Below are 57,671 nucleotides of genomic sequence, written 5' to 3' on the forward strand. Positions count from 1 at the left end.
TCCAACGTCAGGTCATCGGCGAAATGCCGGTCACCGGTCGCGTCGGGCACGTACTTCACACAGACAACGATCCTCAAGCTCACGCCGGCTCTCCTCACTGATGCGGTTCGTGTGCCGACCCTATGGCACTCAGTACCCTGAGTAAAGGTACCAAGTGCCGGATATCCGCTTCTGGTGCTACGTTTCCGCCATGACTGAGGACCGCGGACCAGCCAAGAAGCCGCCCATGCGTGACGTGCTTGCCGAGGCGGCCTTCGGGCTCTTCATGGAGCGCGGGTTCGAGCGGACCACGGTGGACGACATCGTCGCCAGGGCGGGGGTGGGGCGGCGTTCGTTCTTCCGCTACTTCCCGTCGAAGGAGGACGCGGTCTTCCCCGATCACGAGCGTTGCCTCGCGGACATGACCGCGTTCCTGGAAGCCGCCGGTGACGGCGATCCGGTGGACACGGTGTGCGACGCGGCTCGCCTCGTGCTCCGGATGTACGCCGTCAACCCGGAGTTCTCCGTGCAGCGTTACCGGCTCACCCGGGAGGTGCCCGGTCTGCGCACCTATGAGCTCTCCGTCGTGCGCCGCTACGAGCGGACCCTCGCCGGCTACCTGGAGCGGCGCGGCGCCGACACCCGGGACGCCGCGCTCCGCGCGGAGGTGATCGCCGCCTCGGTGGTCGCGGCGCACAACAACGGCCTCCGGTCCTGGCTGCGTTCGGGCGGTGAGGGGGATGCCGGGGCCGAGGTGGACCGGGCGCTCGAACTCGTCCGCACGGTGTGGGGCCGGGCTGCCGGGCTGCCCGCCGTGAGCGCCCGCGAGGACGAGGTGATCGTGATGGTCGCGGCGAAGGGCGCCCCCATGTGGCGCGTGGTGCAGCGCATCGAATCGGCTCTCGGCAAGGACTGAGCCATCGGCCGGGGGCGCTTCCAAGGCGCTTCAGGGGTCGGTTCGTGAGCAGTTCGAGGGCGCTTCGAGGACCCTTTCAGGGTGCTTCCCGAACTTTTCGGCACTCAGTACCTTTACGTGCTGGCACTAAGTGCCATACGGTGCCGGTGTGCCGTCGCCGGAGGTGCGGCGCACCGAGTCGAGCGCGGGAGGCCGAGACGTGTTCAGTACCGGAACCGATGTGGGGCGGACGGCCGGCGACGCGGCGGAGCCGCACACCGAGGCGGGACTGGTCTACCAGGTGTGCCGATGGTGCGGCACCGCCTCCTTCCGTAAACTCCTCTGCCCCGTCTGCGCGTCGAGCGACCTCGAACCGGAACGCAGCGACGGTCACGGCGTCGTCGTGCGGTCCAGTGTGGTGAACCGCTATTCGCGGGTCATGCGGAACGAGTCCCTGGTCCGCTTCCCCGAAGGCTTCGTGTACCGGTGCCGGATCGTGGGCGCGGCGCCCCATCTCGTGAGCGTCGGGGACCGGGTCCGTCCCGTCGACGGCGTGACCTCCGAGGCGGGCGAGGTGGTCCTCGAACTGTGCGACCCGCCCCTCACGGCCAACTGGTACTGACGCGAACCGGGCCGCGCCGAGGGCCGGCCGCGGAGCGGACACTGCTGGGGCCAACAGTGTCCGGAGCGGAGCCGCCCCCTCCGGCCCGCCGGGCCGGGGCCTCAGCCGGCCGGCGGCGGCAGCGTCCGGCCCGTCGGCGCGATCCGGATGACGTGCTTGCCCCGCACGCCGCCGTCCTCAAGTGCCCGGTGCGCGGCCGCGACGTCCGCGAGGGGGTGGACCGTGTCCACGACAGGGCGGATCTCGCCGTCCTCCGCGTACCGGGCCAGCCGGGCGAGCAGCTCGGTGTGCGGGTTGCCGCTGAAGATGCGCACCCGCCGGGAGCCGTGGACGGCCGACGCGAGGAGGTAGGAGAGGGACGGGAGCAGGTGGTCCACGTCGAAGGCCACGGCCACCATGCGCCCGCCCGGGGCCAGCAGCCGCCGGTACGCGCGGTGCTCGGTGCCGACCGTGTCCAGGACGACATCGAACGCGCCCAGTCCGGCGGGGCCGGTCGTCCGGTAGTCGAAGGCCTCGTCGGCGCCCAGGCCACGGACGAAGTCGAGGTTCCTCGCACCCGCGAGCGCGGTGACATGGGCGCCGAGCACCTTGCCGACCTGTACCGCGACGCTGCCGACCCCGCCGCTCCCGCCGCGCACCAGAAGCCGTTCACCGGGCCTGAGGCCCGACTTGACGGTCAGGGCGGTCAGGCTCGTCGTCCCGCCGGCCAGCAGGGAGACGGCCTGTTCGGGCGTCAGGTTCTCCGGGGCGGGTGAGATGTTCCGCCGGGGAACGGCGACGTACTCCGCCGCACTGCCCAGCCGTCGCGGCAGAACGCCCCACACCCGCTCGCCCACCCGCACCCCGGCCACCGACGGGCCCAGGGCGGCGATCTCGCCCGCGAAGTCGACCCCGGTGCGCTGGGGGAAGCGGCGCCCCGTCACCAGCCGTACCTTCCCGGCCCGGCCGTGCAGCTCACCGCCGTTGACCCCGACCGCGTGGACGCGGACCAGTACCTCGTCGGGCTTGGTGTCCGGCACGGGTACCCGGCCCACGTACAGGACCTCCGGGGGGCCGTACCGGTCGTAGAGGGCCGCGCGCATCTCGTCCACGTTCTCGTCCTGCTCTGTCTCGGGAGCCGTGAGCGGAACAGCTTCTCCGCTTCCTCCTCCTCAAGCTAACAGCCTAAGTGGATGACACCTTCCACTTACCGTAAAGTGAGAGGCATGCCTGCTCAATCCTCTCGGAAGCGCCCCGCACCGGCCGCCGAACCGATGCCGTCCACATCGTCGGCCGGGCTGCGGGCCGACGCCCGGCACAACCGTGACCGCATCCTCGAAGCCGCCCGGGAGGCCTACGCCGCCCACGGCATCGACGTGCCCGTCACCACGATCGCCCGCCGGGCCGGCGTCGGGGTCGCCACCCTCTACCGGCGCTTCCCCACCCGGGACGCACTCGTCACGGAGGCGTTCTCCGAGCAGCTCGCCCTGTGCGTCGCGGTCCTCGACGAGGCGCTGCGGGATCCCGATCCCTGGCGCGGTTTCTGCTCCCTCATCGAGAAGGTGTGCGCGATGCAGGCCACCGACCGGGGCTTCACGGCCGCGTTCCTCTCCCGGTTCCCCGACGCCGTCGACTTCGGCGGCCAACGCGCCTGCGCCGAGGAGGGCATCGCCCAACTGGTCCGCCGCGCCCAGGACTCGGGGCAGCTCCGCGCCGACTTCGACCCCACCGACATCACGCTCCTGCTGCTGGCGAACAGCGGTGTCGCCGGAGAGTCCCCGGAGGTCTCCGCGGTCGCGTCCCGGCGGCTGACCGGCTATCTGCTCCAGTCCTTCAGGGCCGGCCGGGCGGCACCCCTGCCGCCGCCGGCTCCGCTGGAGCTGCGCCGCGTCCACCAGCTCCCTCAGGGTCCGTGAGACCGGACGTCAGCACGCCTCGATCACGCCAAGGGCCGCCGCGCTGCCAAGTCGTCCGATGGGTCCGCGCACCACCCTTCTCCCGACGGGTTCGCGCCGCTACCATCAGGACGCCAATGGGAGCGCTCCCACATCCGTACCCGCCCTGTACCGCCGCTGTCGGCGGTCTCGTTCGGAGAGGACGTTTCCGTGCGCTCAAGCGCCAGACCCCTGGCCGCCCTGTTGGCGGCACTCACGCTCACCGCCGGGTTGTTCGCCGCCGGCGCTCCGGCATCGGCACGCCCGGCCGATGTCGCCCGCACCGCCGAAGCATCCGATGTGTCCCTGGCCGCGGACACATATGACTGGAAGAACGTGCGCATCGACGGTGGCGGCTTCGTGCCCGGCATCGTCTTCAACCGGTCGGAGAAGAACCTCGCCTACGCGCGCACCGACATCGGCGGCGCCTACCGCTGGGACCAGTCCGGCAAGCGGTGGACGCCGCTGCTCGACTGGGTGGACTGGGAACGCTGGGGCTGGTCCGGGGTGGCGAGCCTGGCCTCGGACTCGGCCGACCCGGACAACGTGTACGCGGCCGTGGGGACGTACACCAACAGCTGGGACCCGACCGACGGCGCGGTCCTGCGCTCCTCGGACCGGGGCGCCAGCTGGAAGGCGAGCACGCTCCCGTTCAAGCTCGGCGGCAACATGCCGGGGCGCGGCATGGGGGAACGCCTCGCCGTCGATCCGAACAGGAACTCCGTGCTGTACCTGGGGGCTCCCAGCGGCAACGGCCTGTGGCTGTCCACCGATTCGGGCGTGACCTGGTCGGAGGTGACGGCCTTCCCGAACCCCGGCAACTACTCCCAGGACCCGTCCGACACCAGCGGATACGGCAACGACAACCAGGGCATCGTCTGGGTGACCTTCGACGAGCGCACCGGCAGCGCGGGCAGCGCGACCCAGGACATCTACGTCGGGGTGGCCGACAAGGACAACACCGTCTACCGCTCCACCGACGGCGGGGCCACCTGGTCGCGCATCGCCGGACAGCCGACCGGATACCTGGCCCACAAAGGAGTGCTCGACTCCTCCGGCGGCTATCTGTATCTGACGCTCAGCGACACCGGCGGCCCCTACGACGGGGGCAAGGGCCGGATCTGGCGGTACGCCACGGCGACCGGTGAGTGGAAGGACGTCAGTCCGGTCGCCGAGGCCGACACGTACTACGGATTCAGCGGGCTGTCCGTGGACCGGCAGCAGCCAGGCACTCTGATGGCGACCGCGTACAGCTCCTGGTGGCCGGACACCCAGATCTTCCGCTCCACGGACAGCGGGGCGACCTGGACACAGGCCTGGGACTACAGCAGCTACCCGGACCGCACCAACCGCTTCACCCAGGACGTCTCCTCCGTGCCCTGGCTCACCTGGGGAGCCAGTCCGGCGCCGCCGGAGACCACGCCCAAGCTGGGCTGGATGACGGAGGCGCTGGAGATCGACCCGTTCGACTCCAACCGGATGATGTATGGAACCGGCGCGACGATCTACGGCACCGAGAACCTCAGGAACTGGGACTCCGGAAGTCGGTTCAGGATCACCCCGATGGTGAGGGGACTGGAGGAGACGGCCGTCAACGACCTGGCGAGCCCGCCCTCGGGAGCCCCGCTGCTCAGCGCGCTCGGTGACGTCGGAGGCTTCCGGCACACCGATCTCGACACGGTGCCGGACATGATGTTCACCTCGCCGAACCTCACCTCGACCACCAGTCTGGACTTCGCGGAGACGAGCCCCGGCACCGTCGTACGGGTCGGGAACGCGGACGCCGCCCCGCACATCGGCTTCTCCACGGACAACGGGGCCAACTGGTTCCAGGGCTCGGAGCCCTCCGGGGTGACCGGCGGTGGCACGGTGGCCGCGGCGGCCGACGCGAGCGGCTTCGTGTGGAGCCCGGAGGGCGCGGGCGTGCAGCACACCACCGGGTACGGGAGTTCGTGGTCGGCGTCCACCGGGATACCGGCGGGGGCGACGGTCGAGTCCGACCGGAAGAACCCGAAGAAGTTCTACGGGTACGCGGCCGGCACCTTCTACGTCTCGACGGACGGCGGCGCCACGTTCACCGCGAAGACGTCGAGCGGCCTGCCGCGGAGGGCAACGTCCGCTTCAAGGCGGTACCGGGCACCGAGGGCGATGTGTGGCTCGCGGGCGGCAGCACGGCAGGGACGTACGGGCTGTGGCACTCCACCGACTCGGGGGCGACGTTCAGCAAGCTGTCCGGGGTCGATCAGGCGGACTCCGTCGGCTTCGGCAAGGCGGCCGCGGGCGCCTCGTACCAGACGCTGTTCATCACCGCGAAGATCGGCGGGGTGCGCGGCGTCTTCCGTTCCACGGACGCCGGCACCAGCTGGACCCGGATCAACGACGACGCCCACCAGTGGGGTTGGACCGGCGCGGCCATCACCGGCGACCCGAGGGTCTACGGGCGGGTGTACGTCTCGACCAACGGGCGCGGAATCATGTACGGGGACTCCTCGGACGGCGACGGCGGCGGCACGGACCCCGGTACCGACCCCGGTACGGATCCGGGGAATCCGCCGGAGGGCGCGGCCTGCTCGGTGACGTACAAGGTCACCAACCAGTGGGCCGGCGGCTTCCAGGCCGACGTGACCCTCACCAACACCGGGAGCACGGCCCTGGACGGCTGGCAGCTCGGCTGGACCTTCCCGGACGGCCAGCGGATCACCCAGATGTGGAACGCGGTCTCCGGGCAGGACGGGGCGAGGGCGACGGCCGCCAACGTCTCCTGGAACGGAAAGGTGGCGGCCGGTGCGTCGGCGGGCTTCGGCTTCACCGGCAGCCTGTCGGGCGGCAACGGCAGACCGACCGCCTTCGCTCTGGGGGGCGAGGCCTGCACCGGCGGTTGACGCCTGACGCCCCACGGCTGACGGGCCGTGGGCGGTGGCGGGGCGGACCGGGCCGACGGATCCGCTGCACCACCGCCCACAGCCCCGTTCCGATCCACCGCGTCCGGGTCCGCGGGCACGAGCGGGGCCGGGTGAACACGGGCTCACTGGCCCCGTACAGGTTCGTCGGCCATACTGCCCGCCGTGGAGCAGCGCATAGATCCGAAGACTCAGCCCGCGTACGCCGCAGGGACAGACCCGGCGTACATCCCTGGTCTCACGGCCCCCCGAGCCACCGGAAAGGCGGACGAGGAGCCGGAGCGGACCGAGGAGCCGGCACCCGAGGACATCGCGTCCGACGGTGCCGGGCCCAACGATGCCGTGCCCGACGATGCCGCAGCGGAGGCCGTGTCCGAGGGCGCGGAGCCCGACGGCGAGGCCGTCGCCGAGGCGGCGGACGACGAGGAGGAGGACGAGAAGGGGAGCAAGGACGGGGACGGTCCCGCGTTCGCGGTGAGCGACCGCCGCGGTTCGATCACCGCGGACCGCGAGGGCATCCGGTTCACGCTCGACGACCAGGAGGCCGACTTCCGCTGGGACGAGATCGGCGCGGTGGAACTGAAGCCGGCCCGGTTCGGCCGCCGGTTCACGATCACGGTCCACATGTCGACCATGCGTTGGTTCAACGCGGAGGTCGAGGCGGCGGCCAGGAGCAGCCTCAAGGAGTGGACGGAAGGCTTCGACGCGGTCCTGGACGCCTACTTCGAGGAGTCCTGACCGCTGGGTCCCTCGTTTGGATCATGCCGCGCTCGCGGGGTCCGGACGAAGGGCCCTGGCCCACCTTGCCGTGTCCGCGCCGTGAAGGGCGTCGAGCACGTGCCCCCGACGCCGCTGCCGTACCCGGGCGCCGGTGCGGAAGCCCGTCCAGGCATCCGCGCCGGCACCCGGTCAGGTGTGCGCGCCGCTCGCGACGGTGTCCGGCTCGGGCTCAGGCGTCGGCCAGCACCACGGAACGGGTCAGGTGGCGCGGGCTGTCCGGGTCCAGGCCGCGGGCGGCGGCGCGGGCGATGGCCAGGCGCTGGACACGGACCAGCTCGGCCAGCGGGTCGAGCCCGCTCTCGACCCAGCGGGCGCCGGTCGCCAGGACCTGCTCCCGCAGGCCCTCGGGGGCGGTGCCGAACATCCAGGTCGCGGTGCCCGTGGTGGCGATGCTGATGGGGCCGTGGCGGTACTCCATCGCGGCGTACGCCTCCGTCCAGGACAGCGAGGCCTCCTTCATCTTCAACGCGGCCTCGTTGGCGAGACCGGCCGTCCAGCCGCGGCCGAGGAAGGTGAACTGGGTGCAGTCCAGAAGCCCTTCGGGCAGCGGCTCGGACAGCGCGGTCTCCGCGTCGCGGACGACGGCGTCGGTGTGCAGACCGAGGTGGGCGCGGAGCAGTGTCAGCAGCGTGGTGGCGAACCGGGTCTGCACGACGGACTGCTCGTCGGCGAAGTCGAGGACCACGACCGCGTCCGCGGAGGTCATCACCGGGGTCTGCGGATCGGCGGTGACGGCCACCGTCGGGGTCACCCCGCGCAGCCGGTCGAGGAGTGCGAGCACCTCGGTCGTGGTGCCGGAGCGGGTGAGGGCGACGACCCGGTCGTAGCGGCGGCCGAACGGGAACTCCGAGGCGGCGAAGGCATCGGACTCGCCCTGTCCGGACTCCTCGCGGAGCGCGGCGTATGCCTGAGCCATGTAGAACGAGGTGCCGCAGCCGACGACGGCGATGCGCTCGCCGGTCGCGGGCAGTGCGTCCGCCTGACTCTGCGCCAGCTCCGCGGCACGGCGCCAGCAGTCCGGCTGACTGGCTGTCTCGATCTCGACAAATGACACTTTTGCACTCCGTACTGGTGATGGGATGCTCGTTAACGCACGATATACGGGATGTGCAAGCATTATCAAGCATTCTCCTTGCAGGTGACTTGACTCGCCGGAGCCTTGTGCGACGCTTGCGCGAGCCCGGTGACCGCGCCCAAGGGGATGGGTGTCCGCAGCCCGGACTGTAAGGAGAGTTCACGTGTCCAGGGATTCCCGGTGGAACGCACTGCTGGAGCTCGTCGGTAAGCATGGCCGGGTGGACGTCGAGGACGCCGCCAGGACGCTGGATGTCTCGGCCGCGACCATCCGCCGCGATCTGGACCAGCTCGCCGAGCAGCAGTTGCTCACCCGCACGCGGGGCGGCGCGGTCGCGCACGGTGTCAGCTACGAGCTGGCGCTGCGCTACAAGACGGGGCGCAACGCCCCGGAGAAGCAGGCCATCGGCCGAGCCGTCGCCGAACTGGTCGCGGTCGGCGAGGTGGTGGGGCTGACCGGCGGCACCACCATCACCGAGGTGGCCCGCTCGCTCGCCGTACGCTCCGACCTCGTGGGGGACGGCGCCGCGGGGGTGGCCGGCCAGCCGACCCTGACGGTGGTCACCAACGCCCTCAACATCGCCAACGAGCTGGTGATCCGGCCGCAGATCAAGATCGTGGTGACCGGCGGGGTGGCCAGGCCGCAGTCGTACGAGCTGACGGGCCCGCTGGCCAGCGGTGTACTGGGCGAGATCACGCTGGATGTCGCCGTGCTGGGCGTCAACGCCATCGACACCGAACGCGGTGCGTACGTCCACCACGAGGGCGAGGCCAGCATCAACCGGCTGCTCGCCCAGCAGGCCCAGCGGGTGGTGGTGGCGGCCGACTCCTCGAAGATCGGCAAGCGTGCCTTCGCCCGGGTCTTCGACCTGGGGCTGGTCGACTTCCTGGTCACCGACAAGGGCATCACGCCCGAGGTGACGGCCCGCTTCACCGAGGCCGGCGTCACGGTCATCGCGGTCTGAGCGGTCTGAGCGGTCTGAGCGGTCTGGGCCGTCTGGGCCGTGCTCTGACGTGCTCTGATGTGCTCTGACGTGCCGGAATGTGCACAGATACATGCATGATCAATCACCCCCGAGCATCCAATGGCCGGATCTGACGGGTTTACGACGGTGTCGGTGGTCACCGCACGCCCGTTCTGGGATGCTTCCGCGGGCAATTCGCACCCTCGCGTACCCGGTAACGCCGCTGGCAGCCGTTCGCCCTGCCACTAAATGTTCGTTAGATCTGCGAAATGAACAACTCTTGCCATCCCGGTGCGCTGTCGTGAACTATGTGCCTGTGCCTGTGCCTGTGCCTGCGCCTGCGTCTGTGGCTGCGAAGGAGTAGGGGGCGCATCTCTTCCGGGAGGAACCGGATGCGGCGGCCGGCAGCACGCCCGCACGACCTGCACCACCTGCGTCACCCGTACAGACAGAGAAGGGACCCCCGTGTCAGACCTGCGACTCGGCGTCATCGGACTCGGCCTGCGCCGTTCCATCGCGATGTCCGCCCACCACCCCGGACAGGGTTCGGCGATCACCGCTGTCTGCGACCTCGACCCCGAGGTGCGCCGCCGCGAGGCCGAGCTGTTCGACACGGACGTCGCGGTCGAGGACTACAAGCTGCTCCTGGGCCGGGACGACCTCGACGCGGTGATCATCGCGACGCCGGACGACACCCATGAGGCCATCGCCATCGACGCGCTGCGGGCCGGCAAGGCCGTCTTCGTCGAGAAGCCGCTCGGGATCACCGTCGAGAGCTGCGACAACGTCCTGCGCGCCGCGTACGAGACCGGGACCCGGCTCTATGTCGGCCACAACATGCGGCACATGGGTGTCGTACGGCTGATGCGCGACATCATCGCCCGCGGCGACATCGGCGAGCCCAAGGCCGTGTGGGTGCGGCACTTCGTCGGCTACGGCGGCGACTACTACTTCAAGGACTGGCACGCGGACCGGACCCGGACCACGGGGCTGCTCCTCCAGAAGGCCGCGCACGACATCGATGTGCTGCACTGGCTGGCCGGCGGCTACACCCGGCGCGTCAACGCGCTGGGCGACCTGCTCGTCTACGGTGACCTGCCGCGGCGCGAGCCGGACACCCCGCGCCCCGGCAACTGGCTGCGTGAATTCGACTGGCCGCCGACAGCCCGCAAGGACCTGCACCACATCGTGGACGTCGAGGACGTCTCGGTGATGAACATGCAGCTCGACAACGGGGTCGTGGCCGCCTACCAGCAGTGCCACTTCACCCCGGACTACTGGCGCAACTACACCGTCATCGGCACCGAGGGCCGACTGGAGAACTTCGGCGACAGCCCCGGTGACGAGGTCAAGGTCTGGAACACCGGCCCCAGCGGATACCGCGCCGACGCCGACATCACCTACCGGGTCCCGGAGGCCGGCGGCACGCACGGCGGCGGGGACACCCGGATCATGGAGGAGTTCTGCCGCTTCGTGCGCGACGGGGGCGTCACCGACACCTCGCCGGTCGCCGCCCGGATGAGCGTCGCCGCCGGTGTGCTCGCCACCCGCTCCCTGCGTGAGGGCGGTGTCCCGTACGACGTCCCCGCCCTCGACCCCGAGCTGGTGGCGTACTTCGAACGCGGTCAGGTCCGCACCTGAGGAGCTGACCGGGAAAGGCCGGACGGGGCCCCGGCCCTGTCCGGCGGGTTTCACCGCAAGAGATGCGCCGACCCCGCGCATGTACGGCAATGATCCCCGTTCCCCCCACCAGAAGCAGGTGCAACGCATGACCCTGCGCCACTTGTCGGGCACCGTCACCGCCACCGTCGCAGCAGCCGCTCTGGCCCTGCTCGGCACGGCGGCCCCCACCCAGGCCGCGGACCTCGGAACCACTCCCGGCACCTACACCAACTACTCCTTCTCCGGCGCGCCGAAGCTGACGGACGTCACCTGGTCCACCACCGTCCTTCACGATCCCGGATACCGGGCGAACATCTTCTGGAGCCACCAGTTCGGCTTCGACCAGGGCAGCGGCGCGTACTTCGGGATGCAGTCCAACGGAGGGTCGAGCCGATTGCTCCTCTTCTCCGTCTGGGACGTCTCCGAGGCCAGGGCCGGCTCGGCCGGGAGCTGGTGCCAGAACTTCGGCGGCGAGGGCGAGGGCATGAGCTGCCGGATGAACCTCGACTGGACGGCCGGCCACCGCTACACCTTCAAGGTGGCGGCCGAGGGCGACGGCTGGTTCGGCGCCACCGTCGCGGACACCGGCACGGGCGCCTCGTACAAGCTCGGCAGCATCAAGACCCCGGCCACCGCCATCTCCCCGTCGGGAATGGTCGACTGGACCGAGTACTTCGAGTGGAACAGCCCCCGCTCGAACTGCTACGACCAGCCCTTCAGCGACGCCCGCTTCGGGGTGCCCACCGGCAACGGCGGCACGGTCACCGGCACGGTCTCGGCCACCTCCAGCAGCGACAACGCCTGCGCGTCCATGACCCGGACCGATGTCACCGCCGACTCCACGGTGCAGAACCTCGCCGTGGGCAACTCGGTGCGCGGCGCGGTGACGGGACAGGGCGGAAAGTGCGTGGACGCCTTCGGGGGAGTGTCGGACGGTGTCGTCGCCGACCTCTACACCTGCTCGGGCGGCGCCAACCAGGCCTGGGTGAAGGCGGCCGACGGCACACTGCGCCTGCCGTCCGACTACTGCCTCACCGCGGAGGGCACCGGCAACGGCGCCGCCGTGCGGGTGCGTGACTGCGCCGGTACGGGTGCGGGCGGCGCGGTCACCGATCAGGCCAGGCAGTGGACGTACAACAGCTCCACGCACGCGCTCGTCAACAAGGCCTCCGGCCGCTGTCTCGATGTCCCGGGCGGCGACACCACGAACGGGACCGCGCTCAACGTGTGGGACTGCGGAGGCGGCGCCAACCAGCAGTGGAACGTGCCCGCGACCTTCTAGGGCCTGTACGGGGCTGTCCCGCCGGACAGCCCCTGGGGCACCGCACGCCACAAGGCCCCCGGCAGGCCGTTTCCAACGGTCACGGCGGGGGCCTTGTGGCGTCTGTTTTCAGCCATGCTCGGTGGGTAATCGGCCTCTCCCGGTTTGACGTCAGCCCGTTCCGCGAGGGTGACCGGGTGGCGGGCGATCGGGCGGAATTCACCGGACTGTCCGGATAGTTCCGTAAGGCAAGCGGCTCCGGCGCTCTCGTACGGTCACCGGTCCGCCGCCCCGGACGCCACAGGGAGGCGATTTCAAGCCAACAAGACCCCTTTGTGGCCGAGTTCGAACGCACGACCGGAAAGTGGTCGGCATAATCGCGTCCATGTCGATCACGGGTGGAGACGTCGTTGACCTGGGCCGGAACCTGCACGCGTGGCTCCCGCCGAAACGGGGCTGGGGGCTGGCCAACTGCGGCCTCCTCGTCTCGCCCCGCGGCGCGCTCTGGATCGACACCCCGTACGACCCGGTGCTGGCGGGGCAGTTCCTGGCCGAGAGCACGAGGCTGCTGCCCGACGGTGTCTCCATCGACCGGGTGATCGTCACGCACGCCAACGGCGACCACTTCTGGGGCGCGGGCGTGCTGCCGGACGCGGAGATCATCGCGACCCGCGAGGCCCGGGACCACATTCACTACGAGCCCACCCCGAAACAGCAGCACGCGCTCGTCAACGGCAGCGATCCGGCCGGACCGCTCGGCGCCTACCTCGGCCGCCACTTCGGCCCGTTCGACTGGTCGCAGACCGAACCGGTCCAGCCGACCACCTACTTCACCGGGGAGCTCGAACTGACCCTGGGGGAGTACCCCGTCCAGATCTCCGCGCTGCCGTCCGCGCACACCACGGGTGACCTGATGGTCCACCTGCCCGCCCAGAGCGCCGTGTTCAGCGGCGACATCATCTTCTCCTCGACCCTCCGGCAGCCGGGGGACCACCCGATCCACTGGGCGGGACCGCTGAGCAATGTGATCGCCGCCTGCGAACAGGTGCTGGCCACCGGAGCCGAGACCGTCGTGCCGGGCCACGGGCCGGTTCTGGACCGGGCCGGGGTACGCGACCACATCGTCTACCTGGAGTACGTACGGGAGCGTGCACACGCCTTCCACTCCGCCGGGGTGCCCGCCCTGGAGGCTGCCCGCCGGGTGATCGGTGAGGGCCGCCACCCCGAACTGGGACTCCCCGAACGGCTGGTGGTGACGATCGGCAGCGAGTACCGGCAGCTCGACGGTTCCGCACTGCCGGGTGTACTCCAGGTGATGACCGAGGTGGCCGTACTGGCACAGGAAGTGGAGCAGGCCCGTGAGACCGCGGGCGCGGCGGAGTGACCGCCCGGCCCGCCGCACCGGCCGGGCCGTCCGCCTGATCCTCCGCCGCCGCCCCGGCCGGAGGACCGACCCGACGACAGAAATGCGGTAACGGCATGGGATGGATCGTGGCGGTGATCGCCGTCATGGCCGCCGTGGCGGCGGCGATGCGCTCGTACGGGTCCGCCCGTTCGGAACAGCTCGCCGTGGCCCACGCCGAGCTGACCGAACGGCAGATGAAGGCCGCGGAGGCCCGCACCGCCGCACTCGTCGACGAGATCCGGCAACTGGCCCACAAGCGGATACCGGCCGCCGCGACCGCCCTCTCCCACCCCAGCGCCCAGGTCCCGGGACTGCGCGAGGCGGCCGAGGTGGACGGCGACGCCGCCCGGCTGCTCACCGAAGCCGTACAGGCCGCACGCACCGCCGTCATCGAGGAGCGGCAGCGCGTCGACGCGGCCGCCCGCGCGGCGATGCGCGGCACCTCGGCCAAGATCCAGTCGCTGCTCAACCAGTCCCAGCAACTGCTGCACGAGCTCCAGCACGAGTACGACGACCCGCGCATCCTCCAACTGGACTTCCGCAACGAACTGGCTCTGCGCCGCACCCAGTCCACCGCCGTGCTGTGCGACGCCTGGCCCGGTCTCGCCCGGCAGAACTCACCGCTCGTCGAGATCGTCCTCGGAGCCCAGTCCCGCGTCGCCGGCTACGAGCGGATCAAGGTGGCCAACCATCTGCGCGAGGAACGGCTCGCGCTCGCCGCCAGGGCCGCCGAACCCCTCGCGATCGCCCTCGCCGAACTGCTGGCGAACGCCACCGCGTACTCGCACCCCGACACCGATGTGACGGTGACGCTCCAGCAGAGCGGCGGACGGGGCGCGTTCCTGGTCGTCGACGACGCGGGCATCGGCATGGACGAGGACGCGCTCGACCGGGCCCGCGCCCTCCTGGCAGGCCCCTCGGAGGTGCTCCTCACCGAGCTGGGCGACCCACCGCAGACCGGCTTCGCGGTCGTCGGCCGGCTCGTGGTGCAGTACGGCTTCCACTGCCACATCGAGGCCTCGCCGTTCGGCGGCATGCGGACGATCCTGCGTGTCCCCGCCCATCTGCTGACGGTGCTGAAGGAGGACCGGACCCTCTCCGCCCTGGCACCGACGCCCGTATCGGCGCACCCCGCCCCGGCGGAGCCGGAGGCCCCCGCGCCGCCCGCGCAGGACCCGCCGCAGCCCGCCGCCGCGGAGCCGGCCGGCCTGCCCAGCAGGCGCCGGCGCGCACCCAAACCGGCGGCGGTCGCGTCCACCGCACCCGCCGCCGCCTCGTCCGCCGGACAGATGCCCCGTACACCGGAGCAGGCCGAGTCTTCCTGGGCGGCGCTCCAGCAGGGCACTCTCAACGGCAGGAGCGTCGCCGGGCGGGCCCCCGCACCGGATTCGGACGGCCACGACCACCTGGGCGACCAGGACGACCAAGGAGACGACGAGACGTGAGCGCCCCCAGCCCCACCACCGGTGACCTCGCATGGGTGCTGAGCCCGCTGCTGGAACTGCCCGGAGTCCAGCATGCCGTGGTCGCCACCGGTGACGGCCTCATCGAGGGCGCCTCACCCGGCCTCGACCGGGCGTCCGGCGAACGGGTCGCCGCGATGACGGCGACCCTGCACGCCGCGGCCCGCGCCTTCACCACGGCGTTCACCGACGTCGAGGGCCCGAAACTGGCCCAGACGGTCGTCGAGTCCGATCTGGGCTTCGCCGTCGTCGTACCGGCCGGGAACAACACCACACTCGCCCTGTTCGCCGAACCCGGCGCCAAACTCGGCGACATCGCCTACCAGATGCAGGTGCAGGTCACCGCGCTGACCCGGGCGATGCACGCGCCCGCCCGCCAACCGGACACCGCCGCCCGACCATGAGCTCCGGACCGGGACGCCGTCTGATCCCCGCCTATCTGGTCACCGGCGGCCGGTCCCGGCCCGCCGGCCCCGCGCTCGACCGGCTCGCCGTGCTCGTACGCACCGACACGGCCCCGCCCCCCGACTCCGGCTCGGAACAGCGCAGGCTGTGCGAACTGCTGGAACCGGGCGCACTCACCGTCGTCGAGTGCGCGGCCCACCTGGACCTGCCGGTCAGCGCCACCGTGTTCCTGGCCACGGATCTCGCGGCCGCCGGACTTCTGCTCACCCGACCGCCGATACCCAGTGCCGGGGAGATCGACCGGTCACTCGTCGAGAGGCTGCTCGTTGGACTCCGCTCCCTCCACTGACCGGACCGGCGTCGGCTATCTGCCGACTGCCGCCCGGACCCTGATGAAGCTCGTCGTCACGGGTCCCTTCGGCGTGGGCAAGACGACCCTGATCCGTACGCTCTCGGAAATACCCACACTCCACACCGAGGAGGCGATGACCCAGTCCAGCACCCTGCTCGACGACACCGCCGGGCTCCCCGACAAGACGACGACCACGGTCGCCATCGACTTCGGACGTCTCACCGTCCTGGACGACCTGGTGCTGTACATGTTCGGCACGCCCGGCCAGCAGCGGTTCCTGCCGCTGTGGGAGGACATCGCGCGCGGGGCGCTGGGCGCGCTTGTCCTGGTGGACACCCGACGGCTCGGCGACTCCTTCGCGGTCATGGACATGGTGGAGGAGCAGGGGCTGCCGTACGCCGTCGCGGTCAACCGCTTCCCCGACGCGCCCGCCCACAGCGACGAGGTCCTGCGCAAACACCTCGACCTCGCCCCCGGGACCCCGCTGATCCAGTGCGATGCCCGGGAACGCCGCGGCAGCATCGACGCCCTGATCGCGCTGGCCGAACACGTGCTGACCCGACTGCCGCAACCCGAGGACCCGTCATGACCCTGTTCGTACAGCCGCCGCAGCCCCTCGCGCTGTACGGCCCCGACTTCGCGGCCGACCCGCACGGCCACTACCGCAGGCTGCGCGAACACGGGCCCGTGGTACCGGTCCGGATCGCCCCCGGCGTCGAGGCGATGCTCGTCACCGACTACCAGGCGGCCGTCGATCTGCTGCGCGACACCCACACCTTCAGCAAGGACCCCCGCGCCTGGCAGGCGACGGTCCCGCCGGACTCGCCGGTGCTGCCCGTGCTCGGGCACCGCCCCACCGCGCTGTTCAGCGACGGCGACGAGCACGCCCGCTACCGCGACGCCATCAACGACACCCTGGCGCTGATCGAACCGCACATCCTGCGGGCGGAGGTGGCCAGGGTCGCCCAGCAGCTCATCGGCGAGTTCGCCGCAACCGGCACCGGCGATCTCATCGCCCAGTACGCCCGACGGCTCCCGCTGCACGTCTTCATCACCTGGTTCGGCGTGGCCCCCGACGACGCCGAACGGATCGTCGACGGCATCGGCGGCATGATGAACTCGGCGCAGGGCGCCGCCGCCGCGTACGCCGACCTCGTCGACGTCGTCACCCGACTCGTCGCCGACCGGCGCGCCCGCCCGCGCCGCGACCTCACCTCCTACTTCCTCGCCCACCCGGCCCGTCTCGACAACGACGAGACGGTGCGCCAGATCACCCTGGTGATGAGCGCCGGGCACGACCCCACCACCAACCTGATCGGCAACGCCACCCTGCACATGCTCACCGACGAGCGGTACGCGGGCTCGCTGCACGGGGGAGCGATGACCGCGCACGAGGCGATCAACGAGGTCCTTTGGCAGGACCCGCCGCTGGCCAACCTGGCCGCGCACTACCCGCGCCACGACACCGAGTTCCACGGCGTCCGGCTGCGCGCCGGACAACTGGTGCTGGTCTCCTTCGGGGCCGCCAACACCCAGTCCGCACCGGCCGCCCCGGACGCGGGGGCCCGTTCCGGGGCCAGCGCCCACCTCGCCTGGTCGGCGGGACCGCACCGCTGCCCCGCGAAGCAGCCCGCGCTGCTCATCGCGATGACCGCGATCGAGCAGCTCACCAGCCAGCTGTGTGACGCGGAACTGGCTGTTCCGGTGAGCGAACTGCTGTGGCGACCCGGCCCGTTCCACCGGGCCCTGGCACATCTTCCGGTACGTTTCACCCCCCTCGACATCAGGGCGACCGCCGTCCCCGACGAGCGCTCCGCGACCGCGCCCGGCAGCACTTCCACGGTGTCGATCGGGTCCTGAGCCGTGTCGCTGGTAGGCCGAACGGGTGAGGGGCGAGAGAATTGCCCGATGAACAGTGAGCGCAGCCGGCGCAACGCCAACCGATGCACAGACGGGGTGGTCCGGTGAGCAGGTACGACAGGTATGACGTCACCGATGAGCAGTGGGAGGGACTGGCCCAGGTCGTACCCCTGCGCAGCCGCAACGAGTGGCCCTCCCGAGTGGACCACCGGACGGTTCCGGAGGAGCGGGAGAGCGCGGAACAGCGGCGCATGGTGGTGCTGCGGGTCCAGATCTTCGCGGACGCACGCGAGGTCGCCGAGTACCTGGTCGCGCAGATTCCGGTGCTGCTCGATCTGACCAGCGCCGAGACCGATGTGGCCAAGCGGATCCTGGACTTCACCAGCGGGGTCGTCTTCGGGCTGGGCAGCGGAATGCACCGGGTGGACCGGAACGTCTTCCTGCTGTCACCCATCGGCATGGAGGTCGAGGGCGTGACGGCGGCGGGCTTGCCAGGGGCCTAGAAGGGCTGCCGCGAGGGCATTGCGGGGCGGTCGCGCCTCCGGGCTACCCAGATCGGTGGCGCGGTATGCGGGCGGGCGACGGCTTACTTCGATCGAAGGACGGCCGATCCGGCGGAACGGTTCGCCGGGAAGGCGCCTGCGTACGGTCCGGGGCATGACCGCACCCCGCCCAGGCGCCCTTGCGCCCGATCCCGTCCGATCCGGGCTGCCGGACCGATCCGGGCTGCCGGACCGGACCGATTCCGGCTCCGATTCCGGCCCCTGCCCTTGCCCTTGCCCTTGCCCCGGCCCCGTCCCTGGGCCTTGGGGCGACTCCGATTCCGCGACCGGCCTCGCTGTCACCCCAAGGAACGGGCGTCGGGCCGGGCCTGTCGTGACCGAACTGCGGCTCTCCGCCTTCGCCGCGCACCGGGGCACGGTCGTGCCGCTGGCCCCGCTCACCCTCCTCGCCGGTCCCTCGGGCTGCGGGGCGTCGAGTGTGCTGCGCGCGTACGAGGCGCTGTCCCGGCTGGCAGCCGGGGCGTCGCTCGCCGAGGTGTTCCCCGATCCGGCGGGGTGCGTGCCCGAAGGGGCCGCACCCGACCGGCAGGGGCGGCGCGGGTTCCGGATCGGGTGCACGGCGGACGGCCCGGCCGGGCCGGTCCGGCTCGAACTCGCCGTCCAGGCCGAGCCCACCCTCCGGATCGTCGGCGAGCGGCTGACCAGGGCCGGGCAGACTCTGCTGAGCACCGCGCTCCGTGATCCGGGGCGGCCGACGCTCCAGGCTGCCTGGCACACCGCGGACGAGCTCCCGGTGAGGCGGGAACAACTGCCGGACGACCGGCTGGGCACGGCGCTGCTGCCGCTGCGGGTCGCGGGCCGGACACCGGGCCAACTGCAAGTGCTGGCCGCCGCCGAACAGATGGTGGTGGCCCTGCGCCCGGCCTTCGCCTGCGAACCGCGGCCCCATCGGATGCGGACACCGGTGCCGACGGACGAGGGCCGGCTGCGCCGCGACTGCGGGAACCTCGCGGCGGTACTGCATGCCGCGCGCAACGGGCAGGGACAGGGGCAGGACCAGAGACTGGGACAGGGCCAGGGCCAGGGACTGGGACTGGGGCAGGGCCAGCGACAGGTTTACCGATACGGGCACGGGCGCCGCCATGCCCGGCTGGTCGCGCTGGCGAACGCCGGATGCGCGCGAGCGGTGACCGGGATCGACGTCGAGCGGCCGGCGGACGGGCTGGTCCGCGCGGTCGTGGCCCGGGGCGACGGACCCGGCACCCCGCTGGAAAGGCTCGGGGACGGCGAACTCCGGTATCTGGCACTGGCCGTGGCCCTGATCATGGGGCCGGGGACGGACCCGGCGGAAGGCGATTCAGAGGTGCCGCAGGCTCTGCAAACCCTGACCGTGCTGGCCGACGGGCTCGACCGTGACCTGGACGGACAGCAGACGCGGGAACTGCTGACCGCGGCGGCCTCGGCAGCGGCCGCCGGCCACGTCCGGCTGCTCGGCACGGTGACGGAGGCGGGAGCGGCACGGGCCCGCAGGACGGCCGGAGCGGCGGTGGTAGACCTGGGGATGTGACAGAACTCGACGTACCCGCTCTGCAACGACGGCTCGCCGCATTCGCGGCCGCACGCGACTGGGAGCAGTACCACACCCCCAAGAATCTGGCGTCGGCGCTGAGCGTCGAGGCATCCGAACTCATGGAGATCTTCCAGTGGCTGACGCCGGAGCAGTCGGCGCGCGTGATGGATGATCCCGCGACCGCGCACCGGGTGTCGGACGAGGTCGCCGATGTCCTCGCGTATCTGCTGCAGTTCTGCGAGGTGCTGGGCATCGACGCGACGGCGGCCCTCGCGGCCAAGATCGAGCGGAATGAGGTGCGCTTCCCTGTCACAAAGGGTAGTGATACCCCCGATCGTCACTCTTTGGAGTGATCAACTTATTCACATTCGACAGGGTGTCCACAGATTTCCGAATTCCCCTGGCCTTTCGGTACCACCGCCCTCACTGTGGGTAATGGAAGAGGTGAGCGGGTTTTCGTATCGAACGGGGGCAACACATGGAAGCGGAGCGGCTGGTAAGGGTCATTAGGCGGGCGCTGTCCCAGAGCAGGGGCACGCCGGACATCATCGCGGAGGCCTGGCAGGCCCAGGCCCTGGCCCAGGCGGTCGGCAGCCGGCTGGCGGCGAGCGGCCCCAAGGAGTTACGGGGCGAGGCGGGAGGTCTCAGCGAGATCGGCGGCAGAAGCAACGGGGCACTTGACCACCCGGCGGCGCGGGCCGGGGTGGCCAGGGCGACACAGCTCTCCGAAGTCGCCGATCCGCGCGCCGCGCTGACGGGGCTGGGCGCGCTGCTCGGGGAAGTGGGGATAGCCCTGGTCGGGGTGGCGTGCGAGACCGATGAACAGAGCCTGTACTGGCAGTGCATGGAGGCGATCGACGCCGCCGACGAGTCGACGGACCGGGTCCACGGAATGCTCCGGCTGCTCGACGAACGGGACCGGGAGCGCCAGCAGGATCTGGAGCGCGGCAGGGAGCGGGACGGACCCCACGGCGTGCTCCACGGACCGGCGGGACCGGGCGCCGGGCGGCCCTGAGAGCCCGGCGCCCCGGATGCCCGGGATGCCCCGGGACACTGCGGCGGTGAAAGGCGGCAGGAGAAGGACGCGCGGTGCCCGGGGGTGCAGGATGGACGCATGGATCTTCGAATCTTCACCGAGCCCCAGCAAGGGGCGAGCTACGACACTCTGCTCACCGTCGCCAAGGCGACCGAGGACCTCGGCTTCGATGCCTTCTACCGTTCCGACCACTATCTGCACATGGGAGGGGGAAACGGTCTTCCCGGCCCGACTGACGCCTGGATCACGCTGGCCGGGCTGGCGCGGGAGACGAAGCGGATCCGTCTCGGCACGCTGATGACAGCGGGGACCTTCCGGCTCCCCGGTGTGCTCGCCATCCAGGTGGCACAGGTCGACCAGATGTCCGGCGGCCGTGTCGAACTGGGCCTGGGCGCAGGCTGGTTCGAGGACGAGCACAAGGCATACGGCATCCCGTTCCCCCAGGAGAAGTTCGGCCGCCTGGAGGAGCAGCTCGCGATCATCACCGGGCTGTGGTCGACCGAGGTCGGCAAGACGTTCAGCTATGACGGCACGTACTACCAGCTCACGGACTCGCCCGCGCTGCCCAAGCCGGCGCAGGCAAAGGTGCCGGTACTGATCGGCGGGCACGGCGCGAAGCGCACACCGCGGCTGGCCGCCAAGTACGCGGACGAGTTCAACATCCCGTTCGCCTCGCTGGAGGACAGTGAGCAGCAGTTCGGCCGGGTCAGGGAAGCGGCTGAGGCGGCGGGCCGGGGACCGGACGACCTGGTGTACTCCAACGCCCTGGTCGTCTGTGTCGGAAAGGACGACGCCGAGGTGGCGCGCCGTGCCGCCGTCATCGGGCGGGACGTGGCGGAGCTCAAGGCGAACGGCCTGGCGGGCTCGCCCGCCGAAGTGGTCGACAAGATCGGCCGGTTCGAAGCCATCGGGGCTTCGAGGATCTACCTCCAGGTGCTGGATCTCGACGACCTGGCACACCTGGAGCTGATCTCGTCTCAGGTCCAGTCCCAGCTGACCTGAGAGGTCCAGGCCCCTCTGACCTGACCTGACCTGACCTGACCTGACCTGAGAGGAGAGGAGCACCTGTGCAGCCCGCCCGCGATTCCGCCCGCGATTCCGCCCGCGATTCCGCCCGCGAGTCCGTCGGCGAGTCCGTCGGCGAGTCCGTCGGCGATTCCGGCCGCGAGTCCGCCCGAGACTTCCGCGACTCCGGCCGGCCCTTCGCCGGGACGCCGTCCCGGTCCCTCGCGGCTGCCCTTGCGGCGAGGACGGTCCTGCTCGACGGCGGACTCGCCTGCCAACTGGAGGCGCAGGGCTGCGATCTGTCCGACGCGCTGTGGTCCGCCCGGCTGCTCGTCGACGGGCCCGAGCAGATCGAGGCGGCGCACACGGCGTATGTGCGGGCGGGGGCGCAGGTGCTCATCACCGCCAGTTATCAGGCGAGTTTCGAAGGGTTCGGGCGGCGTGGCATCGGGAGGGCGGGGGCGGCCGCGCTGTTCGCCCGGAGTGTGGAGCTGGCCCGGCGGGCGGCCGGTTCGGTGGCGCGGGACGTGTGGGTCGCCGCCTCGGTCGGCCCGTACGGGGCGGTGACGGCGGACGGCGCGGAGTACCGGGGCCGGTACGGGCTCTCGGTCCGGGAGCTGGAACGCTTCCACCGGCCCCGGATCGAGGCGCTGGCCGCCGCCCGCCCCGACGTGCTGGCACTGGAGACGGTGCCGGACAGCGATGAGGCGGAGGCGCTGCTGCGGGTCGCGGGGGAGTGCGGGCTGCCGGTCTGGCTCTCCTGCACCGTGGCGGACGGGGAGACCCGGGCGGGACAGCCCCTGGAGGAGGCGTTCGGCCTCGCGACGGGGCAGGACCAGGTGGTGGCGGTCGGGGTGAACTGCTGCGATCCGGCCGACGCGGACCGGGCCGTCCGGACGGCGGCGGAGGTGACCGGCAAGCCGGTCGTCGTCTATCCGAACAGCGGTGAACGCTGGGATGCCGGGCGACGGCGATGGGCCGGGGACGCCGCGTTCGATCCCCGGCGGGTCCGGGCCTGGCGGGCGGCCGGTGCGCGGCTGGTCGGCGGCTGCTGCCGGGTCGGTCCGGACACCATCGCGGAACTGGCCGCGCTGCTCGGAGCACCGGCGGCGAACCACACGGAAGGAGGGACGGAAGATCCGGCGACGGGCTGAAATTGCCTGGTGAGAGGGAGTGAACCCGACCATAATCGGACGGGTGTTCCTGACGATCAGTACAACCGGCACCCCGGAGCGTCCCGCCACCGATCTCGGATTCCTGCTGCACAAGCATCCCGAGAAGGCGCAGACGTTCTCCACTTCCCATGGCACCGCGCACGTCTTCTATCCCGAGGCGTCCGTGGAGCGCTGTACGGCGGCGCTGCTGCTGGAGGTGGATCCCGTGGCGCTGGTGCGGCGGGGCAAGGGCAAGGGCCGGGGCGGTGCTCCTGACGCGGCACTCGCCCAGTACGTCAACGACCGCCCGTACGCGGCCTCCTCGCTGCTGTCCGTCGCGATGAGCACCGTCTTCAAGTCCGCGCTGAGCGGCGCCTGCCGGGCGATGCCCGAGCGGGCCGAGGAGACGCTGCCGTTGCGGATCGAGGTGCCCGCCCTCCCGGCCCGTGGTGGTGCCGAGCTGGTGCGCAAGCTCTTCGGCCCGCTCGGCTGGTCGCGGGTGGACGCGGTGGCCGTACCGCTGGACGAGCAGTTCCCCGAGTGGGGGGACTCCCGGTACGTACGGCTCGTGCTGGAAGGCGAGCTGCGACTGGCGGACGCGCTGCGGCAGCTGTACGTCCTGCTGCCGGTGCTCGACGACGCCAAGCACTACTGGGTGTCGCCCGACGAGGTGGACAAGCTGCTGCGCGCCGGTGAGGGCTGGCTGGCCGATCACCCCGAGCAGAAGCTGATCACCAGCCGGTATCTGGCCCGCCGCTGGGGGCTGACCAGGCAGGCGATGGAGCGGCTGGAGCTGGTCCGGCTGGCCGAGTCGGACGACCTCGATGTCGAGAGCATCGACAACGCGGTCGACGAGACGGCCGACACCGAGGAGCGGCCGGTGCCGCTCGCAGAGCAGCGGCGGACCGCGATCCTGGCCGCGCTGAGCGGTGCCGGGGCGAGCCGGGTGCTCGACCTGGGCTGCGGACAGGGCCAGTTGGTGCAGGCGCTGCTGAAGGACGTGCGCTTCACGGAGATCGTCGGGGTCGACGTCTCGATGCGCGCCCTCACCATCGCCTCGCGCCGGCTGAAGCTGGACCGGATGGGAGAGCGGCAGGCCGCCCGCGTGACGCTTCAGCAGGGCTCGCTCACGTACACCGACAAGCGGCTCAAGGGCTACGACGCGGCGGTGCTCAGTGAGGTCATCGAGCACCTCGACCTGCCGCGGCTGCCCGCGCTGGAGTACGCGGTGTTCGGCTCGGCCCGGCCCCGCACCGTGCTGGTGACCACGCCGAACGTCGAGTACAACGTCCGCTGGGAGACGCTCTCGGCCGGGCACGTCCGGCACGGTGACCACCGGTTCGAATGGACCCGGGCCGAGTTCCGGGACTGGGCGGGCGGGGTGGCCCGCCGGCACGGGTACGCGGTGGAGTACGTCGCCGTGGGCCCCGACGACCCCGAGGTGGGGCCGCCCACCCAGATGGCAGTTTTCACCATGACCGTGGCCGACGAGACCGAGAAGGGGGCGAAAGCCGCATGAGCGGTACCAGTGACAGCACCGACGCAGACACCAGCGCAAGCACCGGTCACAGCACCAACGACAGCGACAGAGGCAGAGACAGCGAAAGCCGCAGCAACAACGGCAACAACAGCGACAGCAGTAACAGCAGCAGCAACAGCGAAAGCAACACGCGCACCCTGCCGGTGACCGACCTCTCCCTCGTGGTGCTCATCGGGGCGAGCGGCTCGGGCAAGTCCACCTTCGCCCGCCGGCACTTCGAGCCGACCGAGATCATCTCCTCGGACTTCTGCCGGGGCCTCGTCGCCGACGACGAGAACGACCAGAGCGCGAGCCGGGACGCCTTCGACGTCCTGCACTACATCGCGGGCAAGCGCCTGGCCGCCGGACGGCTGACCGTCGTCGACGCCACGAACGTCCAGCCCGAGAGCCGTCGTCAGCTGGTCAAGCTGGCCCGGGAACACGACGTGCTGCCCATCGCCATCGTGCTCGACCTGCCCGAGGAGGTCTGCCTCGCACGCAACGCGGCCCGCCCGGACCGCGCCGACATGCCCCGCCACGTCGTCCAGCGCCACCGCCGCGAGCTGCGTCGCTCGCTGCGCGGCCTGGAGCGCGAGGGCTTCCGCAAGGTCCACATCCTGCGCACCGAGGACGAGGCCGGGCGTGCGGAAGTGGTGCGTGAGCGCCGCTACAACGACCTCCGCCACCTCACCGGCCCCTTCGACATCGTCGGCGACATCCACGGTTGCAGCTCCGAGCTGGAGACCCTGCTCGGCAAGCTCGGCTACGTGGACGGCGCGCACCCCGAAGGGCGTACGGCGGTCTTCGTCGGCGACCTCGTCGACCGCGGCCCCGACAGCCCCGGCGTGCTGCGCCGTGTGATGTCGATGGTGGCGGGAGGCAACGCGCTCTGCGTGCCCGGAAACCACGAGAACAAGCTCGGCCGCTACCTCAAGGGCCGCAAGGTCCAGCCGACCCACGGACTCGCGGAGACCATCGAGCAGTTGGAGCGGGAGGACGCCAGGGGCCCGGAATTCCGGGAGCAGGTCACGGAGTTCATCGACGGGCTCGTCAGCCACTACGTACTGGACGGCGGCAGGCTGGTCGTCTGCCACGCCGGGCTGCCCGAGAAGTACCACGGGCGCACCTCCGGCCGGGTCCGCTCGCACGCCCTGTACGGCGACACCACCGGCGAGACCGACGAGTTCGGTCTGCCGGTGCGCTACCCGTGGGCGGAGGAGTACCGGGGCCGCGCCGCCGTCGTCTACGGCCACACGCCCGTACCCACCACCTCCTGGGTCAACAACACCATCTGCCTCGACACCGGCGCCGTCTTCGGCGGGAAGATGACCGCGCTGCGCTGGCCGGAGCGCGAGCTCGTCGACGTACCGGCCGAGCAGGTCTGGTACGAGCCGGCGAAGCCGCTGACCACCGAGGCGCCGGGCGGCCGTGAGGGCCGTCCGCTGGACCTCGCCGATGTGCAGGGCCGCCGGATCGTGGAGACCCGGCACATGGGCCGGATCGCGGTGCGCGAGGAGAACGCGGCGGCCGCGCTGGAGGTCATGAGCCGGTTCGCCGTCGACCCCAGGCTGCTCACCTACCTCCCGCCGACCATGGCGCCGACGGCCACCTCGAAGGAAGAGGGCTATCTGGAGCACCCGGCCGAGGCGTTCGCGCAGTACCGGGCGGACGGCGTGGCCAGGGTCGTGTGCGAGGAGAAGCACATGGGCTCCCGGGCGGTGGCCCTGGTCTGCCGGGACGCGGACGTGGCACGGGAACGCTTCGGCACGGGGGACGCCGGCGGCGGGGACAGCCCGACGGGCGCCCTGCACACCCGCACCGGACGCCCGTTCCTGGACGATGCCGCGCTGACCGAGGCCGTCCTCGGACGGCTGCGCGCGGCGGTCACCGCCGCCGGGCTGTGGGAGGAGTGGGACACCGACTGGGTGCTGCTCGACGCCGAGTTGATGCCCTGGTCCCTCAAGGCGGCCGGGCTGCTCCGCTCGCAGTACGCGGCGGTCGGCGCCGCCTCGGGCGCCGTCTTCCCCGCGGCGGAGGCCGCCCTCGCGGCAGCGGTGGAGCGTGGCATCGACGTCGGCGCGCTCGCGGACCGGCAGCACGGCCGGGCCGAGGACGCGGCGGCGTTCACCGAGGCCTACCGCCGGTACTGCTGGAGCACCGAGGGGCTCGACGGGGTCCGGCTGGCACCCTTCCAGATCCTCGCCGTGCAGGGCCGCTCGCTCGCCGCCGTGCCCCATGACGAGCAGCTGGCCTGGCTGGACCGGCTGGTGGAGCACGACCCCACGGGCCTGCTCCAGGTCACCCGGCGGCTCGTCGTCGAGACCACCGACGAGGCGTCGGTCCGCTCCGGCATCGACTGGTGGCGGGAGATGACCGGCCGTGGCGGCGAGGGCATGGTGGTCAAGCCGCTCGGCGCGTTCGTCAGGGACGGCAAGGGCCGGCTGGTCCAGCCCGGCATCAAGGTGCGCGGCCGGGAGTACCTGCGGATCATCTACGGCCCCGAGTACACCCGCCCGGAGAACCTGGACCGGCTGCGCGGCCGCTTCCTCGGCCACAAGCGGTCGCTCGCCCTGCGTGAGTACGCACTGGGTCTCGAAGCCCTGGACCGGCTGGCCGGGGGCGAGCCGCTGTGGCGGGTGCACGAGGCGGTCTTCGCGGTGCTGGCGCTGGAGTCGGAGCCGGTCGACCCCCGGTTGTAGGGCGCGTCCGGCGGGCCGGGAGGCAGTGGGATCCCGGCCCGCCGGAAGAACCGGCAGGCGATTCGCCGGGTGAACGGCGCTCCGCGCGGTGAGGATGGGTGCATGGGATTCCATGTCGACTCCGAGGCCGGGCGGCTGCGCCGCGTCATCCTGCACCGCCCCGATCTGGAACTGAAACGGCTCACCCCGAGCAACAAGGACGCGCTGCTCTTCGACGACGTGCTCTGGGTGCGCCGGGCGAGCCAGGAGCACGACGGCTTCGCGGACGTGCTGCGCGACCGAGGCGTCGAGGTGCACCTCTTCGGGGACCTGCTCCGCGAGTCGCTGGAGATCCCGGTGGCCCGGCGGCTCGTGCTGGACCGGGTCTTCGAGGAGAAGGAGTACGGCCCGCTCGCCACCGAGCATCTGCGGGCCGCCTTCGAGGAGCTGACCGCCACCGAACTCTGCGAGGCGCTGGTCGGCGGGATGACCAAACGGGAGTTCCTGGAGCGGCACCGCGAGCCGACCTCGGTGCGCTTCCACGTCATGGACCTGGACGACTTCCTGCTCGGGCCGCTGCCGAACCACCTCTTCACCCGTGACACCTCGGCCTGGATCTACGACGGGGTCTCCATCAACGCCATGCGCTGGCCGGCCCGGCAGCGCGAGACCGTCCACTTCGAGGCGATCTACGGGCACCATCCGCTCTTCACCGGCCCCGACGCGGGCGCCTTCCACCGCTGGTCGGAGGGGCAGGCCGCCTACCCCTCCACCATCGAGGGCGGTGACGTCCTGGTCATCGGCCGGGGAGCCGTCCTCATCGGAATGAGCGAGCGCACGACCCCGCAGGCGGTGGAGATGCTGGCCCGCGGACTCTTCGACGCCGGGTCCGCCCGCACGATCGTGGCGCTCGACATGCCCAAGAGCCGGGCGTTCATGCACCTGGACACGGTGATGACGATGGTCGACGGGGACACCTTCACCAAGTACGCGGGCCTGGGGATGCTCCGCTCGTACACCATCGAGCCGGGCGACGGCCCGCGTGACCTCAAGGTCACCGACCATCCGCCCGAGCACATGCACCGCGCCATCGCCGAGGCGCTGGGCCTGGACTCGATCCGGGTCCTCACCGCCACCCAGGACGTGCACGCCGCCGAGCGCGAGCAGTGGGACGACGGCTGCAACGTCCTGGCCGTCGAACCGGGCGTCGTCGTCGCCTACGAGCGCAATGCCACCACCAACAGCCACCTGCGCAAGGAGGGGATCGAGGTCATCGAGATCCGCGGCAGCGAACTGGGCCGGGGCCGGGGCGGACCCCGCTGCATGAGCTGCCCGGTGGTCCGCGATCCGGTGTGAGCGGTGTGAGCGGTGTGAGCGGTGTGACCCGTGCGGGTGCGGGGCATCGAAACCACTCTGTATAGCGATGCATTGCATCGTATAGACTTCCAGGGTTACCGTATGCGTCCCCCCGCCCGACCCAGGAGCAGTCACCATGGCCATAGACCTCGCAGGCCGCCACTTCATCAAGGAGCTGGACTTCACGGCCGAGGAGTTCCGCGGCCTGATCGACCTGGCCGCGGAACTGAAGGCCGCGAAGAAGGCGGGGACCGAGGTGCAGCGGCTGCGCGGCCGGAACATCGCGCTGATCTTCGAGAAGACCTCGACCCGTACCCGGTGCGCGTTCGAGGTGGCCGCCGCCGATCAGGGCGCGGCGACGACGTACCTCGATCCGTCCGGCTCCCAGATGGGTCACAAGGAGTCAGTGAAGGACACCGCACGCGTCCTCGGCCGGATGTTCGACGGGATCGAGTACCGCGGCGACAGCCAGGCGGCCGTCGAGGAGCTGGCGGCCTACGGCGGGGTGCCTGTCTTCAACGGGCTCTCCGACGACTGGCACCCCACCCAGATGCTCGCCGACTACCTCACCATGACCGAGCACAGCGCGAAGCCGCTGGAGCGGATCGCCTTCGCCTACCTCGGTGACGCCCGGTTCAACATGGGCAACTCCTACCTGGTCACCGGCGCCCTGCTCGGCATGGACGTGCGGATCGTCGCGCCGAAGGCCTACTGGCCCGCTGACGGGATCGTCGCGGAGGCCCGCAGGCTCGCCGAGGGCAGCGGGGCGACCGTCACGCTCACCGAGGACATCGCCGAGGGTGTGCGCGGCGCCGACTTCGTCGCCACCGACGTGTGGGTCTCGATGGGGGAGCCCAAGGAGGTCTGGGACGAGCGGATCGCCGCCCTCGCGCCCTATGCCGTCACCATGGACGTCCTGCGGGCCACCGCGAACCCCGACGTGAAGTTCCTGCACTGCCTCCCGGCCTACCACGACCTCGGCACCAAGGTGGGCCGGGAGATCCACGCCCGGCACGGTCTGACCGAGCTGGAGGTCAGCGACGAGGTCTTCGAGTCCGCCCACTCGGTCGTCTTCGACGAGGCGGAGAACCGGATGCACACGATCAAGGCGGTGCTGGTCGCGACGTTGGCCGGGTCCTGACCCGGGCGGTCCCGACCGGGACAAACCGCATGTTCATGCGCTCAATTGGGTGAATGTGTGCATGGGTGCCTATTGTGGTCCCCGTTGGTGGGGTTCGAGCTCGCACGCTCGAACCCCATTTTTCGTGCGCCCCACCGGCCCCCACGTCGCGGACGCATCCCCCCACATGTGCCACCGGAGATGCCGGAGATGAGAACAACACCGTGAGCCCCCTGCGCCTGCCCGGCCCACCGCGCCGCGTCAAGGACCCCCACCAGCTGATCGCCGAATCAGGGGCCGACCTTGAGGGGAACGGCCTCAAGCGCACCATGGGTCTCTTCCAGCTGGTGTGCTTCGGAGTCGGCGCCGTGGTCGGCACCGGCATCTTCGTCGGCCTCTCCGACAGCGTCGCCGAGGCCGGCCCCGCCGTCGTGCTGTCCTTCGTGCTCGCCGCGGTCACCTGCATCTTCACCGCGTTCTCCTTCGCCGAGCTGGGCAGCGCCGTCCCGGTCTCCGGCAGCTCGTACTCCTTCGCCTACGCCACCCTCGGAGAACGCGTCGCCTTCCTTGTCGGCTGGTGTCTGCTCCTGGAGTACGGGGTATCCGTCTCCGCGGTGGCGGTGGGCTGGAGCCAGTACGTGAACGAGCTGCTCAACAGCCTCTTCGGAGGGCAGCTGCCCGCCGCGCTCTCCTCGGGGCCCGGCGACGGCGGCGTGATCAACCTGCCCGCGGTCATCGTGGTCATGATGGCCGCGACCCTGCTGGTGCGGGGCATCCGCGAGAGCGCCGGGGCCACGGCCGCGATGGCCGTCCTCAAGATCACCGTCCTGGTCATGTTCTGCGCCATCGCCTTCACCGCCTTCGAGCACGGCAACCTCACCCCGTTCGCGGCCCACGGCGCGGGCGGTGTCACCGCGGGGGCGTCGCTGGCGTTCTTCTCGTACATCGGGTTCGACGCCATCACCACCGCGGGCGAGGAGGTCAAGAACCCCCGGCGCGACATTCCGCTGGCGATCATGATCTGCATCGGCCTGGTCACGCTGCTCTACTGCGCGGTCGCCCTCGCCGCGATCGGGGCCCTCGGCCCGGACGCCGTCTCCGACAAGCCGGCCGCGCTCTCGCTGATCGTCAACCGGGTCACCGGCTCGACGGTCGGCGGCGGGATCATCGCCTTCGGGGCGATCGCCGCCATCGCCTCGGTCGTCCTCGCGGTGATGTACGGGCAGACCCGCATCCTCATGTCGATGTCGCGCGACGGCCTGGTCCCGCGGGTCTTCGAACGGGTCTCGCCGCGGACCTCGACACCGGTCGCCAACACCTGGATCGTGGCCACCGTCTTCGCCGTACCGGCGGCCTTCTCGTCACTCGACGTGGTGGTGAACCTGACGACCATCGGGACGCTCGCCACCATGGTCGCGGTCAACCTCGCGGTGATCGTGCTGCGCCACCGCAACCCCGAGGTGAGGGGCTCCTTCCGGATTCCGCTCCACCCCGTCGGCCCGGTCCTCGGCGTCGGTTTCTGCGTCTACCTCATGTACGGGACCGGCTGGACGACCTGGGTGCAGTTCGCGGTGTTCCTCGCGGCCGGCGCGGTGCTGTACGCCCGCTACGGCAGGAGCCGGTCGCGGCTGGCCGGCCGGAACGCGGGCTGACCGCACCGCCTTCCGCGGCCCGGTCAGATCACCGGACGGGCGGGTGACGGCAGGGTGAACCACACGGCCTTGCCGCGTTCCGTCGTGCGGTGACCGCACGACGAGCTGAGGGTGCGGATCAGCAGCAGACCCCTGCCGTGCTCCTGCCAGGGGTCCGGTTCGCTGCCCGGTGCGGGACGGGAGAGATCGCCCGGCGGGGCGGGGTCGTGGTCGTGCACCTCCACCTGGCAGCCGGTCGGCAGCAGCTCCACCACCAGCTCGATGGGCCCGTCGCCGGGGGTGTGCTCCACCGCGTTGGCGACCAGTTCGGCGGTGAGCAGTTCGGCGGTGTCGCTGTCGGCCGGGGCCTCGATGTCCGCCAGCGCCGTACGGATCAGGGCGCGGGCCATCGGCACGGCCGCAGCTGTGTGCGGCAGTGCGATCCGCCAGGAGGCGGGGGCAGGGACATCGGACGGCACAGCGGGGGTTCCATTCAAGGGGTGAGACGTTCATGGAACGCATTACTTCTTGGTTTCAACCATACGAAGCCCCGCGGCCCGGACAAGGGGCTGTCGACCGGTACGAAGGGGACTTTCGTCACAACGGTCTCACGCTCTGCATATTGCGTACTCGTGACGGGAGTCACATACGAGTGATAAATTCGACGCAAGCAGCAGCCCGACGGCTGAAGGGGATCACCCTCCATGAGCCCGTTTCCCAGCTCCGCACCACGTACGGAGAACTGGCGCCACCTCCGGGTCACGACGCGCGACGGTGTCGCCACCGTCACCCTCGCCCGCCCCGAGAAACTCAACGCGCTGACCTTCGGCGCCTATGCCGACCTGCGCGATCTGCTGGCCGAGCTGTCCAGGGAGCGCACCGTGCGGGCCCTGGTCCTGGCCGGCGAGGGGCGCGGCTTCTGCTCCGGCGGCGACGTGGACGAGATCATCGGCGCCACCCTCGCGATGGACACCGCGCAGCTGCTGGACTTCAACCGGATGACCGGTCAGGTCGTACGGGCTCTGCGCGAGTGCCCGTTCCCCGTCATCGCGGCCGTGCACGGGATCGCGGCCGGAGCGGGCGCCGTCCTCACGCTGGCCGCCGACTTCCGGGTCGCCGACCCGACGGCCAGGTTCGCCTTCCTCTTCACCCGGGTCGGGCTCTCCGGCGGCGACATGGGCGCCGCCTATCTGCTGCCCCGGGTGGTGGGCCTCGGCCACGCCACCAGGCTGCTGATGCTCGGCGAACCCGTCCACGCACCCGAGGCGACCCGCATCGGGCTGATCAGCGAACTGACCGAGGAGGGCCGCGCCGACGAACGGGCCGCCGAGCTCGCCCGCCGCCTCGCGGACGGCCCCGCCCTCGCCCTCGCCCAGACGAAGGCGCTGCTCACCGCCGAACTCGACATGCCGCTCGCCGCCGCCGTCGAGATGGACGCCGCCACCCAGGCCCTGCTGATGCACGGCGAGGACTACGCCGAGTTCCACACCGCCTTCACCGAGAAGCGGCCGCCGAAGTGGCAAGGCCGGTAGCGCGATGACGGCGCCCGGGGGCCCGACCCCCGACACCCCGTCCGCCGGCCCGCACCGGATCGCCGTCATCGGCGGCGGCCCCGGCGGGCTCTACGCCGCGGCGCTGCTCAAGAGGCTGGACCCCGGGCGCGAGATCACCCTCTGGGAGCGCAACGCCCCTGACGACACCTTCGGCTTCGGCGTCGTCCTCTCCGACGAGACGCTCGGCGGCATCGAGCACGCCGACCCCACCGTCCACCGCGCGCTCCAGAAGGAGTTCGTCCGCTGGGACGACATAGACATCGTCCACCGCGGCCACACCCAGACCTCCGGCGGTCACGGCTTCGCCGCCCTCGGCCGTCGCCGCCTCCTGGAGATCCTGCACGAGCGCTGCGCTTCCCTCGGGGTACGGCTCCACTTCCGGACGGAGGCCCCGCTCGCGGCCGAACTCGCTGCCTCGTACGACCTGGTGATCGCTGCCGACGGGGTGCACAGCGCCACCCGCACCGCCCACGCCGACCGCTTCGGCCCCCGCGTCACCACCCACCGCTGCCGCTACATCTGGCTCGCCGCCGACTTCGCCCTGGACGCCTTCCGCTTCGAGACCGCCGAGACCGCGTACGGCGTGATGCAGCTGCACGGCTATCCGTTCTCCCCGGACGCGTCCACCGTCATCGTGGAGATGCGAGAGAAGGTCTGGCGGGCAGCCGGATTCGACACCCGCGACCCGGCCGACTCGATCCGGCACTGTGCCACGGTCTTCGCCGACGCGCTCGGCGGCCGGCCGCTGCGCTCCCACAACTCCTCCTGGCTCACCTTCAGCACCGTCGTCAACGCCCACTGGTCGCACGGCAACACGGTCCTCATCGGTGACGCCGCCCACACCGCGCACTTCTCCATCGGCTCCGGCACCAAACTCGCCGTCGAGGACGCCCTCGCGCTCGCCGCCTGCATCGAGGAGCAGCCCGGCCTGCCCGCGGCCCTCGCCGCGTACGAGAGCGAGCGCCGCCCCGTCGTCGAATCGACCCAGCGCGCCGCGGCCGCCAGCCTGCGCTGGTTCGAGGAGCTGAGCCGTCACGTCGACCAGCCGCCCCGCCAGTTCGCGTTCAACCTCCTCACCCGCAGCCGCCGCGTCACCCACGACAACCTCCGGCTGCGCGACGCCGGGTTCGCCGCGGCGGTCGAGGAGGAGTTCGGCTGCCCGCCCGGCACCCCGCCGATGTTCACCCCGCTGCGGCTGCGCGGACTGGAACTGCGCAACCGCGTCGTCGTGTCGCCCATGGACATGTACTCGGCCACCGACGGTGTCCCCGGCGACTTCCACCTCGTCCACCTGGGCGCCAGGGCGCTCGGCGGGGCCGGGCTCGTCATGACGGAAATGGTCTGCGTGAGCCCCGAGGGCCGCATCACCCCCGGCTGCACCGGCCTCTACACCGACGCACAGGCCGCCGCCTGGACCCGGATCACCGACTTCGTGCACACCGGATCGCCGGGCACCGCCATCGGCGTCCAGCTCGGCCACTCCGGACGCAAGGGCTCCACCAAACTGATGTGGGACGGCATCGACCAGCCGCTGGACAAGGGCAACTGGCCGCTCGCCGCCGCCTCCCCGATCCCGTACGCGCAGGGTGTCAACCAGGTCCCGCACGCCCTGGACCGGGCCGGTCTCGACGCGGTGCGCGAGCAGTTCGCGGACGCCGCCCACCGCGCCGGCACCTGCGGATTCGACCTCCTCGAACTCCACTGCGCCCACGGCTACCTGCTCTCCGGCTTCCTCTCGCCGCTCACCAACCACCGCACCGACCAGTACGGCGGATCACTGGAGAACCGGCTCCGCTACCCGCTCGAAGTCTTCGACGCCGTCCGCGAACGGTGGCCCGACGACCGTCCGATGACGGTCCGGATCTCCGCCACGGACTGGGCGCGGGGCGGCACCACGGCAGAGGACGCCGTCGGGATCGCCCGCGCGTTCGTCGCCCACGGAGCCGACGCCATCGACGTGTCCACCGGCCAGGTCGTCCCCTTCGAGCAGCCCGAGTACGGGCGCTCCTACCAGACCCCGTACGCCGACCGGATTCGCAACACCCTGTGCGTGCCCGTCATCGCGGTGGGCGCCATCTCCTCCTGGGACGACGTCAACTCCCTGCTGCTGGCGGGGCGCGCCGACCTCTGCGCCCTGGCCCGGCCCCACCTGTACGACCCGCACTGGACGCTGCACGCGGCCGCCGAGCAGGGCTACGCGGGGCAGGGCGCGCCCTGGCCGCTCCCGTACGGCGCGGGCAGCCGCACCCCGCCGACCGGCCGCACCGACGCACCGAGACCGCGGCTCACTCTGGGCTGACAGCCCCTGACGACAGGCACGCGTGGCGTAGGCCTCCGCCCCGCCCGGAAGGCCTTCGTGCCGGCGCGGAACTCCTGCCCCGGCTCCCCGTACCGCCGCCACCGCACCCCGTTCGCCTACCGGCCACACCGGCTCGGGATTCTCATCCAGCGCTTCCCTCCACGCTGATCAGCATCCGGTCGGAGACCGCCCGGTAGCCGATCCGTACATAAACACCGTTGCTCGTGGGATTGGCCAGGTCGGCGAAGAGCAGCACCTCGTCCGCGCCCGCCTCCCGGGCCGTCCGGCTGATCTGCGCGGTCACCGCCGCCGCGAAGCCCCGGCCGCGGTGCTCGGGCGGGGTGTAGACCGGCGCGACCCGTACCGTGCCCGCGATCCGCGGCGAGACGCCCGCCATCGACACGGGGACGCCGCCGTCCTCCCAGAGCGTCAGCCGCCCCTCGGCCGTCCGCTCGTCCACCGCCCGTTCCGGGCGCCCGGCCGACTCGCCGATCTCGGCGGCGAAAGCGCGGAACCAGCCCAGCAGCAGTTCCCGGTCCGCCCCGGTCGCGGCCCTTGCCCGGCCACCGGGAGCGGGCGAGGGCGGTATCAACTCGCCGAGCCGGTAGAGCCGCTGCTCCTCGTCGAGGCGGTGACCCGGCCAGTGGGCCGCCACCGCCCCGGCCGTGGCCCGGTCCGCGTTGACGCCGGTGAGCGGGAGGGCGGCCAGCAGCGGTCCGACCGCCTCCGGGACGAGCCCGTTCAGCAGCGCCGGACGGGGCGGTGTCCGTACCACGGTCCCCGCCACCGCACCGTCCGCCCCGCGCCACCAGCCCAGCACCGGGGCGTGATCGGTGAACGCGTGCGGGCCATTGCGTCGCAAGGACGCGGTGACGGTCAGGGCGAGGGTGTTCTCGGCCGGCCGGGCGGCGAGAAAGGCGCCGGCCGCGTCGAGGAACACGTCGACGTCGTCGGTGAAGGTCCAGGTCATGCACCCGCATTCTGCCGGGCGGGCGACCCGGGCAGCACCTGTATTACGCGTGCACGAACTCGGCCCCCGCGTCCCGCAGCCGCTCGTGCAGCAGCCCGAAGACCTCCGCCGACCTGCCCCCGGGCCACTCCTCGGGCAGCAGCTCGCGCGGCAGTCCCGGGTCCGCGTACGGCACCCGGCGCCAGGAGTCCAGCGCGGTCAGGTAGTCGCGGTAGGCGTGCTCGGGATCGGCCGCCGCGTCCCCCCGCGACTCCCAGGACCGCAGCACCGGTTCGTGCCGCTCCAGGAACTCGTGGTGCAGCCGGGCGATCGCGTCCAGGTCCCACCAGCGCGCCACCGACTCCGCGGTGGCGGCGAAACCCAGATGGTCGCCGCGGAACAGGTCGACGTACGGGGCGAGTCCGAGGCGCTCCAGGGTGTGCCGGGTCTCGTCGTACAGCCCGGCCGGGGCGATCCAGACACCGGGGGCGGCCGTGCCGAAGCCCAGCCGGGCCAGCCGCGAGCGCAGCAGGTGCCGCTTGTGACGCTCGGCCTCCGGTACGGAGAACACCGCGAGCACCCAGCCGTCGCCGGGCCGGGGCGCCGGGTGCCGGTAGATCCGCCGGTCGCCGTCGTCGAGCAACTGGCGGGCGTCGGCCGAGAGCGCGTAGCCGGCGGACCCGTCCGCCGTACGGGCCGCGACGAGGAGCCCGCGCCGCTTCAGCCGGGAGACGGAGGACCGTACGGCGGGGGCGTCCACGCCGACGGCGCCCAGCAGCCGGATGAGTCCGGCGACCGGCAGCGGGGCGTCGCCGGGGGTCCGGCCGTAGGCACCGTAGAGGGTGACGATCAGCGAGCGGGGTGCGTGCGGTTCGGCCATGTGGTCATTCTCGGCCCGAAGCGGAAGGGCCGGCACCCTGTTCGTCCGCACGCAGCCGGAACCGTTGCAGTTTGCCCGTCGCGGTACGGGGGAGTGCGGGCAGGAAGGTGATGAGGCGCGGGCATTTGTGCGGGGCCAGCTCCGTCTTCATGAAGGCGCGCAGCGCGTCCGCCGAGAGCGTGGAGCCCTCCCGCAGGACCACGTACGCCGCCACGATCCGGCCGCGCAGCTCGTCCTCACGGCCCACCACCGCGGCCTCCGCCACCTCCGGGTGGCGCAGCAGCGCGTCCTCGACCTCGGGGCCCGCGATGTTGTAGCCGGAGGAGATGATCATGTCGTCGGCGCGGGCCACGTAGTGGAAGTAGCCGTCCGCGTCGCGCACATAGGTGTCGCCCGTGAGGTTCCAGCCGTGCCGTACGTACTCCCGCTGCCGCTCGTCGGCGAGGTAGCGGCAGCCGACCGGTCCGCGGACGGCCAGCAGTCCCGGCTCGCCGTCCGGCACCGGAGCGCCGTCCCGGTCCACCACCCGGGCCTGCCAGCCGGGTACCGGGACGCCGGTGGTGCCGGGGCGGATCGCGTCGTCGGCCGCGGAGACGAAGATGTGCAGCAGCTCGGTGGCGCCGATGCCGTTGATGATGCGCAGACCGGTCCGCTCGTACCAGGAGCGCCAGGTCGCGACGGGCAGGTTCTCGCCCGCCGACACACAGCGGCGCAGTGCGGAGAGGTCGTACCCGTCGAGCTGGTCGAGCATCACCCGGTAGGCGGTGGGGGCCGTGAACAGCACCGAGACGCGGTGGGCGGCGAGGGCCGGCAGCAGCAGTTTGGGACCGGCCTGTTCCAGCAGCAGCGCCGAGGCACCGGCCCGCAGCGGGAAGACCACCAGGCCGCCGAGCCCGAAGGTGAAGCCGAGCGGCGGGCTGCCGGCGAACACGTCCTCCGGCACCGGCCGCAGGACGTGCCGGGAGAAGGTGTCCGCGATGGCCAGCACATCGCGGTGCAGGTGCATGCACCCCTTGGGGCGGCCGGTGGTCCCCGAGGTGAAGGCGATCAGCGCGACGTCGTCCGACGCGGTGTCCACGGCCGGGTAGGGGCCCGGCCGGGCGGCGGCGAGCCGCAGCAGGTCGTCCGGGGCGGTACCGCCGTACGCGGTGATCCGCAGCCCCGGCACCCGCGCCCGCGCCAGGTCGTCGACCGAGCGGATGTCGCACAGGGCGTGGCTGATCCGGGCGATCGAGCAGATCGTGGCGAGTTCGGCTGCCCGCTGCTGGGCCAGTACGGTGACGGCGATCGCGCCGGCCTTCAGCACCGCCAGCCAGCAGGCGGCGAGGTGGGGCGTGGTGGGGCCGCGCAGCAGCACACGGTTGCCGGGGACGACCCCCAGGTCCGAGGTGAGGACGTGGGCGATCCGGTCGACCCGGTCCCGCAGCTCCCCGTAGCTCAGCACCGCGCCGTCCGCCGTACGGAAGGCGGGGCGCCCGGCTCCGAAGCGGTCCGCCGTGCGGTCCAGGAGCTCGACGGCGCAGTTCAGCCGGTCCGGATAGTGCAGCTCGGGCAGGTCGAAGACCAGTTCCGGCCACTGGTCGGCGGGTGGCAGATGCTCCCTGGCAAAGCGGTCGATGTGCGCTGAGGCCTTCGGGTCCATGACGGATCGCCCCCTTGTCGCCCCTGAAGCGTATCGTTTGAGTGACGGTAGTCAACGGTCCGCGATAAAACGGGATACTCGGGCAAGGCGCGAGAGAAGGCGTGCGCAGAACTCACGGCGGCGGGCCCGCAGAGAAGCCGTGAGCGAACGGCGTGCGCCATGCTTCCGACGGGACTCCGACAAGAGAGGCGCCGGTATGACGGCATTCTCGCTCGATCCGGACCGGACCGCCTGGTGCGAGGAACTGCGCACCCTCGCCGAGCAGCGGCTGCGCCCGCTCGCGGAGAAGGGCGAGCCCGGTCACGTCAACCGGCCGCTCCTCGTCGCCCTGGGCGAGCTGGGCCTGCTGGACCGGCTGCTGGACTCCGGCGCCCTCGACCTCTGCCTGCTGCGCGAATCCCTCGCCCGGGGCTGCACGGAGGCCGAGACCGCGCTGGCGCTCCAGGGGCTCGGTACGTACCCCGTGGTCCAGGCGGGTACCGCGGCCCACCGGGAGCGCTGGCTGCCCGAGGTCCGCGCGGGCCGCGCCGTCGCCGCGTTCGCGCTGAGCGAGCCGGGGGCCGGGTCGGACGCGGCGGCCCTCGCCCTCGATGCCGCGCCCGTACCGGACGGCTGGCGGCTGACCGGCGAGAAGTGCTGGATCTCGAACGCCCCCGAGGCCGACTTCTACACCGTCTTCGCCCGTACGACGCGGGGCGCCGGAGCCCGCGGCGTCACCGCGTTCCTGGTCCCCGCCGACCGCCCCGGGCTGACCGGCGACTGTCTGGACATGCTCTCGCCGCACCCGATCGGGTCCCTCGCCTTCGACGGCGTACCGGTCACCGCCGACGACGTGCTCGGGGAACCGGACCGGGGCTTCCGGGTCGCTATGAACACCCTCAACCTGTTCCGGCCGAGCGTCGGCGCGTTCGCCGTCGGCATGGCCCGCGCCGCCCTCGACGCCACCGTCGTGCATACCGGGGAGCGCACCGCGTTCGGCGGCCCGCTCAAGGACCTCCAGGCGGTCGCCCACCAGGTCGCGGAGATGGCCACCCGCACCGAGGCCGCCCGGCTGCTGGTGTACGCGGCCGCCGCCGCGTACGACGCGGGAGAGCCGGGCGTCCCGTGCCGCGCCGCCATGGCCAAGCTGTTCGCGACCGAGACCGCGCAGTACGTCGTGGACACGGCCGTCCAACTGCACGGCGCCCGCGCCCTGCGCCGCGGCCATCTGCTCGAACACCTCTACCGGGAGGTCCGCGCCCCGCGGATCTACGAGGGCGCCAGCGAGGTGCAGCGCACGATCATCGCCAAGGAGCTGTACGCCAACCGGGAGCCGTCCGCATGAGCCCGATCCACCGCATCAACCCCGTCGAACTCTCCCCGCCCGCGGGCTTCTCGCACGCGGTCACCGCCACCGGGAGCCAACTGGTCTTCCTGGCCGGGCAGACCGCCCTCGACCAGCGGGGCGACATCGTCGGGTCCACCCTGCCCGAGCAGTTCGCCGCCGCCCTCACCAATCTGCTCGCCGCCCTGCGCGCGGCGGGCGGCGCCCCGGCGGACCTGGCCAGGGTCACGGTCTACGCCACCGATGTCGCCGACTACCGGGCGAACGCCGCAGAACTGGGGCGGATCTGGCGGCGGCTGGCGGGCCGCGACTACCCCGCGATGGCCGTGATCGGGGCGGCGCGGCTCTGGGACGAGCAGGCACTCGTCGAGATCGACGGGGTGGCGGTGCTGGCCTGAGCGGGCCGGACAGCGCGAACGCCCCCCCGCGGGCCCGGGAATCCGGGCCCGCAGGGGGCGCACTGGCACGCTCGGCGCGGTCAGCGCGTGATCAGTACGGCTTCACCAGCACGTGGGCCGCGCCCGGAATGCCGACCTTCAGCAGCTCGTCCTCCTCGGGCGTCGTCTCGCCGCCCGTCTCCTGCTTGAGCACGGCACGCGACATGGCCTGCACCCACATGGCACGGGGACGGCGGCGCCCCTCCCAGAGGTCGAGCGCGGCGGCCACGTCCGGCTCGGCGTCCAGCGACTCCGCGAGCACCAGCGCGTCCTCCACGGCCATCGCCGCACCCTGCGCGATGTGCGGGGTGCTCGCGTGCGCGGCGTCACCGGCCAGGACGACCCGGCCGATGTGCCACGGCTCCTCGACGGTCACCTGGGAGATCCGCGAATACACCACGTTCTCGGGTCCGGTGACCGCGGCGAGCGCCTCGGCGACCGGCCCGGAGAACATCGGGAGCCGCTCCTTGAGCTGCTCGTGGGCCTTCTCCGGGTCGGGCCGGAAGTCCTCGGACTCCGCGAACACCGCGCCCAGGTACATCAGGTCGTCCGTGATCGGGGTGAGCAGCGCCTTGGCGGCCTGGCCCGCCGTACTCATCACGACGCCTCGCACCCGGTCCTGACGGGGCATGGTGACACGCCAGTTGGCGAAGCCGGTGTACTGGGGGACGAAACGGTTGCCGTACAGCCGGCTGCGCAGCGGCGAGCCGATGCCGTCGAAGCCGACGACCAGGTCCCAGCGGGCGGCCGAGCCGTCGGACAGGGTGACGTCCACGCCCTCGCCGTTGTCCGCGAGCTTGGCGATGGTGGTGCCGAACCGGATCGTGGCCCCGGCCGCCGTGGCGGCGGCGCCGAGCACCTGGGCCAGGGCGGGGCGGGGGATGCCGTTGTTGGAGGGCGCGTCGCCCATCCGGGGCTGCGGAATCTCCGCCAGGGTGTTCCCGGCCGGGTCCGCGATGGTCAGTACCTCCCACTCGAAGCCGGCCTTGAGGCAGTCGTCGAGCACCCCGATCTCCCGCATGACGTGGAGGGCGTTGGACGGCTGGATGATGCCGACGCCGAGTGCGTCGAGCTCGTCGCGGAGCTCGGCGACCTCGACGGTGTGGCCGCGCCGGGCCAGGGCGGTGGCGAGCGTCAGCCCGCCGATGCCGCCGCCGTGTATCAGGACGCGCAGAGGTGTTGCCATATCGGATATCTCCAGAGCGGGAGTCAGCGGAAGGACTTGCGGGAAGGGGGCTCGTCAGCCGGCCGCGACGGGCAGGCTCATCAGGTGGTCCACCAGGGCCAGCAGCACGTCCCGGCCGAACGGCCGGTCGCGCACGTCGCCGACGAGCAGGGGGACATGGGGGTCGAGGTCGAGCGCCGCCCTGACCTCGTCCGCCGTACGGGTGTTGTGGCCGTGGAAGCAGTTGATCGCCACCACGAACGGGATGTCGCGGCTCTCGAAGAAGTCGATCGAGGCGAAGCTGGTCTCCAGCCGACGGGTGTCGGCGATCACGACGCCACCGAGCGCGCCGTTGACCAGGTCGTTCCACATGAACCAGAAACGTTCCTGGCCCGGTGTGCCGAAGAGGTAGACGACCAGCTCGGGACTGACCGTGATCCGGCCGAAGTCCAGTGCCACGGTGGTCGTGTCCTTCTGGCCGACACCGGCCAGGTCGTCGACGCCGATGCTGGCCTTGGTCAGGAACTCCTCGGTGCGCAGGGGCGCGACTTCGCTGACGGCGCCCACCAGGGTGGTCTTGCCGACACCGAAGCCTCCGGCGATAAGGATCTTGACGGCGGCGGGGGCCGCGTAACTGCTTGTCATCTTTACTCAGAGTCTCCGGAGTCCGTCGCGAACAGCGGCCAGCACGCCCATGTCCGCACCGCCGGCCGCCCGTGCCACCGAGAGCGGGGCGCGGGCGAGCAGCAGGCCGTGGGACACCAGGTCCGCCAGCAGGATCTTGGTCACCGAGACCGGGAGGTTGAGGTCGGCGGAGACCTCGGCGACCGCCGCGGGGCGCCGGCAGCGGTCCAGGATCATCCGGTGCTCCGGCTGGAGCCGGCCGGGCCGGGCCGCCGCGCCGTGTTCGTCCCGCGGGTCGTGTGCGGTCGTCAGTACGGTGATGAGGGTGAAGTCGTCCCGCTCGGGGGCGGTCCGGCCACGGGTGATGGTGTACGGGCGCACCATGGTGCCCGCGCCGTCCTCCTCCGTCTCCTCGTCCTCCCAGTGCGGGGTCACGCGTGCGGCCCGTCCCCGCCGCCGAAGGCGTCGAAGTCACCGCGCACCGGGGTGCTGAGCTTCTGGCCGACCTGCTGGACGAGGTTGTGCATGGCCAAGGACATGATCTCGGCGTCCACCTCCTGGGAGGCGACGACGGCCAGGTGCGTGCCCTGGGCGGCCGAGATGATGAAGAGCCACAGGTCGGACAGCTCGACGATCACCTGGTGCACGCCGCCGCCGTTGAAGAGCTGCCCGACACCGCGGGCCAGGCTCTGCTGGCCGGTGCAGATGGCGGCCAGCCGCTCGGCGTCGGCGCGCTCGACGGTGCGCGAGTGGCTCACCACCAGGCCGTCGTCGGAGAGCAGCACGGCGTTGAGGGTCTCGGCCACCGAGTCCACGAGACCGTCGAGCAGCCAGTCGAGGTCCTGGTGAGTGGCGGTTGTGCGTGTCATGACCGTTCTTCTCTCGTGGGGTGGTGGGCGAGCGGGCCGGGCTCCGTCGGCGCCTCATCGGTCGCGCGGGCGGCGCGGGACCGCCGCTGGAAGGCTCCGATCGCGGCTCCGGCCCGACGGGGGGCCGGCCGGAGCAGCGGGTTCTCGTCCCGGCTCTGCGGCTGCGACGCGGCAGGCCGGACGGCCGGGGCGATCCGCAGTTCGTCCGCGAGGCTGGCCTGCCGGACCCGGCGCGGCAACGGGGGTTCCGCGGCGGGCGGGGCCGGCAGTGCGGGCCGGCCGGGCCCGCCACCGGGAACGATGGCCTCCGGCGACGGCGGAGCCGGATGGTCGGGCTCGGCCACCGGCAGCTGCGCGGGATGTCCGGCGGCCGCTTCCGGCTGCCGGACACCGGGGACCGGGAATCCGTTCGGGTCCCCGGCGACGCCCGCCGGATACGGTCCCGTGTACGGCTGTTGCGGAGTCATGTACGGCTCCTCCGGCATCGGATACGGCTGGTGCGGTACGGGGTACTGGCCGTCGGCCTTCATGTACGGCTGTTCGCCCGGGGCGTACGGCTCCTCGTGGGAGCTGCCGTACGGGGACGCCGGGCCGGCGGAACCGTACGGGGATGTCCCGGGCGCGGTTCCGGTGTACGGCGGGAACGGGTGCTCGGTGTCGCCGAACGGGTCGTCGGCGGGCGCGGGCTGCGGCTGCTGCCCCTCCCGGTCGGGGAAGGGCTCGGACGCCACGGTGTACGGGGCCGCGGTGTAAGGAGCCGCGGTGGCATCGAACGGTGCGCCGGAGGCGTGCAGCGCGGTGACCCCGGCGAGGGCCTGGCCGCGGCCCCGGCTGGGCAGTGCCTCGCCGTCGCCGGTCGCGGCGGGCGCGGGGGCCTGGCCGGCCTCCTCGGGGGACGGCACGCCCACCGGGCCGGTGCGCGGCTCGGGGACCGTGAGCGCGTCGGGGACGAGCACGACGACGCGGGTGCCGCCGAAGGCCGAGGGGCGGAACTCCACCCGCAGGCCGTGCTGGTCGGCGAGGCGTGCGATCACGTACAGGCCGAGACGGATGTCGTCGGAGTGGGCCAGCACGTCCATCCGGGGCGGACGGCTCATCAGCTCGTTGGCCTCGGAGAGCTGTTGCTCGTCCATGCCGAGCCCCCGGTCCTCGACCTCGATGGCCAGGCCCCGGCTCACCCGGGCGGCCCTGACCTCGACGGGGCTCGGCGGCCTGGAGAAGCTGAGGGCGTTCTCGATCAGCTCGGCGAGCACGTGGGAGACCGGTCCGACGGCCCGTTCCGTGAGCCACGGGGTGCCGTCCAGATCCAGCACCACGCGCCGGTAGTCCTGCACCTCGCCCTGGGCGGAACGCATGACGTCGAGCAGCGGAACGGGCTTGCGCCAGCGCCGGTGCGGGGAGCCGCCGGCGAGGATCACCAGGTTCTCCTCGTAGCGTCGGAGCCGGGCGGTGAGGTGGTCGAGGTCGAAGAGGCCGTCCAGGATCTCGGGGTCCTCGTGCTTGCGCTCCAGCTCGTCCAGCTTCTTCAGCTGCTGGCCGATCAACTGCTGGGTGCGGCGCGCGATGCGTTGCAGCAGCCGCTCGAAGCCGCGGTGCTGGTCGGCCTGTTTGACGGCCGCCTGCACGGCGCTGGTGCGGGCCAGGTTGAGGGCGTTGCCGAGCTGCGTCAGCTCGTCCGACTTGCTGCTCCCTGCGTCCTGCGCGATGGCACGGGCCTCGGCCTCGACATCGATGCGTTCGCCCTTGGCGAGCCGGTCGACGACATCGGGCAGCGTCTTCTCCAGCTCCTCGGCCCGCTCCTGGAGCCGGCTGATGCGGCGGCGCAGGTTACGGGTGAGGCGCCAGGTGATCCAGATGACCGCGATGACCGCGAGGAGGCCGACCACGGTGGTCAGGACGACCCTGATCAGCAGCGAGATGACGCTGTCCTTGCCCTTCTCGACCACCAGGGCGGTGCGGTGCTCCATCAGCTCCACGAGCTGGGGTGTGAGCTGGTCCATCGCGCCGCGCCAGGTCTTCTCCTGGGCACCGAGGCTGACGAATCCGGCACCGTCCGGGTCGGCGGGCCGCAGCACCTGCGTCTCCACCTGGGTCTTGGTCTTCCAGGCGGGACTGCTCGCGATCGCGTCCCACATCGCCTTCTCGTCGGGCGGAAGGTAGGGGGCGACCTTGTCGGAGTACTGGAACGACTGGCTGGAAACGGCCTGCCGCACCTGCTGGAGGTCCTCCGTGCTCAGCTTGCCCTTCGGCCAGCCACGGGCCAGCAGGGCGTCGGAGCGCGAGATCATCTCCTTGGACCAGAACAGGTCGACCAGCGGCTGCGAGAGCGTGGTGATCTTGCCGTTGTCCACATGGCTGAGCGCGGTGAACAGCTTCAGGTCGACCGCGATCAGATCCGTGTAGTAGCCGTACACGGCCTTCTGCTGTTCATTGCCGCCCTCGTCCACGAGGGTGCGCTGCGCGGGCAGTTGGTTGATCGCCTGGCGGGCCTGGCCGACCGCGTCCAGCACCTCTCCGGGCGCGTCGTCCGCGGTCACCCCCGAGAGCGACTGGAAGCTGGTGATCGCTTCGTCGGTCAGCTTGCGCTGCTTGCGCAGCGCGTCGGTGACACCTCCGTGGCGGGCCAGAGTCTCGGCGCTCAGCCGACGCTCCTCCTGCAGGTTGTAGTACACGATATTGGACGGCTGGCCGGCCTTCTGGGCCAACTGCCCCTGGGCTGCCTGGCTCTGGAAGTCGAGCAGAGTCTGACCACTGGTGACGGCCCAGAGGGCGGCCAGTGCGACACCGGGGACGATGGCCAGTACGAGCAGGGCCGTCCGCAGCGACATGGTGGTCGAGTCGCTCCGCCGAGACGCGCGCGTGCGCAGGGCATGCTCCTTGGCGATGATGCCAGCCTCACGGCTGGTCAAATCCGTTTAGAACTTCGACAGATAGATATTAGCCACACTGTAAAAATGAAAAGGAAGTGGGCTCACATGTGCAACACCGATCACTCACGTCTTCACCATCTACGCGCGGAGCTGCCGCGGCCGATCTGAGTGCGCCCGGGTGGGCGCGGCGCGCCGTACGGGTGAAGCCGGTTCAGGGATATATCTGTACTTAGTGCCCTTTGCCCGTTCTGTAGCACCCTGTTCTGCGACACCACGCGCCGCAGCTCCCCACGGAGCCGTATGACCGCGCTCATCGTCTGCCACTTCGTCCTGGCCGCGTGCGCCCACCCGCTGGTCCGGCGACTGGGCACGCGGGCCTTCGTCGTACTCGCCCTGCCACCGGCGGCCACCACCTGCTGGGCCCTCGCCCAGTGGGACACCGCGGCCTCCGGCTCCTCTGTCACCTGGTCGTGGAACTGGATCCCGGCCTACGACGTCTCCCTCGGCCTGCGCCTCGACGCGCTCGCCGAACTGATGGTGCTGCTCGCGGCCGGTGTCGGCACGTTGGTCCTGCTCTACTGCGCCTCGTACTTCACCGACGACTCCCCGCAACTCGCGGGATTCGCCGGGAACCTCCTCGCCTTCACCGGGGCGATGCTCGCCCTCGTCCTCACCGACGACCTGATCTCGCTCTATGTGTTCTGGGAGCTGACCACGGTCTTCTCCTACCTGCTGATCGGCCACAACAGCGAGCACCGGCACAGCCGCCGCTCCGCCCTCCAGGCACTCACCGTCACCACCCTCGGCGGCCTCGCCATGCTGGTCGGCTTCCTGATCATCGGTCAGTCGGCCGGCACCTACCGGATCTCCGCGATCCTCGCCGACCCGCCCCGCACGAGCGTCGCCGTCTCGGTGGCCGTGGTGCTGATCCTGTGCGGGGCGCTGTCCAAGTCGGCGATCTGGCCGTTCAGCGTCTGGCTCCCGAACGCCATGGCCGCGCCCACCCCCGTCAGCGCCTACCTGCACGCCGCCGCCATGGTCAAGGCCGGCGTCTACCTGGTCGCCCGCCTCGCCCCCGGATTCGCCGACGTACCCGTGTGGCGGCCCGTCGTGATGGTCCTCGGCGCCGCGACCATGCTCCTCGGCGGCTGGCGGGCGCTGCGGCTCAACGACCTCAAGCTCGTCCTCGCCTACGGCACCGTCAGCCAGCTCGGCTTCCTCACCCTGCTCGCCGGTGTCGGCAACCGTGACGCGGCACTGGCCGCCGCCGTCATGATCCTCGGCCACGCCCTGTTCAAGGCACCGCTGTTCCTGGTCACCGGCATCGTCGACCACGCGGCCGGCACCCGGGACCTGCGCAGACTCTCCGGCGTCGGACGGGCGCTGCCGCACGTCTGCGCCGTCGCCGTGATCGCCGCCGCGTCCATGGCCGCGCTGCCCCCGCTGCTGGGCTTCGCCGCGAAGGAGGCCGCCTTCGAGGCGCTGCTGCACGGCGACACCGCGGACCGCTGGGCGCTGGGCGTCACCGTCGCGGGGTCGATGCTGACCGTCGCGTACACCGTCCGGTTCGTCTGGGGAGCCTTCCTGCGCAAGCCCGGCGTCACCGACACCCCGGTCCACCGGGTCGGCTGGGCCTTCCTCGCCCCGCCCGCGCTGCTCGCCGCCTGCGGGCTGGTCCTCGGGCCCGGAGTCGGCTGGACCGACCGGCTGCTGAGCGCGTACGCGGACGCCTTCCCCGCCTCCGCGCACCCGTACCATCTCGCGCTCTGGCACGGATTCGGCACCGCGCTGCTGCTCTCCGCCGTCGCCCTGGCGGGCGGCGCCGCGCTCTTCGCGTGGCGCGGCGCGGTCACCCGGCTCTCCCGGCGGATCGCCTGGCCGACCGCCGACAACGTCTTCGGCCATCTGCTGCTCGGCCTGGAGCGGCTCTCCCTCCAGATCACCGGATTCGTCCAGCGCGGCTCGCTCTCCGTCTACCTCGCCACCACACTGCTCGTGATGCTCGGCGGGCAGCTGGCCGTGCTCGGCGTGGACCGCCCCTGGGAAGGTGCCGTCGCGCCCCGGCTCTGGGACGTACCGCTGCAGGGCGCCGTCGCCCTGCTGACCTGCGCGGCCGCCCTGCTCTGCCTGACCGTCAGACGGCGGATGAAGGCCGTGGTGCTGGCCGGACTCACCGGATACGGGACCGCGTTGCTCTTCGTCGTCCAGGGCGGCCCGGACCTGGCGCTCACACAGTTCTGTGTGGAGACCGTGTCCATGATCGTGTTCGTGCTGGTGCTGCGACGGATGCCGGTGCACTTCCAGGAGTCCGTCAGCAGCTGGCGCCGTGCCGTGCGCATCCCGGTGGCGCTGGCCGCGGCGGCGACCCTGAGCGTGGTGGTGTGGGTCGCGGCGGCCGCGCGGACCGCGAAGCCGGCGGGCGCCGCCATGGTCGAGGAGACCGCGCACCACGGGCTCAAGGACGTGGTGGCCACCATCCTCGTCGACCTGCGGGCCTGGGACACGATGGGGGAGTCCGCCGTGCTCGCCGCCGCGGCGATCGGTGTGACGAGCCTGATCTACCTGCACCGCCGCGCCGAGGGAGCCGCCGCGCCCCCGGAGAGACAGGGGCAGACGGCCTGGTCGGTGACCACGACCCGGCTGACGGGGCTGCCGCACGGCGACGAGGGGGCGCCGGAGCGCGGCTGGCTGGCGGCCGGCGCCACACTGGCGCCCGAGCACCGCTCCGTGGTCTTCGAGGTGGTGGCCCGGCTGCTGTTCCACCCGATCCTGGTCCTCTCGGTGTACCTCCTGTTCTGCGCGGAGAACATGCCGGGCGGCGGCTTCGTCGCCGGACTGGTCGCCGGAGTCGCCCTGATCACCCGCTACCTGGCCGGGGGCCGCTTCGAACTCGCCGAGGCCGCCCCGCTGCAGCCGGGACTCTTCACCGGCCTCGGCCTCTTCCTCTCCACCGGAGTCGCCCTGCTGGGCCTCACCGACGGAACGGTCCTGCACGCCTGGACCCACCACGGACATCTGCCGCTGATCGGCGCGTACCACTTCGGTACACCGGTGATCTTCGACTTCGGGGTCTATCTCCTGGTGCTGGGCGTGGTGCTGGACATCGTGCGGGCCCTCGGCGCCAAGATCGACCGGCAGATCGAGCGGGCCGCCGCCGAACAGGCGGCCGCGGCAGGGCCCGGACCGGCACCGGGGCCCGCTTCGGGACCGGCACCCGGGACGGGAGGCGCGGGATGACCGTCAGTGCCTCCCTCCTCGCCACCGCCGCGGTGCTGTGCGCGGTCGGCGGCGCCCTCATGCTCACCCGGCCCCTCACCCGCATCCTGCTGGGCGCGGTGATCGCGGGCAACGGCATCAACCTGCTCGTCCTGTCCGCCACCGGAACGGCCGGCCGCGAACCCCTGCTCTACGGCGTCGCGCTGAGCAAGGTCACCGATCCGCTGCCCCAGGCCATCGCCCTCACCGCCATCGTCATCACCCTCGCCACCACCGCGTTCCTGCTGGCCATGGCCTACCGCAGCCACCAGTTGACCGGCACGGACGAGGTCCACGACGACCTGGAGGACCGGCGCATCGTGCTGCGCGCCGAGGTACTGGGGGAGCGCGACGAACTGCGCGAGCGGTACCGGTCCGCGTCGGAGCGCACGGACGAGGAACGCCGCCGGTACCGCGCGGAGCGCCGCCGGCTGAGAGCCAGGCTGCGTGCCGACCGCGCCCTGCAGGCCCGCGGCCGGGACGCGTCCGGGGACCTGTGGCACGACGTCCTGGGCGCGGACCCGGAGCACTACGCGGCACAGGGGGAGGACGGGAACCCCGGCCCTCCCGAGGAACCGGGCCCCGCCGCACAGGGCGGACCCGACGCCACCCCCGGCACCCCTCCCGACACCACCCCCGACCCCCCTCCCGACGACCCGAACCGAGGAGCCACCGGGTGAACGCACTCGTCCCGCTGCCGGTGCTGCTGCCGCTCTGCGCCACCGGCCTGAGCCTCGCCTTCGGTACCCGGCTCAAACAGTTCCAGCGCTTCATCAGCGTCGCCGTGCTCACCGCCGTACTGGGCCTCTCCGTCACCCTGATGATCGACGCGGACATCGAGGGACCGCTCGTCGTCCACCTCGGCGACTTCGCCCCGCCGCTCGGCATCACCCTGGTCGCCGACCGGCTCTCCGGGCTGATGCTGACGGTCTCCTCGGCCGTCACCCTCTGCGTCCTCGTCTACTCCCTCGGCCAGGGCATGGCCGACCGGGACGAGGAGACACCCGTGGCGGTCTTCCACCCCGCCTACCTGATCCTGGTCGCCGGGGTCTCCTGCACCTTTCTCGCCGGTGACCTGGTCAACCTCTACGTCGGTTTCGAGATCATGCTCGTCGCCAGCTTCGTCCTGCTCACGCTCGGCGGAACCGGCCCCCGGGTCCGCGCGGGCTCCACCTACGTGATCATCTCCCTCTTCTCCTCGATGCTCTTCCTCACCGCCATCGCCATGACGTACGCGGCCACCGGCACCGCCAACTTCGCCCAGCTGGCCGGGCGCCTCGCCGCCCTCCCGCTGGGCGTCCAGACCCTGATCCAGGCGATGCTGCTGACCGTCTTCGCCATCAAGGCCGCCGTCTTCCCGCTCGCCGCCTGGCTCCCCGACTCCTACCCGACCGCGCCCGCCCCGGTCACCGCGGTCTTCGCCGGACTGCTCACCAAGGTCGGCGTCTACTGCATGCTGCGCACCGAGACCCTGCTCTTCCCCGGCAACCGGCTCGGCGACCTGCTGATGGCCGCCGCCCTCGCCTCGATGGTCGTCGGCATCCTCGGGGCCGTCGCCCAGACCGACCTGAAGCGGCTGCTCTCCTTCACCCTCATCAGCCACATCGGCTACATGGTCTTCGGCATCGGACTCGCCACCCGGGAGGCGTACGGCGGCGCGATCGTCTACGTCGTCCACCACATCACCGTGCAGACCACGCTCTTCCTGGTGGCCGGCCTGATCGAACGGCGGGGCGGCACCACCGAACTCACCCGGCTCGGCGGAATCGCCAAGGCCGCACCGCTCCTGGCCGTCCTCTTCTTCGTACCCGCGATGAACCTGGCCGGGATCCCGCCGCTGTCCGGATTCATCGGCAAGCTCGGGCTGATGCGCGCCGGAGTCGCCGACGGCAGTGTCTGGGCCTGGATCCTCGTCATCGGATCGACGGCGACCAGCCTGCTCACGCTGTACGTGATGGCCAAGGTGTGGAACCTGGCGTTCTGGCGGGCCGCACCCCCCGGGCAGGCGCTGGACGGCACGGTCCTGGAGTCCGACGAGGAGGACGACAGCGACGCCGACGAGGGCCCGGACCGGATGCCCGGCACCGGCGACGAAGGGGTTCGGATCCGCCACCAGCCGGCCGGGCGCGCGGTGGCGGCCACCCTGCACGGCCACGCCGTCACCACGACGACGAAGCTGCCGCGGCCGATGACCTGGGCCACCGCCGCGACGGTCGCGCTCGGACTCGCCTTCACCGTGTTCGCCGGGCCGCTGACCTCGTACACCGACCGGTCGGCCGCCGAACTCATCGCACGCTCCCCCTATGTCGAGGCGGTGCTCGGACGGTGAGACGACTGATCAGGTTCTCCTACCGGAACAAGGACCTGCCGCCGTTCAGCTGCGAGTTCGGCGGCCGCCGACGACGTGTGCTCGACCTGCCGCTGATCGCCTGGCTCACCGTCATCTGGGTGCTGCTCTGGTCCGGCCTGCACTGGGCCAACGTGCTGACCGGCGCGGTCGTCGCGGTCGCGGTCTGCCTGGCGTTCCCGCTGCCGAAGGTCGACCTCGGGCTCCGCCTGCATCCCTGGGGCATCCTGCGGCTGGCCGGCTTTCTCCTCTACGACATGTACACCTCCGGCGTGCGGGTCACCCGGCAGATCTTCGGCAGCCGTCCGCACCGGGCCGCCGTCATCGCCGTACCCCTGCGCTGCCGCTCGGACCTGATGCTCACGGCGACCGCCGTCGCGGTGTCCAACGTGCCCGGCGGCTCCGTCGTCGAGGTGCGCCGCGCCACAGCCACCGTCTTCCTGCACGTCCTCGACGCGGGCCGGCCCGCCGAACTGGACGCGGCCCGGCGTTCCGTGTGGCGCCTGGAGGAACTGACGGTCCGGGCCTTCGGCACCCGCGACGAGATCGCCCGCGTCGCCGCTCCGCCACCGACCGCACCACACACCGGCGAGCAGCCGGGAGACCAGGGGGAGGACGCATGAGTGTTCCGGAGACCGTCGACCGGGTGCTGCTCATCGCGGCGGTCGTCGTGATCGTCATCGCCGGGGCGGGCCTGCTGACCCGTATCTGGCTGGGCCCCTCCATGCTGGACCGCGCGATCTCGCTGGATGTCTGCGCGGCCCTGATCATCGCCGGACTCGGCGCCAAGTCGGCGTTCGCACGCGACCCGTTCTACTTCCCGATCATGCTGGTGCTGGCCTTCCTCGGCTTCACCGGTTCGGTGGGCATCGCGCGCTTCATCGCCGTACGCGACCGGCCGCCCGGCCGCCCGCGCGCCGACGGCCCCAAGCGGACGGGCGGGCCGACACCATGAGCGTCTGGCTCCAGATCACCGACACGGCGGGCGCGGTCCTGGTCCTCCTCGGCGCGGCCATCTGCCTGCTGGGCGTGGTCGGCATGCTGAAGCTGCCGGACGTCCTGTCCCGCAGCCACGCGGCGACCAAGCCGCAGTCGCTCGGCATGCTGATCGTGCTGGCGGGGGTCGCGCTGCGGCTGCGCAGCGGCATGGACCTGGCGACCCTGGGGCTGATCGGCTTCTTCCAGCTGATGACCGGCCCGGTCGCCGCGCACCTGGTCGCGCGCTCGGCGTACCGGACGGGGCAGATCGACCACAGCGAGCTTCTCTTCGACGAACTGGACGAGCAACTGACGGAAGAGAGCTAGGTATTCGGCGTGGCCGGCCGGTCAAGGCGCCTGGGCGCCACGGATGTTGGACAGGCCGAGGCCGATGTCGCGGCCATGACCACGTACCCGGTTGGCCAGCCCGTCCTCCATCACCTCGGCGAGACGGACGAGGGCGTCGAGCACCGCCGCCCGGTCCGTGCCGAGGCCGGACAGCATCTGTGCCTCGATGGAGAGCTGACGCGGGAACAGCTCGTCGATCGCCTGCTTCCCGGACTCCGTGATGGTCACCAGCGCGGCCCGCCGGTCGGCCGGGTTGGGAGTGCGGGCGATGTGGCCGCGCTTCTCCAGCTTGGCCAGCGTCTTGCTGACCCCGGCCCGCGACATTCCCATGTTGTCGGCCAGCCGGCGGGCGATGGACGGCTCGGTCGCCCAGCGGAGCGGAATGAGCAGGTCCGCCTCCGGCGCGGTGAGCGGGGCGCCCTCGTAGAGCGGTTCGAGGGCGCGGTCGAACAGCGAGGACACCTGCTTGACGAGCGCCACGACCTCCATGGCGGAGGCGTCCAGTCCGGGATTGCGGCGGACCCACTGATCGCGGACACCATCGGGATGGGACTGCACCAGCACTCCTTTGTTAACCAGTGAACCATCGGTTATCTTTCACTCCATGCTAACCCCTTCCCCCGCCTCCGACGAGGCGGCGTCCCAGGCTGCGCCGCCCACCCCGCTCGCCTCGCCCCGGCAGGTCTCGGCCCTGGTCGCCGTGCTCGGCGCGCTCACCGCCGTGGCTCCGCTGGCCACCGACATGTACGTCCCCGGCTTCCCCTCGATGGGGGCCACGCTGCACGCGAGCAGCTCGGCCGTGCAGCTCACCCTGACCGCGTTCCTGGCCGGACTGGTGGTGGGGCAGCTCCTGATCGGCCCGATGAGCGACGGCTGGGGCCGCCGCCGGCTCCTGCTGACCGGAGTCGCGGGCTTCATCCTCTTCTCGCTGCTCTGCGCCGTCGCACCGAACGTGGAACTGCTCACCGCGGCCCGCTTCCTCCAGGGCGTCGCGGGCGCGGCGGGCATGGTGCTCGCCCGAGCGGTCATCACCGACTGCTTCCGGGGCGCGGACGTGCCACGCTACTTCGCGCTGCTCTCCCAGGTCATCGGCATCGCACCGATCGCCGCCCCCGTCATCGGCGGCGCCGTCCTGTCGTTCTCGACCTGGCGCACCGTCTTCCTGGTCCTCGCCGTGATCGGCGCACTGCTCCTGGCCGCCGTCCTGCGCAAGGTCCCCGAGACGCTGCCGCCCGAGCGCAGGCACAGCGGCGGACTGGCCGGCACCCTGCGCACGATGGGCACGCTCCTCACCCACCGGGCCTTCATGGGATACGTGCTCGTGCTCGGCTTCACCTCCGCGGCGCTGTTCGCCTACATCAGCGGATCCAGTTTCGTCTTCGAGAACGTGCACGGCGTCTCGGCCACCGTGTACTCGCTGATCTTCGCGTCGAACGCGGTGGGGATGCTCATCGCCGGTGCCACGTTCGCCCGGCTCTCCCGCCGGGTCCGGATGAACACGCTCCTGACCGCCGGACTCACGGTCTCCGGTGCCGGCGCCGTGGCGCTGCTCGTGGTCCCGGCCCTGGCCGGGACGACCCTCGCGGCCACCTGGATCTGCCTCTTCTTCACCATGGCCGGCATCGGCCTGGTCTTCCCCGCCACCATGAGCATCGGCCAGACCCTGGGGCGCGTTGCCCCGGGTGCGGCCTCGGCGCTGCTGGGCGGCCTCCAGTTCCTGTTCGGCGCGCTCGCCTCACCGCTCGTCGGCGTCTTCGGCGAGGACACCGCGACACCCATGGCCGTCATCGTGCTCACCGCGCTCGCCCTGGCGGGCCTCGCCCTGATCCTGCTCGCCCGGCCGTGGCTGAGCCACGGCGAGGTCACCGCCGAACCGGCCGAATCCGCGGAATCCACCCAGGCGGCCTGAACCGCTCCTGCCGGGACGCCGGGCCGGTCCCGTAACCTCTGCGCCCATGGCTGACGACGGCGTGAGGGAAGAACCTGTGGACGAGAACCGCATGAGGGCACGCGAGCTGGGCATACCCCTGACCGGTGAGCCGGGGCCCTGGAACGCGATCACGGACGTACCCGGGGTCGAGGTCGGCTATGTGACCCTCCGCGAGGGCGACGACGTACGCACCGGAGTGACCGCGCTCCTGCCGCGCGGCCGGAACGGTGTGGGCCTGCCCTGCGCGGCCGGCTGGCACTCCTTCAACGGCAACGGCGAGATGACCGGCACCGCCTGGATCGAGGAGAGCGGCTCGCTCGCCGTGCCGGTGCTCATCACCAACACGTACGCCGTCGGCCCGGTGCACCGCGGCGTGATCGAGTGGGTGCGCGCCAACTGCCGGGGCATGGCGCCGGAGTGGCTGCTGCCGGTGGTCACGGAGACCTGGGACGGCCACCTCAACGACATCCACGGCGCGGCCGTGGAGTCCGGCCACGCCGCGGCGGCCATCGAGGCGGCGTCCACGGGCCCGGTCGAGGAGGGCTGCGTCGGCGGCGGGACGGGGATGCGCTGCTACGGCTTCAAGGGCGGCTCGGGGACCGCGTCACGGGTGGTGGAGTACGGCGAGGACCGCTACACCGTGGGCGCGTTCGTCCAGGCCAACTTCGGCGCGCGGCGCGAACTGGTGGTGGCCGGTGTGCCGGTGGGCCCCGAACTGCCCGACAGCCCCGGCCCCGCGCCGGAGGGCGAGCGCCAGGTGCCGCCCGGTGCGGGCTCGGTGATCGTGGTGGTGGCGACGGACGCCCCGCTGCTCCCGGGACAGTGCAAGGCGCTGGCCCGCCGCGTCACCCTCGGCCTCGCCCGCACCGGCACCACCGGAAGCCACTTCTCCGGGGACATCTTCCTGGCCTTCTCCACCGCCAACGAGTCCGCGCTGACCAGCACGTTCCCCTCCGACGACGGCAGCGCCCCGTACGAGTCGATGCGCTTCGTGCCGTGGGGCCGGATGGACCCCTTCTACGGCGCGGTCGTCGAGTCGGTGGAGGAGGCGGTGCTCAACGTGCTCACCGGCGCCCACTCGATGACCGGCCGCGACGGCCACCACGTCCGCGCGCTGCCGCTGGACAGGGTGTCCGAACTGCTGGCCGCACGCGGGGCGGGCCCGGCCTGACCGGACCCGGCGGCCCCGGACCGGGCGCTGGAACATGCGGCACGCCGTGCGTCACGGCAGGCGTGCCGCCCCCGGCACCACGCGCATACCCAGCCCCCGCACCCGGTAGATGCACGTGTCGTCGCCCCACAGCGACGCGTCCGCCACGGCGTAGGGCCCCCGTGTGTCCGTGCCGCTCTCCACGATGTCCATGTCCACCCGGATCAGCCGGTTGGCCGGGGTGATCTGGCCGCGGTACGTCCAGACCGCCTCGCGGCCGGGCAGCACCGGTTCGAACCCGGGGTCGGGGACGCCGTCGGCCGCGCCGCGTTCGAGCAGGTGGTACTGGAGCAGTTGGCACATGGCCTCGATGCCCAACGAGCCGGGCTGCACCGGGTCCTGGAAGAAGTGGGCCCGGAAGAACCAGGCGTCCGGGCGAACGTCCTTCTCCGACCGGAGCCGGCCGAGTCCCGCGCTCCCCCCGTCCGGCCAGTACCCCGTGATCCGGTCCAGCATCAGCAGCATCGGTCCCGGCAGGCGCGGCTTCCCGGCGCAGTACCGGGCGGGACGGGCGGTCAGGTCGACCGTGCGGCCGCAGGGCTCGTCGAGGCGGGCCCGGTCCTGCGCCGACGTCGGGAGACCCTGCTGGTCCTCGAAGGCCGACCGGGGGAAGTAGCCGAAGACCGTGGAGAGTTCGAACACGGGCACGTCGTCGGCCGTGCACGTCACCCGGAACGACTCGATGATCATGTCTCCGCTGCACGAGACGCGCGTCAGTTCGGCCCTGGTACGGATCCCGCGCGTCGCCGGGGTGACTTCGCCGGTGACCGTTCCCGACCCGTCGAGGTTGCGGAACAGCAGGTCGGTCGCGCTGGTCGTCGCGCTGCCCACGTACGAGGCCAGCCAGCCGCAGGGTTGCAGCGCGACCTCCATGAGGACGGCGAACGGCATGGCGCGGCCGCCGTTCTGCTCGAAGTACCACGCCCGGTCGGGGACGTCGTACTCGGCGACGACGACGCTGCCTTCCCGCATTCCGGCCTGCGGCCCGTCCACCGAGACGATCCGGCTCATGAAGTGGTACGGCGGGCCGGGAAGCCGGGCCACCCCGCGGGTGCCGTCGAAGGGCTCGTACATGGCGCCGAACGCCTCACTCGGCCGGCCCCAGGCGCACGCCAGCAGCGAGGCGTAGTCGAAGGGGAGCCCGTCGGCCGCCACGGCCACCGGCTTCTCCTCCACGTGCCCGGCCAGCCCGCCGAGCCGCGGGAGCGGCACCGGGACTCCATCGGCCTGCACGGCGGGCGGGCCCGAGTGCCGCCAGTGCGACAGCGGCCAGTCGGGGACCAGCCGGAGCGCCATGTCGCGGCCCAGGAACGCCTTGGCCCCGTCGACGGAGCCGAGGATGTCGGCGTGGAGCGTCGGCACCGGCCCGGCCGAGACGCCGCGCACGAACACCTCGTAGACGACCCGCCGGTCCTCCGGCGTCGCCTGGCCCCGGCACATCGCGCTGGAGGGATGTTCACCGACCGGTTCGAAGCGCCAGCCGTCCCGGTCGATGGTGAAGCCCATGGCCGCCAGGTAGAACGCCATCGCCTGGAGACCGCCCTGGAACATCAGGGTGCCCGGCATACAGGGGTCGTTCCTGAAGTGGCCGGAGAAGAACCAGTCGTCCGGGGACAACGACGTCTCGGCGCGCAGATATCCCCGGCCCCACGGCCCTCCGGCCGGGTCGAACGCGGTCACCTCGTCCAGCAGCAGCAGTCGGCCCTCGTCGAGGCCGGGCGAGCGGACATGGGCCGCCGTCGCCTCCCAGCCGGGCCCGAAGCAGTCCGCGGGCCGCCCCTGTGCCAGGGCTCGCACCCGGTCCGCGCCGAAACGGGTCGATGCGCAGCGCACGGCCGGAGGATCGAGCGGCAGGCCGTCACCGGGTGCGTGCTCGGCGGGGT

49 protein-coding genes and 2 pseudogenes (1 of these 51 running past the window's edge) are annotated in these 57,671 nt (G+C 71.7%); 37 read left to right on the plus strand and 14 right to left on the minus strand.

Translation table 11 applies throughout. The features are described from left to right. Window positions 1–83, minus strand: a pseudogene (locus tag ACIO3R_RS37120) (electron transfer flavoprotein subunit beta); the annotation flags it as partial. 107 nt (window positions 84–190) lie between these two features. Between ACIO3R_RS37120 and ACIO3R_RS37125 the strand changes: the two are divergent. Further along, entirely contained in the window at window positions 191–895 is a 705-nt protein-coding gene (locus tag ACIO3R_RS37125) for a TetR family transcriptional regulator (protein WP_402111430.1), read from the plus strand. Between the two features lie 199 nt (window positions 896–1,094). Next, a complete protein-coding gene (locus ACIO3R_RS37130) occupies window positions 1,095–1,496 on the plus strand; it encodes a Zn-ribbon domain-containing OB-fold protein (RefSeq protein ID WP_385025914.1) in 402 nt (133 codons plus the stop codon). Between the two features lie 101 nt (window positions 1,497–1,597). On the opposite strand, the gene ACIO3R_RS37135 is transcribed toward ACIO3R_RS37130, so the two are convergent. Then, the gene (locus tag ACIO3R_RS37135) at window positions 1,598–2,578 is read right to left on the minus strand and encodes an NAD(P)-dependent alcohol dehydrogenase (protein ID WP_402111504.1); all 981 of its coding nucleotides are present in this window, start codon (window positions 2,576–2,578) and stop codon (window positions 1,598–1,600) included. A gap of 123 nt (window positions 2,579–2,701) precedes the next feature. Between ACIO3R_RS37135 and ACIO3R_RS37140 the strand changes: the two genes are divergently transcribed. The 3 genes and pseudogenes from ACIO3R_RS37140 to ACIO3R_RS37150 all read left to right on the plus strand — a co-directional run bounded on the left by ACIO3R_RS37140 (window position 2,702) and on the right by ACIO3R_RS37150 (window position 7,047). Then, window positions 2,702–3,391 carry a TetR/AcrR family transcriptional regulator gene (locus ACIO3R_RS37140; protein WP_385025917.1) on the plus strand — a complete coding sequence of 230 codons (690 nt, stop codon included), beginning with the start codon at window positions 2,702–2,704 and terminating at the stop codon, window positions 3,389–3,391. A 189-nt stretch (window positions 3,392–3,580) separates the two neighbouring features. Next, window positions 3,581–6,291, plus strand: a pseudogene (locus tag ACIO3R_RS37145) (cellulose binding domain-containing protein). A gap of 183 nt (window positions 6,292–6,474) precedes the next feature. Beyond that, window positions 6,475–7,047, plus strand: coding sequence for a hypothetical protein (locus ACIO3R_RS37150; RefSeq protein WP_402111432.1), 573 nt, complete (start codon window positions 6,475–6,477; stop codon window positions 7,045–7,047). A 211-nt stretch (window positions 7,048–7,258) separates the two neighbouring features. Here ACIO3R_RS37150 and ACIO3R_RS37155 read toward each other — a convergent pair whose 3' ends face one another. Beyond that, window positions 7,259–8,143, minus strand: coding sequence for an SIS domain-containing protein (locus ACIO3R_RS37155; RefSeq protein ID WP_385025926.1), 885 nt, complete (start codon window positions 8,141–8,143; stop codon window positions 7,259–7,261). Between the two features lie 184 nt (window positions 8,144–8,327). Here ACIO3R_RS37155 and ACIO3R_RS37160 point away from each other — a divergent pair, with 184 nt between their 5' ends. The 20 genes from ACIO3R_RS37160 (at window position 8,328) to ACIO3R_RS37255 (ending at window position 31,129) form a co-directional block, all read left to right on the plus strand. After that, on the plus strand, window positions 8,328–9,128 hold the full coding sequence (locus ACIO3R_RS37160) for a DeoR/GlpR family DNA-binding transcription regulator (protein WP_385025929.1): 801 nt from the start codon (window positions 8,328–8,330) through the stop codon (window positions 9,126–9,128). A gap of 465 nt (window positions 9,129–9,593) precedes the next feature. After that, complete coding sequence (locus ACIO3R_RS37165) at window positions 9,594–10,769, plus strand: Gfo/Idh/MocA family protein (RefSeq protein ID WP_385354131.1); 1,176 nt, start codon at window positions 9,594–9,596, stop codon at window positions 10,767–10,769. Between the two features lie 127 nt (window positions 10,770–10,896). Further along, complete coding sequence (locus ACIO3R_RS37170) at window positions 10,897–12,072, plus strand: ricin-type beta-trefoil lectin domain protein (RefSeq protein ID WP_402111434.1); 1,176 nt, start codon at window positions 10,897–10,899, stop codon at window positions 12,070–12,072. 364 nt (window positions 12,073–12,436) lie between these two features. Beyond that, window positions 12,437–13,435, plus strand: coding sequence for an MBL fold metallo-hydrolase (locus ACIO3R_RS37175; protein WP_402111436.1), 999 nt, complete (start codon window positions 12,437–12,439; stop codon window positions 13,433–13,435). Between the two features lie 95 nt (window positions 13,436–13,530). After that, window positions 13,531–14,901: an ATP-binding protein gene (locus ACIO3R_RS37180; protein WP_385025940.1), complete on the plus strand. Its 1,371-nt coding sequence runs from the start codon at window positions 13,531–13,533 to the stop codon at window positions 14,899–14,901. Further along, on the plus strand, window positions 14,898–15,323 hold the full coding sequence (locus ACIO3R_RS37185) for a roadblock/LC7 domain-containing protein (RefSeq protein ID WP_363028602.1): 426 nt from the start codon (window positions 14,898–14,900) through the stop codon (window positions 15,321–15,323). The genes ACIO3R_RS37180 and ACIO3R_RS37185 overlap by 4 nt, the downstream gene beginning before the upstream one ends. Further along, a complete protein-coding gene (locus ACIO3R_RS37190; RefSeq protein WP_385025943.1) occupies window positions 15,320–15,673 on the plus strand; it encodes a DUF742 domain-containing protein in 354 nt (117 codons plus the stop codon). The genes ACIO3R_RS37185 and ACIO3R_RS37190 overlap by 4 nt, the downstream gene beginning before the upstream one ends. Next, window positions 15,651–16,265 (plus strand): ATP/GTP-binding protein, encoded by a 615-nt coding sequence (locus ACIO3R_RS37195; protein ID WP_385025946.1) that lies wholly within the window; start codon window positions 15,651–15,653, stop codon window positions 16,263–16,265. The genes ACIO3R_RS37190 and ACIO3R_RS37195 overlap by 23 nt, the downstream gene beginning before the upstream one ends. Next, window positions 16,262–17,536, plus strand: coding sequence for a cytochrome P450 (locus tag ACIO3R_RS37200; protein ID WP_402111439.1), 1,275 nt, complete (start codon window positions 16,262–16,264; stop codon window positions 17,534–17,536). Before ACIO3R_RS37195 ends, ACIO3R_RS37200 begins: the two co-directional genes overlap by 4 nt. 83 nt (window positions 17,537–17,619) lie before the next feature. Next, complete coding sequence (locus ACIO3R_RS37205; RefSeq protein WP_385025952.1) at window positions 17,620–18,039, plus strand: cell division protein SepF; 420 nt, start codon at window positions 17,620–17,622, stop codon at window positions 18,037–18,039. Between the two features lie 154 nt (window positions 18,040–18,193). After that, window positions 18,194–19,606: an ATP-binding protein gene (locus tag ACIO3R_RS37210; RefSeq protein WP_402111441.1), complete on the plus strand. Its 1,413-nt coding sequence runs from the start codon at window positions 18,194–18,196 to the stop codon at window positions 19,604–19,606. Then, window positions 19,603–19,962 (plus strand): nucleotide pyrophosphohydrolase, encoded by a 360-nt coding sequence (locus ACIO3R_RS37215; RefSeq protein ID WP_385025958.1) that lies wholly within the window; start codon window positions 19,603–19,605, stop codon window positions 19,960–19,962. Before ACIO3R_RS37210 ends, ACIO3R_RS37215 begins: the two co-directional genes overlap by 4 nt. A 125-nt stretch (window positions 19,963–20,087) precedes the next feature. Beyond that, window positions 20,088–20,624, plus strand: coding sequence for a DUF6099 family protein (locus ACIO3R_RS37220; RefSeq protein WP_385025961.1), 537 nt, complete (start codon window positions 20,088–20,090; stop codon window positions 20,622–20,624). Between the two features lie 99 nt (window positions 20,625–20,723). After that, window positions 20,724–21,647 (plus strand): LLM class F420-dependent oxidoreductase, encoded by a 924-nt coding sequence (locus ACIO3R_RS37225; RefSeq protein WP_385025964.1) that lies wholly within the window; start codon window positions 20,724–20,726, stop codon window positions 21,645–21,647. 254 nt (window positions 21,648–21,901) lie between these two features. Continuing rightward, window positions 21,902–22,804, plus strand: coding sequence for a homocysteine S-methyltransferase (gene mmuM / locus ACIO3R_RS37230; RefSeq protein ID WP_402111506.1), 903 nt, complete (start codon window positions 21,902–21,904; stop codon window positions 22,802–22,804). A gap of 43 nt (window positions 22,805–22,847) precedes the next feature. After that, window positions 22,848–24,323, plus strand: a complete 1,476-nt coding sequence (locus ACIO3R_RS37235) for a 3' terminal RNA ribose 2'-O-methyltransferase Hen1 (RefSeq protein ID WP_402111507.1) — start codon at window positions 22,848–22,850, stop codon at window positions 24,321–24,323. After that, window positions 24,320–27,022: a polynucleotide kinase-phosphatase gene (locus ACIO3R_RS37240; RefSeq protein ID WP_402111444.1), complete on the plus strand. Its 2,703-nt coding sequence runs from the start codon at window positions 24,320–24,322 to the stop codon at window positions 27,020–27,022. Before ACIO3R_RS37235 ends, ACIO3R_RS37240 begins: the two co-directional genes overlap by 4 nt. Before the next feature lie 102 nt (window positions 27,023–27,124). Next, entirely contained in the window at window positions 27,125–28,357 is a 1,233-nt protein-coding gene (locus tag ACIO3R_RS37245; RefSeq protein ID WP_402111446.1) for an arginine deiminase, read from the plus strand. A 136-nt stretch (window positions 28,358–28,493) separates the two neighbouring features. After that, a complete protein-coding gene (gene argF, locus ACIO3R_RS37250; protein ID WP_385025987.1) occupies window positions 28,494–29,498 on the plus strand; it encodes an ornithine carbamoyltransferase in 1,005 nt (334 codons plus the stop codon). 203 nt (window positions 29,499–29,701) lie between these two features. Further along, entirely contained in the window at window positions 29,702–31,129 is a 1,428-nt protein-coding gene (locus ACIO3R_RS37255) for an amino acid permease (protein ID WP_402111448.1), read from the plus strand. A 23-nt stretch (window positions 31,130–31,152) separates the two neighbouring features. Here ACIO3R_RS37255 and ACIO3R_RS37260 read toward each other — a convergent pair whose 3' ends face one another. Continuing rightward, entirely contained in the window at window positions 31,153–31,587 is a 435-nt protein-coding gene (locus ACIO3R_RS37260; RefSeq protein WP_385025994.1) for an ATP-binding protein, read from the minus strand. Window positions 31,588–31,812: 225 nt separating this feature from the next. On the opposite strand from ACIO3R_RS37260, the gene ACIO3R_RS37265 reads away from it, so the two are divergent. Together ACIO3R_RS37265 and ACIO3R_RS37270 are read left to right on the plus strand one after the other, a co-directional pair. Beyond that, a complete protein-coding gene (locus tag ACIO3R_RS37265) occupies window positions 31,813–32,640 on the plus strand; it encodes an enoyl-CoA hydratase family protein (RefSeq protein ID WP_402111450.1) in 828 nt (275 codons plus the stop codon). Between the two features lie 4 nt (window positions 32,641–32,644). Beyond that, on the plus strand, window positions 32,645–34,960 hold the full coding sequence (locus ACIO3R_RS37270; RefSeq protein ID WP_402111452.1) for a bifunctional salicylyl-CoA 5-hydroxylase/oxidoreductase: 2,316 nt from the start codon (window positions 32,645–32,647) through the stop codon (window positions 34,958–34,960). A gap of 142 nt (window positions 34,961–35,102) precedes the next feature. Here the strand turns inward: ACIO3R_RS37270 and ACIO3R_RS37275 are convergent, their stop codons facing one another. From ACIO3R_RS37275 to ACIO3R_RS37285, 3 genes are read right to left on the minus strand one after another with little or no spacing between them, the layout of a single operon-like run. Continuing rightward, window positions 35,103–35,930: a GNAT family N-acetyltransferase gene (locus ACIO3R_RS37275; RefSeq protein ID WP_402111453.1), complete on the minus strand. Its 828-nt coding sequence runs from the start codon at window positions 35,928–35,930 to the stop codon at window positions 35,103–35,105. Window positions 35,931–35,973: 43 nt separating this feature from the next. Continuing rightward, complete coding sequence (locus ACIO3R_RS37280) at window positions 35,974–36,789, minus strand: PaaX family transcriptional regulator C-terminal domain-containing protein (protein ID WP_385026004.1); 816 nt, start codon at window positions 36,787–36,789, stop codon at window positions 35,974–35,976. Window positions 36,790–36,793: 4 nt separating this feature from the next. Then, window positions 36,794–38,431, minus strand: coding sequence for an AMP-binding protein (locus ACIO3R_RS37285; RefSeq protein ID WP_402111454.1), 1,638 nt, complete (start codon window positions 38,429–38,431; stop codon window positions 36,794–36,796). Window positions 38,432–38,627: 196 nt separating this feature from the next. Between ACIO3R_RS37285 and ACIO3R_RS37290 the strand changes: the two genes are divergently transcribed. Beyond that, on the plus strand, window positions 38,628–39,755 hold the full coding sequence (locus tag ACIO3R_RS37290) for an acyl-CoA dehydrogenase family protein (RefSeq protein ID WP_402111455.1): 1,128 nt from the start codon (window positions 38,628–38,630) through the stop codon (window positions 39,753–39,755). Next, window positions 39,752–40,153, plus strand: a complete 402-nt coding sequence (locus tag ACIO3R_RS37295; RefSeq protein ID WP_363028563.1) for a RidA family protein — start codon at window positions 39,752–39,754, stop codon at window positions 40,151–40,153. Before ACIO3R_RS37290 ends, ACIO3R_RS37295 begins: the two co-directional genes overlap by 4 nt. A gap of 91 nt (window positions 40,154–40,244) precedes the next feature. Here ACIO3R_RS37295 and ACIO3R_RS37300 read toward each other — a convergent pair whose 3' ends face one another. From ACIO3R_RS37300 to ACIO3R_RS37320, 5 genes are read right to left on the minus strand one after another with little or no spacing between them, the layout of a single operon-like run. Next, a complete protein-coding gene (locus tag ACIO3R_RS37300) occupies window positions 40,245–41,378 on the minus strand; it encodes an FAD-dependent monooxygenase (RefSeq protein WP_385026016.1) in 1,134 nt (377 codons plus the stop codon). Window positions 41,379–41,432: 54 nt separating this feature from the next. Continuing rightward, window positions 41,433–42,002 (minus strand): ATP/GTP-binding protein, encoded by a 570-nt coding sequence (locus tag ACIO3R_RS37305; RefSeq protein WP_362962772.1) that lies wholly within the window; start codon window positions 42,000–42,002, stop codon window positions 41,433–41,435. A gap of 6 nt (window positions 42,003–42,008) precedes the next feature. After that, entirely contained in the window at window positions 42,009–42,416 is a 408-nt protein-coding gene (locus ACIO3R_RS37310) for a DUF742 domain-containing protein (protein ID WP_385026019.1), read from the minus strand. Then, window positions 42,413–42,850 (minus strand): roadblock/LC7 domain-containing protein, encoded by a 438-nt coding sequence (locus ACIO3R_RS37315; protein ID WP_123463130.1) that lies wholly within the window; start codon window positions 42,848–42,850, stop codon window positions 42,413–42,415. Before ACIO3R_RS37315 ends, ACIO3R_RS37310 begins: the two co-directional genes overlap by 4 nt. Continuing rightward, complete coding sequence (locus ACIO3R_RS37320; protein WP_402111457.1) at window positions 42,847–45,678, minus strand: nitrate- and nitrite sensing domain-containing protein; 2,832 nt, start codon at window positions 45,676–45,678, stop codon at window positions 42,847–42,849. The genes ACIO3R_RS37315 and ACIO3R_RS37320 overlap by 4 nt, the downstream gene beginning before the upstream one ends. Before the next feature lie 342 nt (window positions 45,679–46,020). Between ACIO3R_RS37320 and ACIO3R_RS37325 the strand changes: the two genes are divergently transcribed. Genes ACIO3R_RS37325 through mnhG form a run of 6 tightly spaced genes read left to right on the plus strand, consistent with a single transcriptional unit; the run spans window position 46,021 to window position 52,627 of the window. Next, entirely contained in the window at window positions 46,021–48,957 is a 2,937-nt protein-coding gene (locus ACIO3R_RS37325) for a Na+/H+ antiporter subunit A (protein WP_402111459.1), read from the plus strand. After that, the gene (locus tag ACIO3R_RS37330) at window positions 48,954–49,655 is read left to right on the plus strand and encodes a Na(+)/H(+) antiporter subunit C (RefSeq protein WP_402111461.1); all 702 of its coding nucleotides are present in this window, start codon (window positions 48,954–48,956) and stop codon (window positions 49,653–49,655) included. Before ACIO3R_RS37325 ends, ACIO3R_RS37330 begins: the two co-directional genes overlap by 4 nt. Continuing rightward, on the plus strand, window positions 49,652–51,304 hold the full coding sequence (locus ACIO3R_RS37335) for a Na+/H+ antiporter subunit D (protein ID WP_402111463.1): 1,653 nt from the start codon (window positions 49,652–49,654) through the stop codon (window positions 51,302–51,304). Before ACIO3R_RS37330 ends, ACIO3R_RS37335 begins: the two co-directional genes overlap by 4 nt. After that, window positions 51,301–51,945: a Na+/H+ antiporter subunit E gene (locus tag ACIO3R_RS37340; protein ID WP_385354091.1), complete on the plus strand. Its 645-nt coding sequence runs from the start codon at window positions 51,301–51,303 to the stop codon at window positions 51,943–51,945. The genes ACIO3R_RS37335 and ACIO3R_RS37340 overlap by 4 nt, the downstream gene beginning before the upstream one ends. Beyond that, window positions 51,942–52,277: an MrpF/PhaF family protein gene (locus ACIO3R_RS37345; protein ID WP_363028547.1), complete on the plus strand. Its 336-nt coding sequence runs from the start codon at window positions 51,942–51,944 to the stop codon at window positions 52,275–52,277. The genes ACIO3R_RS37340 and ACIO3R_RS37345 overlap by 4 nt, the downstream gene beginning before the upstream one ends. Continuing rightward, entirely contained in the window at window positions 52,274–52,627 is a 354-nt protein-coding gene (gene mnhG, locus ACIO3R_RS37350; RefSeq protein ID WP_385026039.1) for a monovalent cation/H(+) antiporter subunit G, read from the plus strand. Before ACIO3R_RS37345 ends, mnhG begins: the two co-directional genes overlap by 4 nt. Before the next feature lie 21 nt (window positions 52,628–52,648). Here the strand turns inward: mnhG and ACIO3R_RS37355 are convergent, their stop codons facing one another. Then, entirely contained in the window at window positions 52,649–53,206 is a 558-nt protein-coding gene (locus ACIO3R_RS37355; protein ID WP_402111465.1) for a MarR family winged helix-turn-helix transcriptional regulator, read from the minus strand. 46 nt (window positions 53,207–53,252) lie between these two features. Between ACIO3R_RS37355 and ACIO3R_RS37360 the strand changes: the two genes are divergently transcribed. Beyond that, window positions 53,253–54,557 (plus strand): multidrug effflux MFS transporter, encoded by a 1,305-nt coding sequence (locus ACIO3R_RS37360; RefSeq protein WP_385026045.1) that lies wholly within the window; start codon window positions 53,253–53,255, stop codon window positions 54,555–54,557. A gap of 91 nt (window positions 54,558–54,648) precedes the next feature. Then, on the plus strand, window positions 54,649–55,749 hold the full coding sequence (locus ACIO3R_RS37365) for a P1 family peptidase (RefSeq protein ID WP_402111509.1): 1,101 nt from the start codon (window positions 54,649–54,651) through the stop codon (window positions 55,747–55,749). Between the two features lie 51 nt (window positions 55,750–55,800). On the opposite strand, the gene ACIO3R_RS37370 is transcribed toward ACIO3R_RS37365, so the two are convergent. Then, on the minus strand, window positions 55,801–57,671 hold the 3' portion of the coding sequence (locus tag ACIO3R_RS37370; RefSeq protein WP_402111467.1) for a beta-ketoacyl synthase N-terminal-like domain-containing protein. Its footprint extends 4,837 nt past the window's final position; the window shows 1,871 of its 6,708 coding nt (coding positions 4,838–6,708); its start codon lies beyond the right edge, outside the window; it ends in the stop codon at window positions 55,801–55,803.

The sequence above is a fragment of the Streptomyces sp. NPDC087428 genome, assembly GCF_044744085.1.
Classification (GTDB): Bacteria; Actinomycetota; Actinomycetes; order Streptomycetales; family Streptomycetaceae; genus Streptomyces.

What these genes read in the sequence shown, in the direction of transcription:
- argF (WP_385025987.1), top strand. Translation starts at nt 28,494, where the DNA reads ATGGCCATAGACCTCGCAGGCCGCCACTTCATCAAGGAGCTGGACTTC.
- ACIO3R_RS37345 (WP_363028547.1), top strand. Translation starts at nt 51,942, where the DNA reads ATGAGTGTTCCGGAGACCGTCGACCGGGTGCTGCTCATCGCGGCGGTC.
- ACIO3R_RS37290 (WP_402111455.1), top strand. Translation starts at nt 38,628, where the DNA reads ATGACGGCATTCTCGCTCGATCCGGACCGGACCGCCTGGTGCGAGGAA.
- ACIO3R_RS37175 (WP_402111436.1), top strand. Translation starts at nt 12,437, where the DNA reads ATGTCGATCACGGGTGGAGACGTCGTTGACCTGGGCCGGAACCTGCAC.
- ACIO3R_RS37300 (WP_385026016.1), bottom strand. Translation starts at nt 41,378, where the DNA reads ATGGCAACACCTCTGCGCGTCCTGATACACGGCGGCGGCATCGGCGGG.
- ACIO3R_RS37190 (WP_385025943.1), top strand. Translation starts at nt 15,320, where the DNA reads ATGAGCTCCGGACCGGGACGCCGTCTGATCCCCGCCTATCTGGTCACC.
- ACIO3R_RS37330 (WP_402111461.1), top strand. Translation starts at nt 48,954, where the DNA reads ATGACCGTCAGTGCCTCCCTCCTCGCCACCGCCGCGGTGCTGTGCGCG.
- ACIO3R_RS37320 (WP_402111457.1), bottom strand. Translation starts at nt 45,678, where the DNA reads ATGTCGCTGCGGACGGCCCTGCTCGTACTGGCCATCGTCCCCGGTGTC.
- ACIO3R_RS37315 (WP_123463130.1), bottom strand. Translation starts at nt 42,850, where the DNA reads ATGACACGCACAACCGCCACTCACCAGGACCTCGACTGGCTGCTCGAC.
- ACIO3R_RS37135 (WP_402111504.1), bottom strand. Translation starts at nt 2,578, where the DNA reads ATGCGCGCGGCCCTCTACGACCGGTACGGCCCCCCGGAGGTCCTGTAC.
- ACIO3R_RS37270 (WP_402111452.1), top strand. Translation starts at nt 32,645, where the DNA reads ATGACGGCGCCCGGGGGCCCGACCCCCGACACCCCGTCCGCCGGCCCG.
- ACIO3R_RS37205 (WP_385025952.1), top strand. Translation starts at nt 17,620, where the DNA reads ATGCACAGACGGGGTGGTCCGGTGAGCAGGTACGACAGGTATGACGTC.
- ACIO3R_RS37180 (WP_385025940.1), top strand. Translation starts at nt 13,531, where the DNA reads ATGGGATGGATCGTGGCGGTGATCGCCGTCATGGCCGCCGTGGCGGCG.
- ACIO3R_RS37220 (WP_385025961.1), top strand. Translation starts at nt 20,088, where the DNA reads ATGGAAGCGGAGCGGCTGGTAAGGGTCATTAGGCGGGCGCTGTCCCAG.
- ACIO3R_RS37275 (WP_402111453.1), bottom strand. Translation starts at nt 35,930, where the DNA reads ATGACCTGGACCTTCACCGACGACGTCGACGTGTTCCTCGACGCGGCC.
- mnhG (WP_385026039.1), top strand. Translation starts at nt 52,274, where the DNA reads ATGAGCGTCTGGCTCCAGATCACCGACACGGCGGGCGCGGTCCTGGTC.
- ACIO3R_RS37245 (WP_402111446.1), top strand. Translation starts at nt 27,125, where the DNA reads ATGGGATTCCATGTCGACTCCGAGGCCGGGCGGCTGCGCCGCGTCATC.
- ACIO3R_RS37365 (WP_402111509.1), top strand. Translation starts at nt 54,649, where the DNA reads ATGAGGGCACGCGAGCTGGGCATACCCCTGACCGGTGAGCCGGGGCCC.
- ACIO3R_RS37170 (WP_402111434.1), top strand. Translation starts at nt 10,897, where the DNA reads ATGACCCTGCGCCACTTGTCGGGCACCGTCACCGCCACCGTCGCAGCA.
- ACIO3R_RS37325 (WP_402111459.1), top strand. Translation starts at nt 46,021, where the DNA reads ATGACCGCGCTCATCGTCTGCCACTTCGTCCTGGCCGCGTGCGCCCAC.
- ACIO3R_RS37265 (WP_402111450.1), top strand. Translation starts at nt 31,813, where the DNA reads ATGAGCCCGTTTCCCAGCTCCGCACCACGTACGGAGAACTGGCGCCAC.
- ACIO3R_RS37210 (WP_402111441.1), top strand. Translation starts at nt 18,194, where the DNA reads ATGACCGCACCCCGCCCAGGCGCCCTTGCGCCCGATCCCGTCCGATCC.
- ACIO3R_RS37240 (WP_402111444.1), top strand. Translation starts at nt 24,320, where the DNA reads ATGAGCGGTACCAGTGACAGCACCGACGCAGACACCAGCGCAAGCACC.
- ACIO3R_RS37305 (WP_362962772.1), bottom strand. Translation starts at nt 42,002, where the DNA reads ATGACAAGCAGTTACGCGGCCCCCGCCGCCGTCAAGATCCTTATCGCC.
- ACIO3R_RS37200 (WP_402111439.1), top strand. Translation starts at nt 16,262, where the DNA reads ATGACCCTGTTCGTACAGCCGCCGCAGCCCCTCGCGCTGTACGGCCCC.
- ACIO3R_RS37360 (WP_385026045.1), top strand. Translation starts at nt 53,253, where the DNA reads ATGCTAACCCCTTCCCCCGCCTCCGACGAGGCGGCGTCCCAGGCTGCG.
- ACIO3R_RS37295 (WP_363028563.1), top strand. Translation starts at nt 39,752, where the DNA reads ATGAGCCCGATCCACCGCATCAACCCCGTCGAACTCTCCCCGCCCGCG.
- ACIO3R_RS37280 (WP_385026004.1), bottom strand. Translation starts at nt 36,789, where the DNA reads ATGGCCGAACCGCACGCACCCCGCTCGCTGATCGTCACCCTCTACGGT.
- ACIO3R_RS37125 (WP_402111430.1), top strand. Translation starts at nt 191, where the DNA reads ATGACTGAGGACCGCGGACCAGCCAAGAAGCCGCCCATGCGTGACGTG.
- ACIO3R_RS37285 (WP_402111454.1), bottom strand. Translation starts at nt 38,431, where the DNA reads ATGGACCCGAAGGCCTCAGCGCACATCGACCGCTTTGCCAGGGAGCAT.
- ACIO3R_RS37225 (WP_385025964.1), top strand. Translation starts at nt 20,724, where the DNA reads ATGGATCTTCGAATCTTCACCGAGCCCCAGCAAGGGGCGAGCTACGAC.
- ACIO3R_RS37140 (WP_385025917.1), top strand. Translation starts at nt 2,702, where the DNA reads ATGCCTGCTCAATCCTCTCGGAAGCGCCCCGCACCGGCCGCCGAACCG.